Here is a 57671-nt window from a genome sequence, read left to right on the forward strand (position 1 = left end):
AATCATGTAGGCGGGCAGCTCTGTCCTGAGCCGGCGGACCACGTCTTCGGCGAGGGAGTGCGGTGCGCGCTGCCCGGTCGGCGTGTTCGCGTAGGCCGTGGGCCAGGTCTCCGATCGAGCGGCGCGCGGCCTCGCAGTGCCGGAGACCGCGTCGTCCGCGTCCACCGGCAGGAACCAGGTGGTGAGTTCGTCCGGGGCGGCCGCCCAGCTCACCAGGGTCGGCCGGCCGGCGGCCGCGCCGATGTCGTACAGGTCTTCCGGTTCCACCGCGCCCGAGTGCGCCGGGCGGTGCCGGGCGTTGGGTACGCCTGTGACGACGACGGGCCGGGCGGCCACGTCCGCGAGCCGGCCCACGAGGGCCTCTCCGGCTGTGTCCGCGCCGTCCCAGGTCCATTCGAGGGCGGTATCGGAGCGCGCGGAACCGGTCTCACCGGTGCCGATCAGGACGTCGTAGCGGTAGTCGGTCAGCTCGTTGCGGTGGCGGCCTCGTTTGACGAGGAGATCGACCGCGTCGATACGGTCGAAGACCTGGGGCAGCAGGGCGAAGTAGTCGGGGTCGACGAGGAGTTCGGTCTCGGCCTCGGCCAGTTGTGCCGCGGTTCGCGCGTGCGCCCCCTCCACGGTGTGCTCGGCGAGTTCGGCGTAGAACCGGCCCGCCAGACGCTGGTTGCGCACGTCTCCCACGAAGAGGCACCCGCCCGGGGCGAGCAGGTCGAGCACGCCCTTCAGGACCTGGGAGAGGTAGTCGACCGACGGAAAGTACTGGATCACCGAGTTGAGGATGACCGTGTCGAACGTGTTCTCCGGCAGTCCCGACAGGTCGATCGCCTCGCGGTGGCGCAGTTGGACCCGGGCCAGCTCCGGGTGCGTGGCGCACTGTTCGGCCAGCTTGTCCAGGACCGAGTGGGAGAAGTCGGTCGCCCAGTAGGTGTCCGCGGAGGGCGCCAGGGCGTTGAGGAGGAGCCCTGATCCGACGCCGATCTCCAGAATGCGCCGGGGGCGCAGCCGGCGGATCCGGGCGAGGGTGGAGACCAGCCAGTGCCGCATCTCGTCGGCGGGGATCGGCTGGTGGGTCGCGGAGGCGTTCCAGCCGCGGTAGCGGTGGTCCTCACGTTGCAGATCGATCCCGCGGTACAGCTCGTCGTACAGGCCGTTCCACGTCGAGACGGCGCCGTGCCGCCGTGCGGCTTCGACCACGGCGACGAGGCTCACCGAATCGCGGTCCCGGACGGGGCAGACGACGGCTTCGCGCACCGTCGGAAGCGCCCTCAAGTGGGTTTCCACGTCCTCCAGTTCGACCCGCTGGCCGCGCACCTTCACCTGGTTGTCCCTGCGGCCGAGGAAGTGGATGAGGCCGGCCTCGTCGGTGGTGACGAGGTCGCCGGTGCGGTAGGTGACGGGCCCGGCCGGGTCGGCGGGCGAGGGGCCGAACCGCTCGGCGGTCAGCTCCGGCCGGTTGAGGTATCCGACGGCCACCCCCGCCCCGCCGATGTACAGCTCTCCCGGCTCTCCAGGGGCGGCCGGGCGCCCTTCGGCATGCCAGACCGTCGCCTCGTACCCGGGCAGCGGCGTTCCGATCGGCAACGATGTCGCATCGGCGGCGACCTCGTCCACCACCTGGCAGGTGGCGAACGTGGTGGTCTCGGTCGGCCCGTACGCGTGGACCAGTCGGCCCGGCATCGCGGACCGCACCAGACGTACCGCCGCGAGGTCGGCCTTCTCGCCGCCGAACACGAGCAGCCGCAGCGGTGCGAGGACCGTCGGTGACGTCGCCGCGTGCAGGTTGAACACGGCTGTGGTCATGAAGGCGACGGTGACGTGCCGGGCACGGACGAAGCTTCCGAAGCGCCCGGTGTCGGCGGCCAGCCGCCGGTCGGCCCCCACGAGTCGGCCGCCGCCGAGCAGGCACCCCCATACTTCCCAGGTGAACGCGTCGAAAGCGGGATTGGACAGTTGCCCCACCCGGTCGTCGGGACCGATGCTCAGTCTGGCCTCGGCGGTCACCAGGTTGAACACGGAGGACGTCTTGGCGACGATCCCCTTGGGCGTGCCCGAACTGCCCGAGGTGTAGCAGACGTACAGTTCGCCGGCGTCCGCGGCCTCGGGGACCGGATACCGCCGGTCGCCGTGGCCGGCGGAGATGTCACGTGCAGCCGGGAATCCGAGCTGCGTCGTGTCCGGGTCGAGGGTGACGTCGGGGGGCAGTTGGCCGAGCACCGCGGTCATCGGGCAGTCGGCGATGACCGCCCCCAGCCGCGGGGCGGGTAGATCCGCGTCGAGCATGAGGTAGCGGGCGCCCAGCTTGTGAGCCGCCAGCACCGAGAGGATCAGGGTCGGTTCGGGTGCGAAGAAGATGCCTACGGTGTCCCCCGCGCGGACTCCGGCACCGGCGAGGTGAGAGGCCAGGCGGTCCGAGCGGGCGTCCAGAGTCCGGTAGTCCATCACCTCCGGATCAGCGGATTCGGGATAGTGGAGGGCGACCGCGTCCGGCCGGCTCGACACCTGCGCGAGAAATGCCTGGAGCAGGGAGGAGATCACACGGCACCGCCTGTCTCAGTCGTCCTCCGTGAACACCCTGACGAGTTCCTGATCGTTGACCCAGACGGGCCGCTCCCGTGCGGCTATCAGATACCGCATCTCGTTCGTCTCGTCGTTCCACGCCATGGCCAGGACCTGGTAGGCGGCGCGTCCGCCCATGGAAGCGGTCAGCTTCTGGCTGACGGTGGCGAAGTGGAAGGGCATGTCGGGGTCCTCCTCACTTGATGAAGCACTGGATGTATGCGGTGCCGGAGGTGCCCTCGGTGTAACTCGTCGTCGGGTATGCGGTGAAGGGGTGCGGCTCGACGAGGACGGTCCGGAAGCGGGGGGCGAAGCGCGGCCACAGTTCGTTGGTCGTGGAGAAGAACGGCACGAATGCCGCGCCCGGCCGCATGACACGGATCATCTGTCCGATGACCTCCGTCCACCAGGATTCGTCGTCCCGGATCTCCTTGGGGAGCCAGGGATCGAACATGATGCCGTCGACCGATTCGTCCGGCAGCCGTTCTATGTAGTCGAAGAAATCGTCCTGGACGATATCCAGGGTGGCCGGAAGTGAGGGGTGCGTCTTCTGGAATTCGTCGATGACCGGCTGATAGCGCTCCACCACGGTATGCCGCGTCGTGTTCTGTGCGCCTGCGACGGCGAGGGCCGACAGGCCCAGGCCGAGGCCGCATTCAAGAAACTCGCTGCCCTGCCGGACCACCAGTTCTCCGCTCCGGATCATGAGCGGTTTCTCCCACTCCTGCATGGCCTGCGCGCCATCGATGTAGAGCGTCCGCTGTCCCATGGCCGTATTGGTGAAGAAGATGTCCGGGTCGTCCTGCTGCAGCGCGTGACGCATCTTTCCTGCCTTTCTGCCGAGAGGGAATTCGGAGGGAATCAGGAGGTACCTTTGGCGGCCGACCGTGCGGGTTCGGCACCGCTCCGGGCCGGTGCCGTGGGGGACGGCAGCAGACGGCTCGCGCCGATCGCCAGCACGGCTGTGCCGGCGACGGCCAGGAAAGCCGTGTGGGTGCCGGCGGAGCCGATCAGCAGTCCGCTTGCGGCGGCGCCGGCGGCCGTGCCGCCGTTGCAGGCGACACCGGCCAGGATGGCCGCGTGTGTCTTGCCCGCGTGCCCTTCGGCCACGCGGTCCGCCATCAGGTAACCCGTCATGACGGCGGGTCCGACCGCCAGTCCGGCGATCACGAGCAGGGGTACCAGGGTGAACAGGCCGACGGCGGCTGCCAGCAAGGCGGTGCCCAGTGCGGCACCCACCGACAGCCACACCAACCACCGCTCCAGCGGGGCGCGTTCCGCGATCCTGCCGTAGACGAAGGCGCCGCACGCGCTGGCGGCGGAGAGCACGGCCAGCAGCGGTCCGGCCAGGGCCACCCGGCCGAACTCCTCCGTCAGGGCCGGCACGCCCACTTCGATCATGCCCACGGTCAGGCCCACGGCGGCCAGGGCCACGAGGACCGGAGCGGCACCGCGCACCGCCGATCGCACCGACACGTGGGCCTGCGGCGTGCCGTCGTCGCCGTGCGCCGACGGGGCGCCGGCCGCCATGGTCACCGCACCCGCCAGACACAGCCCGCTGCTGATGAGCAGGGACGTCCGTGTTCCCGCCAGGGCCACCGCCGCGCCGACCAGCAGCGGCCCCACCATCAGCGTCACTTCCTCGCAGACGGCGTCGATGCCGAAGGCTTTCGGCAGGACCGGCTCGGGCAGGGCCCGTGACCAGCCGACGCGCATGAGTGCCCCGAAGGGCGGGCTGGCCGCGCCGACGAGCGCGGTCAGGGCCAGGATCTGCCAGGCCGGCCAGTGGCGGGTGGCGGCCGCGGTCAGCGCGATCAGGCCCAGCGCCTGGGCACCCGCCAGGATGAGCAGTGTCAGACGATGCCCGCAGCGCACGGTGAACCAGCTGCGGACCGGACCGACCACGACCGAAAAGAGGGCGAACGTTCCGGCGGCGCTTCCCGCGAACGCGAAGGAACCGGTGGTGTTCTGAATGAGCAGTACGGTCCCCACCGAAATCATCGCCGCGGAGGATCGCCCGATCACCGAACCGATGAGGAGTTCACGGACGGGTGACGCACCCATCGTGCCGCGTAGGCTGAGGTCGGCTTCTCCTGGATTTCTTTTCGTCTCGCCTGCGCTTCCCACCGTCAAGCATTCCCCGCTCTACCGGTTTTCCCGACCTCGGGTTATTTGACAGCCCACCTGAGGGGCGCTCACCGACACCGAGACTAGGCAGGGCATACCACAGGATGCAAGGCAACGTATGCGCCATAAATGAGCAGTATGAGACCTTGTCAGATCACTATATGCGTGATAAGTGAATGCATCGGCCGGGATGCCGAGGGAAGTTCACGCGGAATGGGTGCGACCGGCATCACCGAACTCAAGTTCGTCGAAATCTTTGACGAAGACATGGAGATGCGCTTTGCCTAAACCGCGTCCCCGTGAGGGCTACCTGAAGATTGCCAACGGGGTGACGTCGAGCGTGCCGGTGGTGGACCGCCAACTCCCCACCTTGGCCAGGCAGAGAGCGCCGGTCAGGTCCGGGACGGACGAAGTGGTGGGGACGGGGGCCGGTGCGGGTCGGGGTTCGGTGCCGAAGGCGGCGTCGGGTGCCCCGTCGGGGGTGCCCGGGAGGGCGGTTCCGGTGCTGCCGGCAGCACGGTAGCCGGTGGGGCGGCAGGCGAGGCGGACCCGGGCGGTGTCACCGTACGGCGCGGTGAAGACATCGGCGCCCGGGGTGGTGGCGGCCGCGTCCGGGGTGAAGTCGGCGGTCAGCAGAACGAACCACTTCCTGGTGGCGCTCAGCCGGGTGCCGCCCGACCCGCGGACCCTGCGCAGGGCCGGCCCGCTGCGGATCGTGGACTCGTACAGATCGGCGTGGACCACGGCGTTGCTGCGTTCCAGGGCGTCGAGAATGACGCCGATCACCGAGATCGGCTCGGCCACCTGGATGTACTTGACGGCGGACTCGCGGCTCGCCTCGAAGTTCGCCTCGGGGTTGATGAAGGGCAGCAGCCGCCACATCAGCTTCACGGCCCGGTTCGTGGTGGTGCGCAGTTCGACCTCCTTGCGCAGCGCCACCGCGTACTGGTTCATCTGGTACGTGTCCATGATCTGCCGGTCGTCGAGGTAGACGCACGTACGGCCGGACAGCAGACCGGCCGAAGGGCTGGAGCGGCGCCGTCGCCTGGCGCCGACCAGAAGTCCCACCGCGGCGAAGGCGCTCACCGCGGTCACCAGCCACACCACCATCCAGCGCCAGTTGATGTCCCACCACAGGCCGTCGCTGAATACGGGCACTGCGCACACCTTCGTTCACTCGTCGAGGTCGGTCGGGGCCGGTTCAGGCCGGTGGCCGTTCCTGGTCCCCCTCAGTCCGATACCGGTGGAGGGCAGGACTTGATACTGGTGATGAGCTGTTCCAGCAGGGGGTAGTCCGGCATCTGGGCCGCGGTGCGGTCGGTTTGCTCGGTGCTGGTGGTGTCGGGATCAGGTACGTGCAACTTCGCGATGTTCGTGCCCAGTTCGTCCGTGCCGAAGGTGTGGTAGCCGAGCCGGGCTTCCCGGCGTCGGAATTCCGGATCCCCTTTCAGCAGGTCGCCGAGCCGGTCGGCCCGGTGGTTCAGCGCGACGAAGTGCGGCTCGCTCACCATCTGCGTACCGGGGTAGAGCAGCACCCGGTGTTCGTCCAGCCGGCCGTGCTCGGCGCGGTACTTGGCCTGGTAGTCCAGGAACTGGTGCTCGTACATCACGACGACCGGGGCGGTACTGGGGCCGGCGGAGGACTCGTACTTCGTGCTCAGGTCGGTACCGGGGCTGCCCTGCCGGAGTATCAGCTCCTTGAGCCTGGCGGCCAGTCCGGGGATCTCGGAGGCATCCTTGATCGGCCGTTCTCCGTTGAGGGTGAAGGCGAGCAGACCGAGGTAGCTGTCCGCCGAATTGGACTGGCAGATGTCGGACGTCCGGGCGAGCACGAGATTGTGGTTGTCCACGCCGTGCTCGGTGATGCCGATGTCGTGCCAGGCGGTGTTCGCCAACTCGACGAACCTGGACATGCCGAGGGAGTAGTAGAGCGGCTTCTGCGTGCTGCCGCGGCGCACGGCCACGTCCTTGTCGACCAGCGTTTCCGCATACTCGCGATACGTGGCCAGCACCAGTGGGCTGTAGAAAGGTTCGGAGTCGTTGCTGTACTGCCCGGCCGCCTGTCGCTCGGCGTGGAGCTGGTCCGCCGCCGACTTGCCGGAAGGGAAGGCGAAGTCCAGGCCGTCCAGACTGCCGGTGGCCACTTCGCGTGAACCCGCACTGATGGTGTGCACGCGCAGCCCGTGCTTGCGCAGCAGCCGGATCATCTCCGGGTCCTCGAAGAGGTCACCGACCGACGCCAGCCGCCCGGTGAGAGTGGTGACCTGCTGGAAGGGCAGCCCCAGATGCCCGCTCGCGGCCAGTCCGACGGTCCCGCCGACCAGCACGGCCATGACGACGGACAGCCGGAGCACCCGTAACACACGCCGGAGCAGTACGCCCGGAACACGCACCGCCTTCAGCGACGGCTCTCTCGCACTCGACGGAGCCGAATCGGCCACGCTGCCCCCCGAATCGTCCTGCCCTACGGTGGCATGGTGTCAAGAGCAGGTGATATATGGGCGACTTGAGGGACACGAAAGGATTACGGGAGACCGCGACGGGCCCTGGGCGACCGGACATCGGCGGGCCCGGCTGCCCAGGCCGCCCGGCCGGCCACGCCGAGTGAGTGAACCGGTGGCCCGCCCGCCGCGCTCCCCGGCCGCCACCGACCAGGCCGGCCGTACCCGTCAACCCGCCGACGGCGACACGCCACCCCCGTCTGTTTCCTGTCGCCCGCAGGTGTGATCCGCATGCGCGCCGCCCGCTCCCGCCCACCCCGCCCCGAAAAGCTGGCGCCATGTCTCTGTCTGCCTTCACCGTCCGGCTGCTGCGCCGTGCCGCACTGGTCGCGGCCATGGTCCTGACGGCCGCCCTGCCCACGACACTCGCCGCCGCCACCGCCGCGTACTGCGCGGATTCCTGCGGCGGCTCCGTCGTCGTCGCCCCGCTGTCCCAGGAGCCGCCCAGCACCGGTCCGTGCACGAGTCCGGAACCGGTGGTGTGCGAGATCCGCCGGTCCACGCCGCAGGAGCGGGAGGACCAGCGGGATATCCGTATGCGGTACCACGCGCTCATCGGCGACATGGACCGTGTGCGGTGTGCGATGCGGGCCGAGGGCCGCAGCCCGGAGGAGATCGCCCGGCACCTGGTCGACATGCGCAACGACGCCAAGGAGATCACCCGGGCCGGAATGTCACCGGAGGAGGTCCGGCTCCTCGAAGCGCGCAACGTGGCGAAGTACGGCAACCCGCTCGGCCCGACAGCGGATCAGCTCTACGCCAAATACGGATCCTGGGAGTCGGTCGCCGACGCCGCCACCCGCACCAGCCGTGCCGTCGACGGCGAACTCGGCCTGGAATACCGTCCCTGTCCCTGTGAACTGACCCTCGCGGCCTGACCAATCCCGCCTCAGCCCGTGTGTCGTCCTCGACCAGTCCCGGGTGGCGGCACACGTCGCCGCCGGGACCGGGTGCATCGGCGGCGGGCCGGTCTTCGTACGGCGGGAGGCCGTCCGCGGGCCGACCACGGCCGCCACGATCTGGCTGACCGCGGCGGTCGGAACGGCCTGCGGCGGCGGGCTGCCGGCCCTCGCCCGACGCGCAGTCGTCCGTCGGGGGAACCGGCACTGTGCACCGCCTGCCCGCCGATAATTCGCCGAACGGGACGGGGTCCTCGGTCCGTGCGGATCAGGCAGCGACGGCCCGTACCGACACCGTTGCCCTGGCCGCAGCGCCCGGGCGCAGCCGCGAGCGCGGGCCACGACGGCACGGGCTGGTCCCGCCGCACGAAGGGTGCGGACCGGGCGTGGATGTCGCGGGCAGGATCAGGGTTCGTCGACTCCGATCCAGTTGATGTACCAGCCCTTGTCCGCCGCGTGTGCGGGCGAGAGGGCAGTGCCGTCCGACCACCGCAGGTAGACGCGGAAGCCGGTCCTGGTGGGCTCGTAGATGGCCGCGGATCCTGTCGTGGCCCACTGGGTGCCGCCGGCGCCGCCCACCGAGCTGACGTAGGTCGGAGTACCGGTGAAGCGTGCGGACGACGTATCGACGTCGATGTAGATGCCGTTGGGTCCGTAAGCCTGCCAGCCCTGTCCTGCTGTGGTCTTTCCGGAGCCGATCCGTTGAGTGGACATGGAAACTCCTTTATCCGTGTGCCCGTTGCGGCATTCTTGAAGAAGACGCGACAACAGCGCAGTGAATTCCGGGAATTGAAAGGCCGCGAAAGGCGCTTTGCGACTCACCTTTCCGGCTGAAAAAATTCCCCACCGTCAGCCAGGGAAACCGCACGGTTGCCGAGTGCCGGGGCACATGAGCACAGGGGGGATTTGTCGGATGTGCCTATCTACGCCCGGTGATGCTTCCGGTTCACCGGACGCCGCTGCCCAGGTGGTCCGCGGTCGGGGCGTGCGTGCCGGTCACCCGAGCGCGGACAGGAGCCTGAGGTTGGTGTCGCTCTCGGTGCCCGGTACCGCGGTGTAGACCAGGAGCCGCTGGCAAGCGTCAGGATCGACGAGCGTCTGGCAGTGCAGTTCCAGCAGCCCCGCCTTCGGGTGCTGGAAGCGTTTGGCCGCACAGGAGGGACCCAGCACCGGGCGTTGGTGCCAGAGCTCGGCGAACTCGGGGCTCTCGCCGCGCAGTGTGTCGACGAGTTCGCCCACGTACGAGTCGACGCCGTCGCGACTGTGGGCGCCGTTGAGGTCCGCCACCATCAGGCGGCTCTGCACGTCATGATCGCTCTCGGGGTGGAGGAGCCGGGAGGCCGGATCCGTGAACCAGCGGTAGTGGGCGCTCCGGGACAGTCCGGTGTACGCGGTCTCGTCGCCCAGCAGGGCCACCGCCGGCCGCGTCTGTTTCAGTGTCACGCCCAGTTGGTTCATCACTTGTGCGGGGGTGTCCTCCAGTTGGTCCAGGATGCGGGTCATCCCCGGATCGACCTGGTCACCGCGTCGTTCTCTGGGGGGCAGAGCATGACCGGCGAGCTGGAACAGATGGTCCCGCTCCTGCGGTGACAGGTGCAGGCCGCGGGCGATCGCGGCGAGCATCTGCCCCGAAGGATGGGGCCCGCGCGGCTGTTCGAGGCGGGTGTAGTAGTCCGCCGACATGTCGCACAGAGCCGCCACTTCCTCGCGCCGCAACCCTCCGGTTCGCCTGCGCCGCCCGCGGGGCAGTCCGACGTCCTCCGGTTGCAGGGACACCCGACGTGTCCGCAGAAAGCCCGCCAGTCCCGCTCTGTCCGCCATCGCAGTCCTCCCGGTCTGTGGTGTTCACCGACGATGTTCCGGTCCGCCGCCGTCTCCCGCCCGGGCTCGTCCCCTGGAATGCGCCGCTCGGCCCGCAAGGGCTTGAGCCATCCGGCCCGGCTGTCGATTCCCGGCGGGCCGTGGTGTTCGTCACGGAGCCCGCGCATGCGCCGGAGTGTACGAGAGCATGACTGCGAAAGGCGCCGGTCGCGGCGATCCCGGCCCGGCGGGCTCCCGGGTTCGGACCGCAGGCCCTCAGCGTGGTGTCGGTGCCTGAGCGGAGCGGCGGAGTGACCCGGATCATGGGCACGAACGAACATGGATGCCGCCGGACGACCGGTGTTGCCTTGCGGGCATGAACGAACTCCGTGAGGTCCCCTTCCCCGCTGCGTCCCACTGGATCAACGGCCGTGCCGTGCCCGGCTCCGGGCCGCTGATCGACGTCCTGAATCCGGCCGACGACTCCGTGATCGCCTCCGTGCACGAAGGCACGGCCGAGGACGTCGACCGCGCGGTGGAGGCGGCACTCGCCGCCTTCCCCGGCTGGTCGGCGACGTCGCCCGGGGACCGCGTCACCGTGATCCGGCGTCTGGCCGAGGGAATACAGCAGCGCTCCGAGGCGCTCGCGGCCACGATCACGCTGGAGATGGGCGCCCCGATCGCCTTCTCCCGCCAGGCCCAGGCCGCCTTCCCCGTGGCGTCGACCCTCGCCGCGATCACCGCGGTGGAACGGTTCGAGTGGACGGAGGAGATCGAGAACTCGCTCATCATCCACGAGCCGATCGGCGTGGTCGGTGCCATCACCCCGTGGAACTTTCCCCTCCAGCAGGTGGTGACGAAGGTCGTACCGGCGCTCCTGGCCGGTTGCACCGTGGTCCTCAAACCGTCGGAGATCTCGCCCCTGAGCGCCCGGATGTTCGCGGAGATCGCCACCGGCGCAGGTCTCCCGGACGGGGTGCTCAACGTCGTGCAGGGCACGGGCGCGGTCGTCGGTGAGGCCATCGCCCGGCACCCGAAGATCGACATGGTCTCCTTCACCGGGTCCACCACCGCCGGCAAGCGCGTGTCCGCGGCCGCTTCGGACACCGTCAAGCGCGTCGCGCTCGAACTGGGCGGCAAGGCGGCCCACATCGTCCTGCCCGATGCCGACCTCGACTTCGCCGTCGAGCGCGGGCTGGCCTACGCCTGGGCCAACGGCGGGCAGGCGTGCGGTGCCTACACCCGCATGCTCGTCCCCCAGGACCTCCAGGACCGAGTCGTCGAGAAGCTGCGGGCCGCCGCCCAGCAGTACACGGTCGGTGACCCGGCCGACGAGTCCACGCGGATCGGTCCCGTCGCCTCGGAGACCCAGCGCCGCCGCGTGGACGGCTACGTCCGCCACGGCATCGCCGACGGCGCGACGCTGGTGGTCGGGGGCCCCGGCCGGCCCGCAGGTCTGGAGACGGGTGCCTACGTCAGGCCCACGATCTTCTCCGACGTCGACCCGGACTCCGTCATCGCTCAGGAGGAGATCTTCGGGCCCGTCCTCGTCGTGATCCCCTACACCGACGACGACCACGCCGTCGAAATCGCCAACGGCACCGTCTACGGCCTCAGCGGTGCCGTCACCGGTGACGAGGAGCACGCCATGGCAATCGCCCGGCGGCTGCGCGTCGGACAGGTCGACGTCAATGGCGGAAAGCACAACTTCCAGGCGCCGTTCGGCGGTTACAAGCAGTCCGGCAACGGCCGGGAGATGGGTCGGGCCGGCATCGCGGAGTTCCTTGAGACCAAGGCGATCACCCGCTGAGTCGCCGCATCGCCGTGGCCTTCCGTACGGAGGCGGAAACCCCCGTCCGGCGGCTCCCCGAGCGCGGACAGCGTGACGACCGCACGTCATGACGGCGGCGTGGCGGCAAGGTCCTCCTCGGCCCAGACGACCTTGCCGCCGGAGACGGAACGGGCGCCCCACCTGCGGGCCAACTGGGCGACCAGGAAGAGGCCCCGCCCGTTCTCGTCGGTCCAGCTGACACGGCGCGGACGGGGGGAGCAGAAATCGGTGTCGGCCACTTCGCAGGTCAGGACCTGGTGCTGGATCAGACGCAGGACGATGGGGCCGGTGCTGTACCGGACGGCGTTGGTGACCAGTTCGCTGATGATCAGTTTCGTGGTGTCCTCAAGGTCCTCCAGACCCCAGGCGCTCAACTGGCCCGCTGCCACGCGCCGGGCGCGATGGACCGCGGTCCGGTCGTTGGGCAGGGTCCAGGACGCCACCTGGGCGGGGCTGAGCGAGCGGGTCCGGACGAGCAGAAGGGTGACGTCGTCGGACGGGGGCCGGCCCGGGAACGACTCCACCGCCCGGGTGCAGAGGTCTTCCAGGGAGCGACCGGGTTGGGCCAGGGCGCTGCCGAGGCGGTGCATTCCCACGTCGATGTCCTGGTCGCGGGTTTCGATCAGGCCGTCGGTGTACAGGGCGAGGAGGCTGCCTTCGGGCAGTTCGAGTTCCACGGCCTCGAACGGGTTCCCCATGCCGAGTCCGAGCGGTGTTCCCGTCGGCAGGTCCGGGAAGGTGACCCGGCCCTGCGGATCGATGATCGCGGGCGGGGGGTGTCCGGCCCCTGCCATGGCGCACTTCCGGGTGACCGGGTCGTAGACGGCGTACAGACAGGTCGCGCCCGCGACGGCGGGGATCTGGTCCGGCGCGTCGACGTCCTCCTCGGCCAGCCGCTGCACCGTGTCGTCCAGATGCGCCAGCAGTTCGTCGGGCGGCAGTTCCATGTCGGCGAGCGTGCGGACGGCCGTGCGCAGCCGGCCCATGGCCGCCGCGGCGTGCAGACCGTGACCGACCACATCACCGACGACCAGGGCCACCCGGGCACCGGACAGCGGGATCACGTCGAACCAGTCGCCTCCGACGCCGTTGTCCATGTCGGCGGGCAGATAGCGGGATGCCGCCTCGACCGCCGTGCCGCCCCGCAGACGCTGCGGGAGCAGGTTGCGTTGGAGCGCGAGGGCCTCGGTCTGCTCACGGGCGTACTGGCGGGCGTGGTCCAGCGACAGCGCGGCACGGCTGACGAGTTCTTCGGCCAGGAGCAGATCGCCCTGCTGGAACGGCACCGGATCCTCGGTGCGGACGAACAGGGCCACGCCCAGCACAGCGCGCCGGGTACGGATGGGGACGATCATCATCGAGTGCATGCCGTTCTCGTGGATCTTCCGGGCCCGTGCCGGATCCCGGGCGACCCATGTGCCCTCGGCGGTGTCCATGATCGGCTCCAGGTAGGAGCGTCCGGTGCGCATGACGTCGGTGAGGGGTGAAGCGGGCGGCACCGGGACCTGTTCGCCGCGCAGCCACGGTGATTCGGGGACGCCCGGCCGGATGGAGGCCAGACCCGCGCGCCGGAAGACCGGCGGACGTTCCCCCGCCGGGCCGACGCGGACCGGCGGCCCGGCGCCGAACGGGACCGACTGCTCCAGGTCGACCGCGACGTAGTCGGCGACCAACGGCACTGCGAGGTCGGCCAGTTCCTGGCTGGTCCGCATCACATCGAGGCTGCTGCCGAGGCGCGAACCGGCCTGGCCGAGGACGGCCAGGCACTCGCGGGTGCGCCGGCTCTCGGTGATGTCGACGCTGATGGCGCACACCCCCAGTGGCTCGCCGTCGGCGCCCTGGAGGCAGAAGAACGAGGCCGAGAAGGTGTGTTCCCGGCGCAGGCCCGTCGCCAGCCACGACCGGTACTCGTGCACCCGGGTGGTACCACTGTGCAGCACCTGACGCATCACTGCCTCAAGGGCTTCGGCCTTGGCGCCGGGCAGCGCTTCGGAGAACCGGTGTCCGAGGCGTCGGTGGGGCCCGATGCCGTCGTGGCTCTCCATCGTGTCGTTCACCCAGGTGCACCGCAGGTCCGGGTCACGCACGACGATGCCGATCTGAGCCCGGGCGAGAAGCGGCGCCCCCACTGCTGCCTTCACCGCCTGCCCGGACAGCGCGCCGGTCACGGACACCAACCAGCAGGCGGTTCCCTCCCGCCCGCGCACCCTGGAGACACGCAGGCCGGTGTCGACGGTCCGGCCGTCCCGGTGGCGCACCGCCGTGGTGCCCGACCAGCCGTTCTGTGCCATGCAGTGGTCGACGTACGCCGATGTCGTCGGCGCGTCCCCGAAGGAGGGCAGTATCAGCGCGGCGGACCGGCCCACCACGTCGCTCGCGCAGTATCCGGTGAGCCGCTCGGCGGTCCGGGTCCAGCCGGTCACCGTCCCCTGCTCGTCGAGGAGCGCGAACGCCGAGTCGATCGTGTCGGGCGTGTCCGGCTGCTTTTCGGGCGTCGCGTCGTCAGTGCTGGTCATCTAGCTCGTCCTCAAGTGGGTCGGGGGTGCGGGAATGAGCCGATGCGCGAATGGCTGCGGGCAGCACACGTGGGGACATGTCCCGTTCGCGCCTTTGCGGAATGGACCGGACAGCGCGCTGATCTGTGACGACGCCCGAACATGCGGTCTGAAACCCCATCCTGTCAGCCGAGGCCGACCGGCTCGGTCGCTCGTCCGGGACGGGAGGACCGGCGACATGACGAGCATGGCGAGCGCCGGCCGGCTCGGCCCGGACGCATGCGGTCGCGTTCTCCTGTCACACATCGGCGGGCCACTCGGTCAGTCAGGTGGAGCTGCAGATCCGCAGACCCCGTACGACAAGGAGATCATCGTGGAATCGCGTCTCGACTACTTCGGCAACCCGTTCGGGGCGAAGGTGCTCAAGCACATCAACTCGGCCGGCAAGGCGATTACGGACTCGGCGCTGCCGATCGTGATCCAGGAACTGGTGAAGCTCCGCGCGAGCCAGATCAACGGCTGCGGCTTCTGCACCGACATGCACAGTAAAGACGCCGCACACGCCGGGGAGACCCAGCAGCGCCTCAATCTGGTGGCCGTCTGGCGGGAGGCGAAGGTCTTCACCGAGGCCGAGCGCGCCGCACTCGAACTGGCGGAGCAGGGCACCCGCATCGCCGACGCGGCCGGCGGAGTCACCGACGAGGCATGGACCGCCGCGGCCAAGCACTTCGACGAGGATCAGCTCACCGCCCTGATCTCGCTCATCGCCGTCATCAACGCCTACAACCGCATCAACGTCATCAACCAGCAGCCCGCGGGCGACTACCAGCCCGGCCAGTTCGGCTGACCGAACCGCAGGACCTTCCACACCTGTGGCCGATGTCACCACGTCAGCCACACCATCGGCCGCCGGTTGTGTCCATGAGGCCATGCCCGTCGGCCCATCGGGGCAGCGGCCGACGCCGCCGCTGCCCCATCGGTACATCGCCGGCCCGCCGACGCACACACAGGGGTGTCGGCGTGTCGTACCCGGACCAGGTCTTTTGAGGAGACAGCGGTCCGGTTCCGACGTGGCCCGGGCTGCGCACTCTCGTACGGCGCGCTGACGCCGTGGGAAGCCTTTCCCACCGTGTCACCCAGGCCGCAGAACTCCACACAAGGGAAAAACATGTCCAGCTCAACCCCACCACATTTCACGGACCGGGTAGCCGTCGTCACCGGCGCCGGCTCGGGTATCGGCCGTGCCACGGCGATCGCCCTGGCCGAGGCAGGGGCTCACGTCCTCGGTGTGGGACGCCGCAGGGAAGCTCTGGAGGAGACGGCTCAGGGCCACCGGAACATCGTGGTCCTGCCGCTCGACATCCGCGGGGAGGGGGCCGCCGACGTCGTCGTGGCCACTGTCCTTGAGCGGTGGGGGCGACTCGACCTGCTCGTGAACAATGCCGGCACCACTGCCGTGATGCCCCTGGCGGAGACCGACCGGTCGGTCATCTCCGATCTGTTCGACCTCAATGTGACGGCTCCGAGCCTCCTCGCCCATGCGGCGCTGCCACACCTGCGGGACTCCTCGGGTTCCATCGTCAACGTATCCAGCACGTACGGTCATCGCCCGCTTCCCGGAGGAGCCCACTACGCGGCCACCAAGGCTGCTTTGGAACAGCTGACGCGGAGCTGGGCACTTGAGCTCGCGTCCGAAGGGGTACGGGTGAACGCGATCGCCCCCGGCCCCACCAAGACGGACGTCCTGGCCGCTGCCGGTCTCTCGCCGGACACCGTCGACGAGATGCTCGACCAGGAACTCCGCCGCATCCCGACGGGCCGGCTCGGCGACCCGGAGGACGTCGCGGGCTGGATCCTGTACATCGCCGATCCCCGGGGCCGGCACATCACCGGTCAGATCCTGACGGTCGACGGGGGACTCGAACTCGTCTGACCTTGCTCGCGGCTTCGGCCCGGACCCGACCCGCCCCGACCCGCGGACCTCAGCGGTCCGAGTCGCGGCCCGTCTCCTGCTCCTGCCGAGTTTCCCGGGCGGGTCGGCAGGCCACAGCCCATGGGTGGCCACGGCTGAGAACAGCGCTGTGAGCATGCCGTACCCGACATCGGTGGGACCCGTGCCGCGACCGGCCGTCCCGCCGGGGATCGGAGCCCGGCGGGACGGGCCGTGCAGGTCACGCGGGAGGTCAGGCGGCGGGACGCGGGGCACGCAGATGCGCGCGTTGTGCCAGTTCGCCCTCGTCGACCAGTTCGAGCATCGGCTTGCCCGGAGCGCACATCATGGTCACGACGAACCGGGTCCGCGCGTCCGACAGCGCGTTGCCGTCCTGGTAGTGGATCACGTCACCGCCCGGCTCCCAGAACGTCCCACCGGCCTCGACCACCCGCTCGGGCTCGCCTTCGAGCTCGAACCGGACCGCGCCCTCGATGACGTATCCGAACGCCGGCCCCGAGTGCCGGTGCGGCGGGGTACCCGGGTCACCGGGCTCCCACTCCACGTGAATGGTCATCGCCGAGGCACCCTCGGGGATGGTGAGCGGTGCGGCGTCCTGCAGCAGCTTGGGCGCCGTCTTCCAAGCATCCGAGCGGGGCTGCGATCCCGTCCCGTTCGCCGAGTCCTTCTTCGACATCGTCTTGCACCTCCATTGGTCCGTCTGGTCCACCGCGCCCTGGGGCCGGCACACCGTCTGCCGGGCGCGTGTCGGCGTATCCGGTTCCCGTGGCCGTCTCCCACTGGTGACCGAGCACGTCGTGCATCTGTGACATGGGTCATGGGTAGCTGCATCGGCTCATCGCGAAACATGTGCGGGGCCGGGGTGGGAGCGGCGAAGCACGGTGTGCGGCCTCGGCGGTGGTGGGCAGGGGCAGGCCACCGTTGTTGCCTTTGCGGGCTGCGGTGCCGAGCCTTCGAGGACGGCCTCACGCCATGGCACGGAGCCCGTCGGCGCCGTGGCTCAGGAGTGGCTCAGGACTGGTCCCGTGCCGCGTCCTGGCCCTGGGGGCCGCCGTTGAAGAAGTCGATGAATCCGAACGGTGCGCGCTCGCCGAGGCAGAGGTCCAGCATGTCGTGCGCCTCGGCGTAGACGGGTTCGGTACGCGTAAACAGCGCCTCTTCGTAGACGGTGAGAGCCGCCTCGAAGTCGTCCGGGTGAGCGGCGATGGCCTTGCCGAGTTCGGCGCCGTCGAACATCGCCAGGTTCGCGCCGTCACCGGACGGCGGCATCAGGTGCGCGGCATCGCCGAGGAGCGTCACTCCGGGCACACGTTCCCATCGGTGTCCGTCCGGAAGCGTGTGGATCATGCGTGCGACCGGAGCGGTCTCGCCGTCGGTGATCAGTGCGGTGAGTTCTGGGGCCCACCCGTCGAACTCGGCCGCGACCCGAGCCGTCGCGGCTGCGGCGTCGGTGAAGTCGGTGGCGGCGATCCACTCGGCGGAGCGGTTCAGCATGACGTACGTGTGGAGGATGTTCCCCGCCTCGCGGTGCGCGACGATCCCCTTGCCCGGAGTCAGTGCGTACATCGCGCCCACACCGACCGCCTCGGCCGTCGCGGTGTGCCGCTGGTCGGCGTCGTACAGATAGGTGTCTATGTACGTCGTGCCGGTGTACTCGGGCTCGGCGCCGGAGAGCAGTGGGCGGATCTTCGACCAGGCGCCGTCGGCGCCGACGAGGAGGCCGCTGGTGACGGTCGTGCCGTCGGCGAAGGTCAGTTCGTGTCGGCCGTCGCCGAGGGGCCGGACACCGGTGACCTTGTGTTCCCACCGGACCGTCTGCCCGGGCAGGGAGTCGAGCAGGATCCGGCGCAGGTCTCCGCGGAGCACTTCGGGACGCCGCCCCGCGCCGTCGTCGGGGGCGTACAACAGCACCTTCCCGTGCCGGTCGAGCACACGCGACGCCTCGGCGCCTTCGTGGATGATCGCGCGGAACTCGTCGATGAGGCCGGCGTCGGCGAGTGCGCGCCGCCCGTCGTCCTCGTGGATGTCGAGCTGCCCGCCCTGCGTGCGGGACTTCGCTGACGGGTCGGCCTCGAAGACCGTCACGGGGATGCCGTGGACGTGCAGGACCCTGGCGAGGGTCAGGCCGCCGAGGCCGGCACCGACGATGGCGATCGGGTGGTGGTTGGTGTTCACGGGCTTCCTCGTCACTGTGCGGGCGGCACGCCGGACCTCTGCCCGGCGCCCATATGGTCCGGTGTTCCATAAGCAATATGGAACACCGGACCAGACTGTGTCAAAATGCGGTCATGCAGCGGACACGAGGAAGAGCACCCAGCGGGGGGCGGGCCGGCGCCCTCTCACAAGAGCTGATCGTCGGCGCGGCCGTTGTGCTGCTGGACGAGCACGGCGAGCGGGGGCTCACCTTCCGGCTGCTGGCCAAACACCTGAACACCGGACCCGGCGCGCTGTACTGGCACGTGACGAACAAGGACGTGCTCGTCGCGCTGGCCGCCGATCAGGTGCTCGGCGGCGCCTTCGCCGCGGACACGTACCCCGAGGAAGACGCCGGATCGGGGCTGCGCGCGCTTGCCATCGCTGTCTTCGATGCCCTTGACCGGCACCCCTGGGCAGCGTCCCACGTCAACGCGCCGCCCACACTGGAGAACGCGCTGCGCCTGCTCGACCGCATCGGCACCCTTGTCGCCCGAACCGGGCTGCCCGCCGAACGGCATTTCGCGGTCTCCACCGCGATCTCCTACTACATCACCGGAATCAGCGCCCAGATCATCGCCCCACGCGCCACCCCCGACGCGACCACCAGCCGCGACGCCTTCCTCGCCCAGACCGCCGAACGCTGGGAAGCACTCGACCCCGCCGACTACCCCTTCCTGACGCGCACCGCCCAGGACCTGCGCGACCACGCCGACCGCGACCAGTTCATCACCGGCCTCGACATGCTCCTGGACGGCCTGAACACGGCCGCGGACCCGCGACCGCCCGCATGATGCCGCGCTGAGGGGGCGTCCGCTCCACCGGGATCGACCTCGCCGATGTCGTACGGCAGGCTGCTCTGCGCTCCGCGGAACGTGCGGCGCTGCCTCCGGATGGACCCCAAGTCCCCGTGGTAGCCGTTCCGGACCGGCTGGTGGGCGCCTGAGCGGTCACCCCCGAAACGGTCGGGCGCGTGCGAACGCTCCGGCAGGCAGGGTGAACACCGAGGCGTGGCACCTGCGCCCGCGCAGCCCGTGGCGGCGTCGCTGGGCGTCGCGCGCTGCAGTCGTGAAGCGCCCGTGCGCAGTGGCCGCCTGGGCAGCCGGCCTCTCTCCACGGCTGTGCCCGCATGGCCCCTGACCTCGCGTTCCAGCCTCCGGCATGACGGCGCGCGACCTGCTGCGACGGCGTCTAACATGGTGCTGCGGAACGGGAGGACAGGCATGCGCGCTGGGGATGAGGCGGACTCGCTCGACCGGGCTACGAAAGATTTCATGGCGGCGCGTCCCCGGCTGTTCGGCATCGCCTACCGGGTGCTCGGCAGCGCGGTGGAGGCCGAGGACATCGTCCAGGACGCATGGCTGCGATGGCAGAACGCCGATCGCAACGCCGTCCACGAGCCGTCCGCTTTCCTGGCGACGATCACCACCCGCCTGGCGATCAACTTCGCCCAGTCCGCGAAGGTACGGCGCGAGTCGTACGTCGGGCCGTGGCTTCCCGAGCCGGTCGACACCAGCGCGGACCCGCAGTTGGGCGCGGAACGGGCAGAGGCCCTCGACCTGGCGGTTCTCTTCCTTCTGGAGAAGCTGAGCCCCGTGGAACGAGCCGCCTACGTACTGCGGGAGGCATTCGACTACCCGTACCAGCGGATCGCGGACATCGTCGAGACGAGCGAGGGCAACGCTCGTCAGCTGGTCAGCCGCGCCCGCAAACACCTGTCGGCGGAACGCAGCGAACCGGTCGACCCCGGCGCGCACCGGCAGTTGTTGGAGGTGTTCCTCGCCGCGGCGCAGACCGGCGATCTGTCGGCGCTCGAAAAGGTCCTCACGGCGGACGTGGTCAGTTACGCCGACGGCGGCGGCGCACGCGGAGCGTCCAGGATTCCGGTGGTGGGGCGGGTACGTGTCTCCCGTTACCTGGCCGCTTTCGCGCCGCGCTTCTGGCCTGAGTCGGAAATCCGCTGGGTCGAGGCCAACGGCAGGCCGGCCGTCCTCGTCGGGTCGTCCGACGGACACCCGGTGGCCCTGCTGTCCGTCGATGTGTCGGCGCAGGGCATTGAACGCATCATCTGGGTGATGAATCGGGCGAAGCTCGATCCGTACGTGGCGTCGCTGGGCGGCTGAGGCCCCTGCGGGCCGACTGTGTGCGCGCCCCTGTCACAAATGGGGAAGCCGTCCTGTCTTCAGTGGCAACGGGGCAAGCGACGTCGTCCCGCTGCCACCTGCGTCCTTGTACCCGACGGCCGTGAGCCGTGCGACGGGGCGCCCTGCCCGAGGGGAAGACGGATGAATACGCGCCCCGTGTCCATCAGCGAAGGCCGACGGCTCGCCCGGTCCATCGCTGTCGGTCCGCATGTGCTGGCCGCGGACGAACCTCAGCCCGTCAGGACGGATACCGGCCCCACGCCCGCGGAGCTGCTCCTGGCCGCGCTCGGCTCCTGCACCTCGTTGGCCGTCCGGACCTTCGCGGACCGGCGCGGCCTGCCGCTCGACCACGTCGCAACTGCTGACGGTCGCCGGGCGCTGTCCCGTACAGCGTCTTCTGGCCCGAGGCGCCGTGGTGGTGACGGTCCCCACGATCGTGACGAAGCCCCAGACGTCCCACGGCCCGGCACTGCCTCAGTGACACATGTCCTGGTGCCTGGGAGTGGTTCATCGCACGAACCGGGCGCCGCGTGCCGCACCCTGAAAATATCCGAGAGGAACACGTCATGAAGGTCGTAGTGATCGGTGGAACCGGGCTCATCGGTTCGAAGGTGGTCGCCCAGCTCAATGCGCACGGTCATGAGGCGGTGGCGGCCTCGCCCAACACCGGTGTCAACACACTGACCGGCGAGGGTCTGGCCGAGGTTCTGCAGGGCGCGTCGGTCGTGATCGACGTGTCCAACTCACCCTCGTTCGAGGACGAGGCCGTGATGACGTTCTTCCGTACGTCCACGACCAACCTGCTGATGGCGGCGGCCAAGGCCGGGGTGACCCACCACGTGGCCCTGTCCGTGGTCGGCACCGAACGCCTGCAGGAGAGCGGGTACTTCCGCGCCAAGCAGGCCCAGGAGGAGCTGATCAAGGCGTCTGGCATCCCCTATTCCATCGTCCACGCCACGCAGTTCTTCGAATTCGTGAAGGCCATCGCCGCCGAGGCTACCGAGGGCGACACCGTGCGTCTCGCTCCCGTGAAGTTCCGGCCCGTGGCCTCCGACGACGTGGCCGCGGCGGTCGGCCGCACCGCGGTCGGCGACCCGGTAGGGGGCGTGGTGGAGGTCGCAGGCCCCGACGAGTTCCAGCTGGACCAGCTCATCCGCGAGGGCCTGGCCGCCGAGAAGGACCCTCGCACGGTGGTCGCGGACGCGAGCGCCCGTTACTTCGGTGCGGTACTGGAGGACACCACGCTGGTGCCGGCCCCGGGTGCGCACATCGGCGAGATCCGGTTCACCGACTGGCTCAGCTGAAGCTCTGCGTCTGGCGCCGGACGGCCGGTCCGGGCCGAAGCCGCACAACGGCTTCCTGCGGACCGGCCGATCGCTGCCCGACGGGTGTGATCGGCTGACGGCTGGAAACGCGTCGCATCGTCGCTTCCGGTCCGCAGGATGCTCCGCAAGAACCGCTCTAGTACTGGCAGGAAGCCGCGAAGTCGTCGATGTCGACGCCCGAGGCGGCCCAGGAGTCCGGCACGTCGATGCTGACGCGCAGGACCAGCGGGCCGCCCCGCGGGTACATGTCCCCGGTCTGGTAGACCGTCCAGTCGGTGCCCGGGGTGATCACGCGGTCGTAGTAGGCGGCGTGGTCGTCGAAGACCTCGACGCGGTAGGTGCCGGTGCCGCGCCCGAGGTTGTTGTGCCGGACCCAGATCTGGGCGGCGCAGCTGCTCGTGCTGGAGTAGACGGGGAGACGGATCGAATACGACGCCGTGCCGTGGTAGGCGCTCAGGACGCCGAAGACGGTTCCGCCGTGGGCGCTGGTGCTGCCGAAGGTGAACGCCTGGCCGTCGCCGGTCACGGACCGGGTCCAGGCGGACTGCTGGGTGGCGCCTTCGAAGCCGTTCTGGGTGTAGACGGTGTTGGCGTGGGCTGAGCCGGCGAGGCCGACGCAGAGGGCGGCCGCGGCGGCGAGGGCGGAGAGGGCGCGGACGAGCACGCGGAGTTTCATGGCTCAGGGGTACCGGGGCGGGGTCCGCCCCGACCATCCGTTTCACTGATAAACCGCCCGAACGAGGGGTCGGGCGGTGGTACCGGAACCGCCTGCCCCGTCGAACGCACCATGCTGGCGGGGCGGTTACTCCCCCGGCGCTTCCGACACGAACTCAATCGGACGGCGTGACCGGCGACCGCATGCCGAGCCACTGCTCGGCGTCCCAGGCGTGGAACCGCTCTACTTCGGTGAACCCCAGCTTTGCCGCGAGGCGCATCGAGGCGACGTTTGCGGTCTGGGTGGCGAGCACCACCGGCTCGCCGGGAAGGACGCCGTCGATCCAGTCGAGTGCCGCCGCGCACGCCTCGGCGGCGTATCCGAATCCCCATGCCCGCGGCAGGAACAGGTAGCCGAGATCGGCCTTCCCCGCGGCAGCCGGGCGATGGTTCTCCGATGCTCTCCTGAGCAGGATCTGGCCGATCATCGACCCGTCGAGTTCAACGACGAAACTTCCGGGCCACCGCTCGGGAACCTCGGGCAGCTCGTGCTCAAGCTCGTCACGCGGGCGGGGACCGCCGAGGTAGGTGTGCACCTCTGGCGAGGCGAGCAGTTCGATGAACGGCGCACGGTCCCGGGTCTCGGCCTCACGGAGGACGAGCCGCCCGGTCTTTATCGGCTCAGGCGGCCAAGCCTCAAGATTCAGTTCTGCCATCCGCGCACGCTAACAGCTGGTCAGTTCGACCGACCGGGAAACACTTCGCTGCCCCGCCCGCAGGGGCGGCCTCGCCACGCGGTACGGCAGGACCGCAACCATCTGCCTCGTCGAGGTCGATGCGGCGAGGGTCTTCGCGACCAACCGCAGGGCGTGCATGTCCATGCATAGGGCGTGTGTGCCCGCGCACAGGGCACATGTGTCGGCACATAGAGCGGGTGTGTCCGCACATAGGGCGTGATGTCCGCCGCACGGCATGCCCGCCCTCCCCCGCGGAGATCTCGGCTTCCGTGCCCCCGCCGCCCGGTGCCGCGGGTCCGGCGGCTACCGTCCCTTCCGGGAGAGTCGGCCCGGCTCCCCCGGAGAAGCGAAGGAGGACGATCATCCGCATGGTTGCCGGCACCGTGACCCACCTGGCGGCCGCGTCCCTCCCGGAACCCGCCCTGGGGCGTCTGCTGTCCTCCTGGCAGCTCGACGTCCCCGCGCTGCTGCTGTGCGGTGCCCTGGGTGCGGCATACGGCTGGGGGGTGCTGCGGCTGCGCCGGCGCGGCAGGTCGTGGTCCGCCGCGCGTCTCGCCGCCTTCGTCGTGCTGGGACTCGGCACGCTGGTGGTGGCGACGATGTCGGGGCTGGCCGTGTACGACCGCGTACTGTTCTGGCCGGCCGCCGTGCAGAACGTCCTGCTCGATCTGCTCGCGCCCCTCGGCCTGGCCCTCGGTGATCCCCTGCGGCTCGCCGTGGAGGCCCTGCCGCGGACCACCGCGGTGCGCGTCCGCCGGGCGATGACCGGCAAGGTGGTGCGCATCCTGACGTTCCCCCTGGTCAGCACGGTCCTCGTGCTCGCCACCGAACTCACGGTCTATTTCACGCCGTACTTCGCCACCGCGCTGCGCCTGAGCTGGCTGCACGAGCTGATGTACCTGAATCTGCTGGCGGCGGGCTGCCTGTTCGTCGTACCGGTCCTCACCCGCGAGCAGACACTGCCGTCCTGGTGCACCCATCCCGTACGGGCCGCCCTGGTGTTCCTCGACGGCCTGGTCGACGCCGTGCCGGGCATCGTGGTCATGACACACGGCACACTGATCGCGGGCGCCTGGTATCTGCACCACGCACCGCCCTGGGACACGAACGTCCAACACGACCAGCAGACCGGTGGCGGCGCGATGGTGGGCATCGCCGAACTGGTGGCACTGCCCTTCCTCCTGGCCGTCCTCGCCCAGTGGGCACGCACCGAACGGGCCCGCACGGCAGCGCTCGACCGCCGTCTGGACACCGAACTCGTTCCCGTTCCCGCGCCGCCGGCCGACCCCGGGAGTCCGCTCGCTGCCGCGGCGGACCGCGTGCGGCCATGGTGGGAGACCGAGCGGAACGAAGTGGCCGACCGGATCCGGCGCCAGCGCCGGGGCGACTGAGCCGGGCGCCGCGCTCGGTGCGGGGTGACCGGCGCCGTCGGCTTGTCATGTGCCCGCCGCGCCGGTGTGGCGGAATCAGTGGGGCGGATGCGGGGCCGCTGCCAGGCGCCGGACCGGGGAGTCCGGGCGATCACTTGGATTCCAGGCGTCCCAGCGGGTGGTCGCCCTGGGCGAGTGCTTTCCGTACCGCCGCCCACCCGGAGTTGTCGATTCCGAGCGCCGAACGGAGATAGGCCCGGGTGACCTGCTGGATCAGGGCGACTCGGGCGGGGTTCTCGTCGGTGGTCTCCTTGGCCTCGTAACCGGGGATGCCGCCGAGGGAGTGCTCCGCTCCGAAAAGGGTGAGCAGGCTCTTGGCGCCGGGGCTCAGGTGGTACGGGTCGGCCATCCACTCCGGTCCGCGCACGCTCAACGGGGAGTCGTCCCGGTCCCCCACGACCACGAGGGCCGGTGTGGTCATGTGAGAGAAGTCCGGGTTCATGAAGGGGAAGTGCTCGGCCGCGAACGGTGTCAGGTTGTCGCCGCCCGCACCGGCCGTGGCGAGCAGCACGCCCGCCTTGACCCGCGGGTCGGACAGGTCCTGCGCCCGCTCGGTGACCGGGTCGAGGACGCGCAGGCCCAGCAGGTTGCCCGCCGTCTGGCCGCCGAAGGAGTGTCCGGCGGCGGCGACCCGGCTTCGGTCGAGGCGGCCGCCGAGGCCGGGCACGGCGGCTTCCAGCACGTCGAGGTGGTCGAGGATGCGTTTCATGTCCTCGACGCGGAATCGCCAGATCCGCGGGGTGCGGGGATCGTCCTGGGGCAGGCGCACGGTCCGGGAGTCGAGGTGGGTGGGCTGGACGACCACGAAGCCGTGGGCGGCCCAGTAGTCGGTCAGGGGACCGTAGCCGTCCAGTGAGGAGCCGAAGCCGTGCGCGAAAAGGATGATCGGCAGGTTGTGTCCGGTCACCGGCGCGGACACACGTATGTGCAGATCCTCGCCGCGGTCCGGTGCCCGCAGCACGATCGGCTTCACCGAGACGACGGGGGTGGCGGCCGCGAAGGGAGCGGTCGTCGCCGTATGCGATGTGGTCATGCAGAACACTTCCCCAGCGGCCAGCGGCACTACCCCGACAGCGCCGTGGAACGCGTGCAACTGATCCAGCAGCTCTACACCGCCGGTCTGTCCAGCAGAGTGATCGTCGGCCTGCTGCCGTGCGTCGTCGACGGCGATGCCACGCCGGAACTGCTCGACCGGCTGGCGGCGGAGCGGGACCGTATCGATGGCCGGGTCGCCGAGTTGGTCCGCACCCGCAACCGACTCGACTCCGTCATCACCGGCGCCGCCGGGAATCTGCGGACGGGCCGGCCCTGCCCGGCCAGGACCGCCGCATCAGGCTGAGAACTGCGCGGACACGTTTCCCCCGTTCGAACGATGCACATAGTGTGCTCCAATTGCTTTCGGCGCATTCCAGCGTGGGGGTTCGCATGACCGCACTGTCGTACGTGGATGTGTACCGTCGAATGGCCGCGGAGATCGACGCGGAGAGAGAAGCCGTGCTCGGGCTGCTGGGGCCGTCGGCGCCCTCGGTCCGCGCGGCCGTCGCCAAGCTCCTGGTGAACCGTACCTTCAAATACCCTTTGTCGGTCCTGCCGTTGATCGTGCACGCCGTCGAGACGGGCACACTCGAACCTGCACTCCCACTGGCCATCGTCCATGAACTCTGGTGGACTTCGGCCTGCTGCCTGGACGACCTGGCCGATGCGCAGGGCACCAGCGCGGCGGACGAACTGCGCCGAGGTGACGTGCTGCTCGCCACGGTCATCGCCGGAGTCCCCTTGCCTCTTCTCGTCGTTCAGTCGGAACGCGTCCCGGAGCCGGTACGGCACACGCTACGGGAGGAGATAGTGAGGTGCTGGATCAACGCGACGGAGGGTCAGCTCAGGGACCTGCACGGGGCGACGGCCGACACCACACCAGACGCGGTGGCGCTGGCCTACCTGCGCAAGTCCGGCGCACCCTTCGGCATGATCACCACCATGGCCGCGCAATGGGCGAACGCCTCGGCATCACGTGTGGCCCTGTGGCGGGAATTCGGCGAACTCTTCGGCGTGCTGTGGCAGCTCTTGAACGATCAAGAAGACATTCTGTCCGGGCGCAACGAGGACATCCTGAACGGCACCGCGACCTACCTGCTCGCCTGCGCTCTCGACGAAGAGGCTCCCGGTTCCAGGGAACGCCTCCACGCCCTGCACCGCGCCGCGCAGGACTCCGCTCCCGCCCGAGCGGACCTCGCCGGCATCCTGCTGGCGCCCGAGGTCCTGCACCGGTACCGGAAGGACATCGACCACTTCCGCGGCCGGGCCGGCCACCTGCTGGACGCACTCGGCGGCACGAAAGCCTATCTCTCCGTAGTGCGCGACCTGGTGGACCAGACGTCCCGTATGCTCCTCCATCCCCGTGCCTCCCTCGAACCGACGCCGTAGGCCGGCCACGCCAGGACGACGGCGCGGACGTCCTGGCGCGGCAATCAGCCGGATCCGAGGGAGTCACCTGGTGAGCGGCTCGCGGGCCGGCCGCGCCGGCCCGTTCACCCGGCCCGCCGCACTCACAGCTCCGGGCCGGGGCCGAGGTCCGGGTGGCTGAGGCGGGCCAGGCCGCCGGAAGGTACCGGGAGGACCGACGGGCCGGGCGCCAACTCCGTGAGGGACCGGTGGGTCCGTCGGCCGCGCGCGTCCCAGATCTCCATCCGAACGCTCACCGGCAGCGCACCGTTGACAACCAGGGGCGCGCTGTCGTCCGCGTTGGCGATCAGTACCTCATGCCACGGCCGCCGAGGGAGCGTCACCGCGTGCGGGGCGTACCGGGCGACGAAGTGCCGGTCCCCGTCGTCGGCGGCGATCAGCGGATAGAGCAAGTCGGGCCGCTGCGGGAGCAGTTCACCGTGGAGCAGGGTTTCCCGGTACGTGGTCCACACCCGCAGCCAGAACGCCAGCGCGTCCGACGGCGCGCCGTCCAGCCGTACGAGGTCCACGGACACCTGCGGGACACCGAACAGCGCGTTGATCAGGTGGTGGGCGACGCGTTCGGCGGCGTCGTCCGCGGCCCACATGATCGGATCGCTGTGGACGGGCTGGCCCGGACGGGCCATGCGCAGGTCGACGATCCCGACCCGGTTCTGGGTCGCGCTCAGCGGGCAGTCGCCGACCCGCAGCATGGTGGCGAACCGGCCGACGGCCGGATGCACGTACGGTTCCCGGAACTCGATCAACGGCCGGACACCGGCCGCCTCGACGGCTTCGACGATCTCCGCGAGGAGGCGCACGGTCGCCGCCACCGGGGAGTGCGGCGACGAGTCGTGCGGCACCGGTGTGGCGAACCGTTCGAGGAAGTCGAGCTTGACTCCGTCCGCGCCGGTCTCCACGACGAGGTCGCGGATGCGTTCGACGAGGTGGCGGCGCGTGGCGTCGTCCCGCGGGTCGAGGACGGCGGCGTCGAGTTCGGTCTCCTCGTACCGCGTCGCGAGACCGGCCGTACGGGCTCGGGCCCGGAAGCCCAGGAAGGGGGTGCCCACCCACCACATGGTGCGCAGTCCCCGGGTACGCAGTTCGGCGACCAGGTCGGCCGGGTCGGGGAACTTCTCGGCGGCCACCTCCCAGTCGCCGCACCAGCCGTAGCCGCGTGCCTGGGACATGGTCTGCCAGCCGTCGTCCACGATGACCACGCCGAAGCCGAGCTCCGCGGCCCGGTCCGCCTGGGCCAGCACCGTCCCGGCCGTGACGTCCTGGTGGGCGAAGTACCAGGTGCACAGCACCGCGTCCTCGGCGCCGGGGGCCACCCGGGTACCGCCGCCCCGCTGAAGCCGGCGCCCGGTGTCCGGTACCGCCTCGGCGAACGGGCGTCCGGAGACGTCGAGGAGCAGCCGTATCTCCGCGCCGGGTTCCGCATCCTGCACGGTCACCATGACCGCGAACTCGGCGCTCTCCTCGACCAGTCCGGCGCGCACCGAGGTGCGGTGGCTGCCCGCGTCGAGCGCGTAGACGAGACCGGTCCGGTCCTGCCGGAGCAGCAGGGCGCCGACGGGGATGCCGAGCAGTGCCGTGGTGTCGACCGGGTCGCCCCAGGACGGCGGGACCGTCGCGTGCGGCTCGGTGCTGCCCGGACGCCACCAGGCCACCGCGTCGACCGCCGGAACCAGGGCGGTGAGTTCCAGCGGGGCGCGGCCGGCGCGGAAGGAGATCTCCCACACGCCGTCGGCCACCTCGGTCGTCTGGGCGGCGTCCGTGTCGGTCGCCTGGAGCCTGAGCCCGCGTGCCGTGGCGGTCGTGCCGAGGAAGACGGGTTGCTGCGGTCGGGCAGGGTTGTGTCCAGGCACCCAGATGGACAGCGGTGCCGCGGATGGAGCGTCGGTCATTTGTTTCCCGAGAAGGAGATTCCGCCGATGATGTGGCGTTGGGCGAAGAAGAAGATCAGTACGCAGGGCAGGGTCACGACGACGGTCGTGGCCATGAGCAGCGGTGTGTCGGTTCCGTTGACCGACTGGAATCCGGCGAGCGCCAGCGGCAGCGTCTTCCATTTGTCGTCGGTGATGTAGATCGCGGCCTGGAAGAAGTTGTTCCAGTACGACATGAACTGCAGGACTGCGGTCGCGATCAGGACCGGGCGGGACAGCGGAAGGTAGACCGACCACCAGATGCGGAACCATCCTGCGCCGTCGAGGATGGCGGCGTCCGTGAGTGATTCCGGAAGCCGCAGGTAGAACTGGCGGAAGAGGAAGATGCAGAAGGCCGACCCGAAGAAGGTGGGCAGGATGATCGGCCACAGCGTGTTCATCATGTCCAGGTTCTTGAACAGGACGAACTGCGGCACGATCGTCACTTCCTGCGGCAGCAGCAGCGTCGCCAGCACGATGCCGAACAGCACGTTCGAGCCACGCGCGCGGATCCGCGCGAACGCGAAACCCACCAGCGACGACGAGTAGACGACCGCCGCGACCGGCACCAGCGTGCTGATCAGCGAGTTGCGGAAGTACTGCCAGAACGGGAAGGAGCCCAGGCCGCTGGAGAAGTTCGACCACTGCCACTGGACGGGCCACAGCGCGATGCCGCCACTGGAGACACCCGCCCGGGTGCGCAGCGCTGTCGCGATCATCCACAGGAAGGGGTAGACGAACACGACCGACCCCACGACGAGCACGGCGACCGCGGCGTAGCGTGCCGCAGGTGTCCCGTCGGTCCGGGACCGCCGGATGCGTGTGGTCCGTTCGGCCCGGACGTCGGGCTTCGTCTCACTTGGCGCGGACACGCCGCCTCCCTTCCTTCGGGCGCTGCGATTCGTAGTAGACCCAGAAACTGCTGCCCCGGAAGACGACCGCGGTGAGCACCATGATCATGAGGAAGAGGATCCAGGCGAGGGCTGACGCATAGCCCATCTGGAAGAACTTGAACGCGTTCTGGTACAGGTACACGACGTAGAACAGCAGGGAGTTCGCGGGGCCGCCGCCGTTCTGGGTGACGACGTACCCCTGGGTGAAGGTCTGCATCGCGTAGATGAGTCCCGTCACCACGTTGAAGAAGATGACCGGGCTGATCTGCGGAATCGTGATGTTCCACAGGGAGCGCAGCCGGCCGGCGCCATCGAGCGCGGCCGCCTCGTAGAGTTCGGACGGTACGTCCTGCAGCCCCGCCAGGTAGATGACCATGTTGCCGCCGACGGTCCACAGGCTCATGATGATGATTGCCGACAGCGCCCAGTGGGGATCGTAGAGCCACTTCGGGCCGTCGATTCCCACCAGGTGCAGTACTCCGTTGACCAGGCCGTACTCGGGGTTGAAGACCCAGATGAACAGCACGGTCTGCGCCACCCCGGTCACCAGGGAGGGCAGGTACCAGATGGTGCGGAAGACATGGATGCCGCGGACCTTCACGTTCATCAAAAGCGCCACCGCGAGCGACAGCACTGTCTGCGCCGGGACGCTGATCACCGCGTACAGCAGGGTGACCTTGATGGCCTGCCCGACATTCGGATCGTGCACGGCCTGCCGGTAGTTGGCGAGGCCGGCGAACTTCGCCGGGCTGATCAGGTCCCAGTGGGTGAACGACAGAACCAGGGAGTAGATCATCGGTCCGCCGATGAACAGCAGGAAGCCGACGATCCAGGGGGAGACGAAAAGCCAGAACGCCGCGGTCGTGCGGCTGATCCACCGTCGTCTCACCGCGATCCACAAGGCGGCGCCCAGGATCCCGAAGACGACGGCCATCATGATGACGAAGGCCACGATCGGCTGGAGCGCCACGTCCAGGTGAAACCGTGCGAGGAGGCCCTCCAGGCCCTTCACTATCTCTGACATGTGCAGACTGGTCTTTCTCGGTGCCGCTCGCGGCCGTCCGGCTCGGGGGCTACTTGGTCGCGTCGAGCATCTGCTGGCACTTGGTCTGAAGCTGCGGCAACACGGTCGCCGGGTCCTCGTGACCGGTCCCGACCGCGGTGCGGGAGTCGAGAGCGGTGGAGAAGGTGCTCTCGATCTGAACCTTGTTCTTCACGTACGGCGTACCGACCGCATGCGTGACGGCGTCGACGAACGCCTGGAGATTGACCTTGGGCGCGGCGGACTTGAAGGCGGACAGGGAGTTCTTGACCACGGGCACGCCCAGCGCGGAGGTCTTGGACGCGAGCAGGTTCTGGGCGGCCGGGTCGCTGCTCATGAACGCCGTGAACGTCTGGGCGGCGGTGGTCTGCGCCGAACTCGCGCTCTTGGTGATGCCGAGGCCGTCGACCTCCATGGGCTCACCCCGGCCGGGCATGGGGACGAGGCGGAAGCGCGAGGTGTCCAGCGCGGCGAACTGTGCGATGTTCCACGGGCCGAAGTCGGGCAGCATCGCGACCTTGCCCTCGGTCAGCCACTGGAACATGTCCTGGCCCTGGACGGCGATCGTGGTGGGTGCGAAACCGCCGGGCTTCTGCGAGTCGACCACGGTCTTGGCCGCCCGGATCCCGGCCGCGTCGCCCATGGTGCACTTCGTGCCGTCGGCGTTGTAGTACGAACCGCCGTCGGCCAGCAGCCATCCGTCGTACCACAGGGGCGCCGAGCCGTAGGTCCTGGCGGAACCCGAGCCGCTGGTCATCTTCTGGGCGGCGGTGACGAATTCCTGGGTGCTGAGCGGCTTCGTGCCCGAGGGTACGGGCACGCCGGCCTTGGTGAAAGCGGCTGTGTCGACGGCCAGGACCTTGCTCTTGGCGACGAACGGCACGGTGTAGTCGGTGCCGTCGACGTTGCCGGCCTTGGCGACGGCCTGGGAGTAGTACGTGCCGGCATCCACGGTGACCGGTTTGAAGGCGCTGAAGAAGCTCGGCAGCGAGGTGTTGGAGATCGCGGCGACAGTGGGGGCGTCACCACCGGCTATGGATGTCTGGAGTTTCTGCTCGTAGTCACTCTGGATCCAGTTGGGTTCGACGTGGATGTCGGGGTGGGCCTTCTCGAAGGCGGCGACCATGCTTTTGATCGTCGCGTTCTCCTCGTTGGTGCCCCAGTAGGCGAACGAGATGTTCGTGGACTTGCCACCGCTGTTTCCGGGGGTGGCCCCGGTGTCGTTGCTGCACGCGGCGAGGGAGGCCAGGCAGCCGGCGACCATGGCGGCTGTCACTGCTTTTCTGAACACGGAGACGTCCTTGTCGTTGGGTTCATCGCTGTCGGGGGGATACGGCGGTACCGCCGTCGGCACTGACGCGCGCCCGGCCGCCGGCCGGGACGTCGACTCGGGTGGTGCGGCCGTCCGGCCAGGTACTGGTCCAGGTGACGCCGTTGCCGCCGGTCACCCACAGTTCGCTCGCCTCGTGCCCCTCGTGGCGGACACCGATGGTCGAGCGGCCGGCGGCGATTCCGTCGGCCTCCAGCCAGTCGTTCGGCGGGATGTGCGCCCGGGTGTGCACCTCACCTCGGCGGGATCCCATGCTCAGGCCGGTCAGTCCGGTGACGATGTGGGCGACATGGGTGAACGGCACTTCCGGGTAGTCCGCGCGGGATTCCGCCAGGAACCGGATCCACCGGAGGGCTTCCTCGTCACGCCCGTAGCGGAGATACGCCTCGGGCAGGTAGGTGAAGGCTTCGATGTTGTGCGGCGGGCTCTGCTCCAGGCAGGCGCTGAGGTGGTCCAGGTGAGCGGTGGCCCGGTCATCGGGCCGCATGACGCCCTTGACCGCCGGGAACCACGTGCTCTCCAGTCCGAAGCCGCTGACCGGCCCGTCGTGGGTGAAGCCCGCCGTGTAGTGCTCGTGTTCCGCCAGCCACCAGCCGTCGGCGAACTCGGCCTCCAGCGCAGCCTTCCGTTCCGCGTTCCAGTCCGTGAACTCGGGGTCCAGCGCCGCATCGGCGGCGACCTCGGCGAGCGCGGCGTGGGCCGCCCACTGGCTGGCGATGCCGTCGGCCGCCACCAGCAGGTGCGGCGGGTGTTCCACCTCGTTGTACGTGGCGGTGCCCTGGAAGATGTCACCGCTGCCGCGTTCACCGGCGACGCCGGTACCCAGCGGATCGTGGGCCTGCGCGAACGAGGTCAGGGTGGTGCGGATGAACGCGGCGATCTCCGGCGTCCGAAGGAACCGCTCGTCGCCGGTCCAGCGGTACTGCTCGACGGCTTTCTCCACCAGTTCGAACGGCGCCGGGATCTCGCGGACGAAGTCGTCGTCGTCGTGGTAGTCGATGGCCGCGGGCACGCCGTCGAAGGTGAACGCCCACAGCGGGTACCAGCCGCGCCGCTCGGTGGCGGAGGCGGCGAAGTGACGGAGCATCGCCAGGTTCTCCGCGTCGAGACCGAGGAGATGCGCGCCGAGCATCTGGTGGGCCAGGTCACGCGAGTAGAACATCGGCCGGTCGGTGAGCCCCGCCCAGTAGCTCGGCAGGAAGTCCGCACGCCGCCCCGTCTGGACCCACTCACGCGCCCGCCATGACGCCCAACTGAAAGACTCGACAAGATCCGTCAAGCTGGACTTCACCTGAAGGGCCACACCTTGCGATCCCGGGCTACCGAAACCGCATGGGGCCTGCGGAAATGTTGATCCCTGCACCATGAAAGGCAGTGTTACACGTACGTCAATTTCAGGTCAATACATCAGCGTTGCAATCCTGTTCAAGGTTCCGCGACACCAGTCGTAGCAGGTAGAGGCGACCCTTGGGACGTCCTGGCAGCTCTGGACGTGTCCGAAAGTGCGCCATAAAGGAGCGAAGAGGAGCCCTCTTGCCCGATCCGGCCTGGCACGGGACGTATCCCTGGAAGCTCAATGACGGATTTATGACGGATCCGTCAATCATCCGTCAAACGCGGCATCGTGTCCGCGCCGACGAAGTGCTGCTGGAGAGCGCCGAAGACGACGGCGTGAGCTGCCGGGGCCGCCCCGCGAACAGCTCTGAGGAGCGTGCTCCGGCCGGGGCGGAAGCGGCAGTGAGGTGGGAGAACGCCTCAGGAACGAGGCGGCGCCGTGGAGGCGCGCACGATCAGCTCGGGGTCGAACAGCAACTCGCCCGAGGGCGCCTGCTTACGGTTGACCAGGTGCACCATGGCCGTCGACACCGACTGCACGATCCGCTCGACGGGCTGGCGCACGGTGGTCAGCGGCGGATCCACGAAGTCCATGATCTGCGAGTCGTCGTAGCCGATCACCGACAGATCCTCCGGGATCGACATCCCCCGGCGCCGCGCCGCGCGGATCGCGCCGAGCGCCATGTAGTCGCTGGCCGCGACGATCGCCGTCGCCCCTTGGCCGAGCAGCGTCCCTGCGGCGGACATACCGCCCTCGACGCTGTAGACCTGGCGGACGACCAGCCGCTGCGGATCGGCCACACCGCGAGCGCTCATCGCCTCGACGAACCCGGCCAGCCTGCGTTCGCTCGGCCGATTGCCCGCCGGACCGACGATCAAACCGATGTCCCGGTGGCCCAGTCCCCACAGGTGATCGACCGCCAGCTCCGCCGCGACGACGTCGTTGGTGGAGAAACTGGGCGCGGGCTGGCCCTCGATGGCGCCGTTCACCAGCACGAAGGGGATCTTGCGCTCCGCGAGCAGTTGGTAGACCGTCGGGTCGGCACCCACCAGGGTGTTGCTGGCGGAGGCGAAAACCGCGCCGGCGATGCCCAGGTCCATCGTCGAGGAGATGAAGTCGATCTCCTGGAGACCGCCCACCGTGGTGGACCCCACTATCGCCCGGAAACCCTGCGACGCGAGCGCGGACTCCATCAGCTCGCACAGCCGGCCGAAGAACGGCTGGGCCAGACCCGGGGTCAGCACCACGACCAGCTGGCTCTGTCCGCCGCGCTCGTAGCCCAGCTCGCGGATCGCCTCCTCCACCTGACGTCGCGTCGCCATGGCGACGACCCCGCGGCGGTTGATGACGCGGCTGACCGTGGCCTCGCTGACGCCGGCTCGCGCCGCGATGTCGCTGATCCCGACCTTGGCCATAACTCCCTCTGCTGAACGGCGCCGCCCGACGCGTTGCGAGTGTACGGGATCACTCCCGGCACCGCGGCGCCGCCCGAAGGGCGGGCGGGGCCCCTGTTTCAGTCCGGCACCGCCAGCAGCCGCCCATCCTTCCCGGGACGTACGGTCCACGGCCCCAGGGCCAGGTCCACCGCCACCGACGCCGCCCCCAGCGACACCCGCACGGCGGTCACCTGGTCGGCCCGCCTGCGCAGACGCGCCTCGACCAGCCGCCGTTCCTCGTCCCAGGCCACGTCCACTACGACACCCGGCCGCGCCACCACTCCGCGCAACCGCCCGGCGGGCCAGTCGGACGGCAGCGCCGGCAACAGGTCGACCGTGCCGGCATGGCTCTGCACCACGCACTCCGCGACCGCCGCCGTGAAACCGAAGTTGCCGTCGATCTGGAACGGCGGATGGGCCGAGAAGCGGTTGGGATAGAGGCCGCCGTGCTCGCCCACTGCTGCCGGGTCCACCTCACGCAGCGCCAGGTCGATCAGCGCGGGCAGCCGCTCCGCATGGCGCAGCCGTGCGCGCAGCGCCAGCTTCCACGCGAGCGACCAGCCCGTGGAGTCGTCACCGCGCACGTCGAGTGTCCGGGCGACGGCGGCCGCGTGTTCCGGTCGTACGCCTGTCCCGGGAAACGCCTCGTAGAGCGGGGACAGATGCCGGTGGGCCGGCTCCGCCATCACATGCGGGCCGCGCCACTCCCGTACCGTCCCGTCCTCGTCGGTCTCGGGGCCCGGCAGCCGTTCCAGGGCGGCCCGAGCCGCCTCGGCCACGGAGTCGGCCGGCTGCCCCGCGCGCTCCGCCAGGGCGATGGCCGAGGCGAACACCTCGCGGGCGACGGCGACGTCGATCGCGGAGCTGACGTCGACGGCCATCGGGCCCGCCGCGGTCGCGAAGCGGTTCTCCGGTGACGACGAGGGAGCGAAACCGAGGGTGCCGTCAGGCAGTTCCACCAGCCAGTCGAGGACGAACTGCGCCGCGCCCCGCACGACCGGCCAGGCACGGTCCCGGGCGAACGGCTCAGGGGCGCCGAAGGCCACGTGGTCGGCCAGGTGCCGGCACAGCCAGCCGCCCGCCATCGGCCAGAACGCCCACGCCGGGTCGGCCCTCCCCCGGCCGACGGGTGAGGTGTAGGCCCATATGTCGGTGTTGTGGTGCGCGCACCAGCCCCGTGCGCCGTACAGCCTCCGCGCGGTCTCGGCGCCCCGCACGCTCACCGCCTCGACCAGGTCGAACAGCGGTGGCAGGCACTCGGGCAGGTCGGTGACGTCCGCGGGCCAGTAGTTCATCTGGGTGTTGATGTTGACCGTGTAGTTCGCACTCCACGGGGGCCGCATCGAGTCGTTCCACAGCCCCTGGAGCGTGGCCGGCGGGCCGCCCGCCCGCGATGCGCTGATCAGCAGGTAGCGGCCGTAGTGAAAGAGGAACGCGATCTGCCGCAGCCGCTCGTCCGCTGCGGCCCACTCCAGTTCCACCCGCCGGTACAGGCGCGCGTGGTCCGTGCGCTGCCGCTCGCGCAGCGCGGCGGCGCCCCGGCGTACGGCCGCGTCGAGGTCCCGGCGGGCCGCCGCGAGGGCGTCGTGCTCGTCACCGCGCGGTGCGGCACCGATGGCGGTGAAGGTCGTGCCGGTGGTCAGCACGATCTCGGCGTGCCGGACACCCCGCGCGGCCAGCAGGGGGGCGGCCCGGTCGCCGGACCGCACCGCCTCGTCCACGGGGATGTCCTCCCCGTCGTGCGACCAGTGCAACGCGATCGCTCCCCGCAGGCTGACCTGGTCGTCGTCGTAGACGGGCGAGGAGACGTCGGGTTCGTGCGGAGGAGCTGCGTCGAAGGGCAGCCGGGTCGTGAGCCAGGCCAGCCGCTCACCCCGGCCGCAGCCGAGGACCCGTAGTGCCGAGTCGAGGCCGACGGTGAGGCCGGCACCGGCGTCGCCTTCGACGTCCACGGTCATCAGCAGCGCCCGGTCGGGGTACGAGACCACCGTGCGCCGTACCACCGCCGCACCTCCCGCCTCGTAGCGCACGACGTGCTCGGCGGTCTCCAGGTCGAGACAGCGGGTGTACCCGGTGATCTCGCCCGGTGGGTTGACGATGCCGACCGTCAACTCGCCGAACGGCAGGTATGCCTGGGTCCAGCGTTCCTGGAGGCGGCGCACGGCCCGGTCGGCGCCTGCGTGGTCGCCCCCGGCGAGCGCCCGGCGGGCCTCGGCGACCGCTTCCCGTGCCGTTGCGGCCGCCACCCGGCCGTGGGCGAACTCGCTCGCGGGAGACCCCGACCAGGCGGTGGCATCATTGAGCCGCATCCGTTCCCGCTCCACACCGCCGTCCGGCATCGCGCCGATCCGGCCGTTGCCGAGCGGCAGGGCCTCCAGCCAGTGGCCGGCCGGCCGGCTGAAGGAGAGCCGGTGCGGGCTCTGCGCAGGCGCGGGGTCACGAGCCGGCACGATGCCTCCTGGGGTCTCGGGCTGGCTACACTGACGCGCCAGATTTTGTTCAGACATTAGGGCAACGTCAACGCCGTTGGCCATCCCCGGATGACGTGGGCCCGCCCCCAGACGAGGAGTACGCGTGGCGCTTCGCACCATGGTCGATGTCACCGCGTTCGGCGCGGACCCGAGCGGCACCCGCGACAGCGCCGCGGCGGTCGCCGCGGCGCTGCGTGCGGCCTGTGCCGTGCAGGGGCCGGTCACCGTGCGCTTCGCACCCGGCCGGTACCACCTCTATCCCGAGCAGGCCGAACGCCGCGATCTCCACGTCTCCAACACCGTCGGCGCCGACCGGCGGTACCTGACCAAGACCATCGCCCTCCTGGTGGAGAACGCCCGCGACCTGGTGGTCGACGGTCAGGGCGCCGCCCTGGTACTGCACGGCGCGCAGACCGCGTTCGCGGCGATCGACTCGGCCGACATACGTTTCGAGGGTTTCTCCTTCGACTACGTCTCACCCCGGGTCGTCGACGCGACGGTGGCAGCGGCCGGCACGGACGGCGGTACGGCCTGGCGGGAGTTGACGCTGCCCGCCGACACTCGCTTCCGGATCGGCGGTACGTCGGTCACCTGGCTCGGTGAGCCCAGCCCCGTCGACGGCGAGCCGTACTGGACCGGCACGGACGCAATGGCGTACACGCAGGTGCACGATCCGGTCGCCCGGCGCACCTGGCGGGACCGCAACCCGCTGTTCGACGATGTGGCCGCCGTCCGTGAACTCCCGGGCAACCGCCTGCGCCTGGAGTACCGCTTCGCCGAGGCTCCGCGGGACACCGGGCTCGTCTACCAGATGCGCACGACCGTGCGCGACCATCCGGGCGCGTTCGTGGGCGGCAGCGAACGCGTGGAGATCCGTGACGTCTCGGCGCACTACCTGCACGGATTCGGCGTCGTCGGACAGTTGGGCCGGGATCTGACGGTACGTGACGTCCGCTTCCGCGCCGACCCCGCCTCAGGCCGCACGTCGGCCGGGTTCGCCGACTTCATCAACCTCTCCTCGATGGCGGGCCACGTGCAGATCGCCGACTGCGTCTTCGACGGGCCGCACGACGACCCGATCAACATCCACGGCACGTATCTCGTCGTGTCCGGCCGGGTGACGGACGACACGGTGACGCTGGCCTACCGGCACCCGGAGACCGCCGGCTTCGCGGCGTTCCGGCCCGGTGACACGATCGAGTTCACCGCACGCGCCGCCCTGGACACCGCGGCCGGTTTCACCGCTCGTGTCACCGCGGTCGACGGACCCCACGACCGGGACGACGCCGACGACGCGCGCACCATGACCGTGACGCTGGACCGCCCGCTGTCCGCCGCCGTCACACCGGAGCTGTGGGCAGCGGAGAACATCACCGCCACGGCGTCGGTCAGCATCGTGGGCAACCGTTTCGTCAACGTGCCCACCCGCGGCGTGCTGGTGACCACCCGGCGGCCGGTCGTCATCGAAGGCAATGTCTTCGACGGCATGACCATGGCCAGCGTGTACGTCTCCGGCGACGCCACGGAGTGGTACGAGTCAGGCCCGGTCGCCGACCTCACGATCCGGGACAACACCTTCCTGCGCCCGGCCACCCCGGCAATCCTCATCGCCCCGACCAACACCGTTCTCGACCCCGCCCACCCCGTGCACCGCAACGTGACGATCAGCGGCAACGTCTTCGACGGCGCGGACGCCCCGGTCGTCCGCGCCCGCGCCGTCGACGGACTGACCGTCACCGGCAACCGCCTGACGGGCACCGGCGCGGACGCCTTCGCCGAGGCCGATCTGGTGTCCGTCGAAGGCTGTTCGGACGTGCTCGTGGCAGGGACGTCGGGAACGCTCCGGCCGTGAACCCGTGCTGCCGCGCGCCCGGGACGCCTGCCCGCGGCCGCGTACCGCGCCCCTTGGGCTCAACTGCCTTGAGACGAGGGGAACTTGAATGCTGCCCCGGGACCGGGGGAACAATCGCGTCCGCTGAGCCTTCACCGGCCACGGCTTCGGACGGGGTGTGCCGGTCCCGGCCCTGAGGGGGTGCCGTCCACGGCTTCCCCACGATGGGACCATGCGGCGCACGTCCCCTGGGCCTGGGACGACACGAACGACGGCAGCGGGCTGCGTCGGGTGTGATCGCGGCCGGTCCCGCGTACCTGGTCCCCCGCAGCTTCGGCACCACGGGCGACCTGAGCCTGACCTGTCTGCGCAGCCCCTGTCGCGTCCGCGGGTTCCGCGCGGCCGTTGCGGGTGGCCGGGCCCCGTGGGCCGCCCGCAACAGGCGGTGGCGGCGTCGCCCCGGCGCCGGTCCCCCGAGACCGGGCCGGCTCTCAGCTTCTTCTCAGCGGACGGCCTCCAGGCTGGAGGAGTCACCTGTACGGGCCCTTTCCTAGCGAAGAGGCGGAGCCCATGGCCACCCACACCGCTGCCCTGCCCGTCGTAACGGATCCGAGCCGCACCGTCACCGGTGCTCCGGGCACCGTCGGCCGGCTGAGCCGGTTCTTCGAGGACGCCTGCGACCGTACTCCCTCGGCGCCGGCCCTCGAATGCGGATCGCACCGGCTGACCTACGCCGAACTGGACACCCGTGCCAACCAGGTCGCCCATCACCTCCGCGGCGCGGGCATCGGCCCGCTCAGCCGGGTGGCACTGCTGCTGCCCCGGTCCGTCGAGCTGTACGTGTGCCTGCTGGGTGTCTGCAAGGCGGGCGCGGCGTTCGTGCCGATCGATCCGGCGGCACCGCCCGACCGGGTGGCGTTCATCCTGGGCGACTCGGGCGCCACCGTGGTGCTGACCACGTCCGCCCTCGTGCAGGGTGCCGCCTGGGCCGGGCCGCGCGGGCGGTGTCCGGCGATCCGCGTCGACACGTGCGCCGAGGATTTCGCCCGGTTTCCCGGCGTACGGCCGCCCGGAGGTCTCGGCGGTGCGGAGGATCCGCTGGCGTACGTGATGTACACCTCGGGGTCCAGCGGCAGGCCCAAGGGCGTGGAGATCGCCCAGTCGAGCATCTGCAACTTCCTGCGAGTCGTGTCACCGGTCTACGACGTCCGGCCGCAGGACCGGGTGTACCAGGGCATGACCATCTCGTTCGACTTCTCCATCGAGGAGATCTGGCCCACCTGGGCGGCCGGCGCGACCCTGGTCGCCGGACCGGGCGGGCCGGCCAGGCTCGGCGCCGATCTCGCCGATTTCCTTGAGGAGCGCGACGTCACCGCCTTGTACTGCGTCCCGACGCTGCTGGCGACGATCCCGCGCGACCTGCCCCGGATCCGCAGCCTCGTCGTGGGCGGTGAGGCGTGCCCCGCCTCGCTGGTCGAACGGTGGAGCAGGCCGGGACGGCGCATCCTCAACACCTACGGACCGACCGAGACCACCGTCACCGCCACCTGGCAGGAACTCCTGCCGGGGCGCCCGGTCACCATCGGCCGCCCGCTGCCGACGTACTCGGCCGTCCTCCTGGACGAGCGGCTGCGGCCCGTGCCGGACGGCTCCGTCGGTGAGATCTGTCTGGGCGGTCCCGGCCTCGCGCGTGGCTACGCCGGCCGGCCCGATCTGACGGCCGACCGCTTCGTCGAACACCCGCCGGCGCCCGGCTCGGGCCGGCTGTACCGCACCGGCGACCTCGGCCGGATGACCGCCGACGGGGAGATCGAGTACCTCGGCCGGGCCGACGCCGAAGTGAAGATCCGCGGCTACCGGGTCTCGCTGGACGAGATCGACAACGTACTGCTCGACGACCCCGCGGTCGTCCAGGCGGCGACCGCGCTCGTCGCTGCGCGCGGCGGACAGGACGGCGACCGCGTCCTCGCCGCCTTCGTGGTGCCCGCCGAGGGCGGCACGGCCCCGGGCGACGGCCTCGTCGCCCGGCTGCACGCGCGTCTGCGCCGGTCGCTGCCCGCCTACATGGTGCCCTCGACGCTGGACTTCCTGGAGCGGCTGCCCGTCATGCCGAGCGGCAAAGTAGACCGTGCGCGGCTGCCCGAGCCGGCCGGCCGCCGGCTCATCGGCACCGGGCAGGTGGTGCCGGTCAGCGGTGAGTGGGAGACCAGGGTGCGCGACGCCTGGGCCCAGGCGCTCGGTCTGGCCCCCGGGGAGCTTTCCGCGGAGGCCGATTTCTTCACCGACCTGGGCGGCCACTCGCTGCTCGCCGCGCGCGCCGTGTCACTGCTGCGGGACCGGGGCGCCGGAGCCGGTTCCACCCTGCGCGACCTGTACGAGAACCCGACCGTGCGCACCTTCGCGGCCCGGCTGCGGTGCGCGCGGGACACCGCCGGCGCACCGCAGCGGCCCCGCCCCGAGCCGCTGCGGCACGGGAGCGCGCGGATCGCGCGCGCCGGGCTGGCCCAGGCCGCGGCGCTCTACGCGCTGCTCATGCTGCTCACCGGACCGGTGGCCTACTGCTACGCGCTGTGGCACGGTCCGGCGTCGGGTGCGCGGATCGTCGGGCTGGTCATCGCCGTGGCGGGGGGTTTCGCCGCAGTGCGCTGGCTCGTCCCGGTCCTGCTCGCACGGCCGCTGACGGCGGGCATCCGGCCCGGCCGGTATCCGCTGTGGGGGGCGACCTATCTGCGGCTGTGGACGCTGGACGTCCTGCTGCTCGGCCTCAGCCCGATGCGGGTGCTCAGCGGATCCCCCCTGATGGGCCCCTATCTGCGGCTCCTCGGCGCCCGCGTCGGCCCCGGCGCCACCATCGCCACCGGCATGGTGGGCCTGCCCAGGCTGCTGAGCATCGGCCGGGACGCCGCCATCGGCTACGGCAGCACGCTGCGCCCCTGGCAGGTGGCCGACGGATGGGTGACGGTCGCCCCGATCACCGTGGGCGAGCGGGCCTGCGTCGGTGCCAACGCGGTGCTCGAACCCGGTGCCTGCCTCGGCCCCGGGTCCGCGCTCGGCGAACAGTCCGTGGTGGGACCGGAGGAGCCGGTCCCCGCCGGGGCACGCCGGGCGGGCTCCCCGGCCCGGCCGGTGGAGCGGCTGGCCCCGGTCATGGAGACGATGCTGCGCGCCCGGAGCGGGACGGACCGCTGGCGGCCTCGGCAGCTGGCCGCCGTGATGCTCGGCCTGGCCGCGCTGGAAGCGGCGGTCGCCTGCATGGTCGTGCCCAGTGCCGCCCTGATCTGGTGGGCCGCCACGCACGGCGGCGGAGCGGCGCAACTGGTCGCCGCCGCGTTGTCCGGCCCCGTCTTCGTGGCCACCGTGTGCCTGGTCGTCGCGGTCGGCAAGCGAGCGGTGCTGCCCAGGACCCCCGTGGGTGTCCATCCGGCGCGCTCGGCTCTGGGTGTGCGCAAGTGGATCTCCGACAAGCTGCTCGAACAGAGCCTGTTCTTCACCAACTCCCTCTACGCCACGCTCTACACGGTTCCCTGGCTGCGGCTGCTCGGTGCCCGGGTCGGCCGGCGCACCGAGGTCTCGACCGCGGCGCACATCGATCCCGACCTGCTGACCCTCGGTGAGGGCAGCTTCGTCGCCGACATGGCGGGCGTGGGCATCGCCACCTTCGCGGGCGACCGCATGGCGTTCGCCCCCACCGAGGTGGGCGACCGGGCCTTCGTGGGCAACGCGGCGCTGCTGCCGGCCGGAACCCGGCTGGGGCCGGGCTCCCTCGTCGGTGTCGGCACGCTGCCGCCCCCGGACCTCGTGCCCGCCGACAGCACCTGGCTGGGTTCGCCTGCGCTGCGGCTCCCGGTGCGTCAGGACAGCGGCGACTTCCCCGAGGAGCAGACCTTCCGGCCGGCCCGGAAGACGGTGCTGGGCCGGCTCGCCATCGAGTTCTTCCGGGCCACGATGCCCGCCTCGGTGGTGGCCACCGCCGCTGCCGCGTACCTGCTGGTCCTGACAGCCATCGCCGCCCGGACCGGTCCTGTGCTGCTCGTGCTGCTGTCGCCGCTCCTGACCGCGGGCTCGGTACTGGCGGTCATCGGGTGGTGCGTGCTGGCCAAGTGGGTGGTGGCGGGCCGGTACCGTCCGCGGGTCGAGCCCCTGTGGAGCCTGTTCGTGCGCCGTACGGAGTTCGCCACCGGCCTCTTCGAGGCCGCCGCGGTACCGGCGGGTGTGGGCGCTCTGGTGGGTACGCCGTTCCTGCCGCCGGTGCTGCGCCGGTTCGGTGCCCGCATCGGACGGCGTACCTGGATCGGGACCACGCACCTCACCGAGTTCGACCTCGTCGAGGTGGGCGACGACGCTGCCATCGGCATGCAGGTGTCGTTGCAGACCCACCTCTTCGAGGACCGGGTGATGAAGATGTCGAAGGTGGTCGTCGGACCCGGCGCGAGCATCGGTCCGCGGACGATCGTGCTGTACGACACGCACGTGGGCGCGGACGTCCTGCTCGGGGCGCTGTCCCTGGTGATGAAGGGTGAGCGGCTGACTCCTGGGACGAGCTGGCACGGGCTCCCCGCCGAGGGGCTGGGCGCACCGGCCGCCGCCCGGGTCGGCGCCGGCCCGGCGAAGGGGTAGTCGTGGCACACGCCGAGACCGCTGCCGGGCGCCGTCCCCTGGCCCTCGTCTACCGCGGGCGGGCCTCGCTGCCCGGCTGCCCCGAGGCGGTCGCCGGGCTGCTCTCCCGCGGCCCGTGGCAGTTCGACGTGCGCTTCACCGGTCCGCGCGAGGAGTTCCCGCTGTCCGCCGAGTCCCTCTCGCACGCGTCGGTGTACGCCCAGCCCGGCGGCGGCACGCTCCTCCCCGCCTACCTCAGGCTTCGCCGACGGCGGCGGGCGATCCGTGACTTCGTCCAGGCCGGCGGGCGCTACCTGGGCTTCTGCCTCGGTGGCTACCTGGCAGGTGCCACCCCGGGTTTCGGACTGCTGCCCGGCGACACCGACCAGTACATCTCCACCGCGGGTGCCACCGTCCGGGACGACGGCGACACGCTGATCGAGGTGGCCTGGCGGGGACGCCCCCGCACCCTGTACTTCCAGGACGGCCCGGTCTTCGTCCTCGACGAGCACGCCGACGCCTTGGTCCTCGCCACCTACGCCGACGGCAGCCCCGCCGCCCTCGTCGCCCCGTTCGGGGCCGGCCGGGTGGCGGTCACCGGCCCCCATCCGGAAGCCACGGACGGCTGGTACGCCACCCAGGGCCTGCCCGTGCAGCACACCCTCGACCTGGCCATGGACCTGGTGGAAGAGGCGATGCGGACATGAGGCCGCCGTGAGCCCGCCGCCGGTCCTGCGGCTCGTCCATGCCGACCCGCGGGCCGCGCCGGCCTCCCTGGACGCAGGACGTGGAGTGCCTCCCGTCGCCCCGCGTCGTGGCGGGGCTCGTCCCCGAGTTGCACCCCGTGGGAGGGGGCCGAGCTGGCGGCCCTGCCCGCGGACGAACGGGCCCCGGCCTTCGCCCGGGTCTGGATGCGCTAGGAGGCATATCTGAAGGGTCTCGGCACGGTTCCGGCGCGGGGCCTGACCCTCGACTACGTCGGCACCGGCCCCACGCCGACCGCGGGACTGCCGGGCTGGAGGGTCGAGGACGTCGCCGTGGACGTCAGCCGCGCCGCGACGGTCGCCCCGCGCCAGTGCTGAACGACGTCTGCGGGCGGCCCGTGGCGCAGGGGTCACGGGCCGCCCGCGGATGCCGTCAGCCGAAGGGCCGTTCGGCGACGCGCGCCATGCGCACCAGGCGCTCCCGCTCGTCGAGTTCCCGGTCCGGCCGCCGCTCGGGCCCCGCACCGTTCCGCCGGACCCGGTCATGGTCGACCACGTACCGCACCCGCCCCCGGGTGACCTGCTTCAGGTCCCCGGTCCGGCATTCGTCGTCCCTGAGGTCCCTCATCGTTCCGCTCCTCGCCTGATCCGTGTCTGTCTGACAACTCCAGCCTGCGGCCCGGGTGCTGAGAGGGACCTGAGAACGGGCCGTCTCCTCAGCGTCCTCTCAGGTAACCGTCGTCACGGTTCGGAGCTACCGTGGAGACGGAGAGACTGCCATGCGACTGCTGATCATCGAGGACGAGCGCGCGCTCGCCGGGGCCATCGCCGACGGACTCGCCGCGGACGGCTTCGTAGCCGATGTCGCGTACGACGGCGCGGAGGGACTGTGGCGGGCACTCCATGACCCGTACGACGTCATCGTGCTGGATCTCATGCTCCCCTCCCTGTCGGGTTACGAGATCCTGAAGCGGCTGCGGGCGGCCCGGGTGTGGACGCCGGTGCTGATGCTCACGGCGAAGGACGGCGAGTACGACGAGGCGGACGCCCTCGATCTCGGTGCCGACGACTACCTGAGCAAGCCGTTCTCCTATGTCGTGCTCGTCGCCCGGCTCCGGGCGCTGCTGCGCCGCGGTGCGCCTGCCCGGCCCGCCGTGCTCACCGCCGGCGACCTCACCCTCGACCCCGCGCGCCGCCGCTGCCGTCGCGGCCACCGGGACATCGGCCTGACGGCCCGGGAGTTCACGCTCCTGGAATACCTGCTCCGGCATCCCGACGAAGTGATCAGCAAGACGGATCTGCTCTGCCACGTCTGGGACGAGCACTTCGACGGCGACACCAACGTCGTCGAGGTGTACGTCGGCTATCTGCGGCGCAAGATCGATGCCCCGTTCGACCGGCGGACGATCGAGACGGTCCGCGGTGCGGGTTACCGGCTGCGCGGCGGCGCGAGGTGACCGGTGGCCGCCGGCGTCCGGTCCTGGTGGGGCCGCCGGTCGCTGCGCCTGCGGCTGACCGCCGCGGCGGCGGCCGTCATGGCGGCCGGGCTGACCGGAGCGGCTCTGCTGCTCGTCGTGTGGCTGCACGCCAGCCTGATCAGCGGTCTCGACCAGACCGCGCTGCAACGCGCCCAGGTCGTCGCCGCGGACGAGAACAGCAACCGGATCCTTCCGGACGTGCCGTTCACCGGTCACCGGGAGGTCGCCGTCCAGATCGTCGACCGCACGGGCGCCGTGCGCGCCAGTTCCGCCAACCTGCGGGGCCGGCCGCGGGTGTTCACCTTTCCGCCGAGCCGGTCGGGTGTCCCGCACGCCCGCACCATCCATGACCTGCCGGTCACGGGCGGCGGGACCTGGCGTGCCGTCGGTGTCCCCGCGGGCACCCACCACAATCCCGTGATCGTGTATGTGGCCGTCCCCACCGAGAACGTCGACCGCGGCATCGCCCGGCTCGCCGCCGGTCTTGCCACCGGTGTGCCGGGGGTCGTCGCCCTGCTCACCGGCGTCGTCTGGATGCTCACCGGGCGCGCGCTGCGTCCCGTGGACGCCCTGCGCGCCCAGACGGCCGAGATCACCGCGTCCGACCTGAGCCGTCGCGTCGACGTGCCGCCCGCCGCGGACGCGCTCGGCCGGCTGGCCGCCACCTTCAACGACCTGCTCGCGCGGCTGGACACCGCGACCCGGCGGCAGCGGCGGTTCGTCGCGGACGCCGCCCACGAACTGCGCAACCCGCTCAGCACCCTGCACACCGGTCTGGAGGTGGCCGCCCACCATCCCGGTTCGGTCGACGGGCAGCACCTCGCGGGCCTGGTCAGGGAGAGCGAGCGGCTCATCAGACTCGTCGACGACCTGCTCCAGCTCGCGCGGCTCGACGCCCGGCCGCGGCTGCGGACCCGCCCCGTGGACCTGGACGAGATCGTCTACGCCGAGGTGCGCGACGCCCGCGGGCGCAGCCCGCTGGTGATCGACCGGCACGCCGTGGGCGCGGCACGGGTGACGGGCGACGGGGACGCACTCACCCGGGTCGTACGCAATCTCCTGGACAACGCCTTGCACTACGCGACCACACGTGTCGACGTCACCCTCAACGCCCGCGACGACAGCGCGAACCTGGTCGTCGCCGACGACGGTCCCGGCATACCGGAGGCCGACCGTGAGCGCGTCTTCGGGCGTTTCACCCGCCTCGACCGCGCCCGTGCCCGGGACACCGGGGGCGCCGGTCTGGGCCTCGCCATCGTCCGCGACATCGTCACGGCGCACCACGGCAGCGTCCGCGTCGAGGACAACCGGCCCGGCGCGCGGATGGTCGTCCGGCTGCCGCTGGAGAACCGGTGACGCCGACATACGACGCCGGCCTCGGGACGAGGCCCCGGGCGGGGCGTCGGCCGGGCGCGGGCCGGAGAAGGGCCGCGCGGGCGCCGGCACCCGGGGCGCCTCCGCCGGATGCGCCGAAACGGCACGTCAGGGACCGCTCCTCACCCCTCGCCGCGTCCGGTGGGGGACACGGTCCCCGTCACAGGTCCCACCGCACCCACAGGGCGGCTGGTTTGCGGAAGACCAGGCCGCGGACGGCCGCCGGGCGGTCCGGGTCGGCGCGCAGGCCGTCGAGGCGGTCGAGGCAGGAGCGGAGTGCGATGCGGGTCTCCAGCCGGGCGAGGTGGGCGCCCAGGCAGTAGTGCGGGCCGTGGGCGAAGGCGAGTTGCTGCCGGGAGTTGGGGCGGCGCAGGTCGAAGCGGTCGGGTTCGGGGAAGGCGGCCGGGTCGCGGCCCGCGGCCGCGAGGGAGACCGTGACCAGGTCGCCGGCGCGGATGTCCGCGTCCGCCAGCCGCACGTCCCGGGTGGCGTACCGGTCGACCACGGCGGCGGCGGGTTCGAGCCGCAGGGACTCCTCGATCGCGTTGTCCAGCAGGTCCGGCTCCGCGCGCAGCTCCGAAAGCTGCTGTGGCGAGTGCAGCAGGTGGAACAGGAGGTTGGTGATCATCCCCTCGGTCGTCTCGATCCCGCCGAAGAGGAGGATGGCCGCGTTGGCGGACAGGTCCGGCAGCTCCAGTTTCCGGGCGGCGGTGACCAGCAGGGAGTGGGGCGATCCCGCGTCCACCGTGCCGGCGACGGCGCCGCGCAGTGCCGCATAGGCGGCGGGTCCGTCGTCGCCGGCCGGGCGGCCCTCGGTCAGTTCGTGCACGGAGCGGACGATGGCCTCGTACCAGCGCAGCACCTGGGGAACGGGGACGCCCTCCAGGCCGAGCGCCTGTGCCATCACCGTGGCGGCCAGGGGGCCGGCGAATTCGCGCCGCAGCTCGGCCGATCCGCGGCCTTCGAGGCCGTCAAGCAGCCGGTCCGTCTCGTGCTGTGCGCTGTCGGCGAAGGAGTCGCGGACCGCGCCGGGACGGAAGCGGTCGGTGAAGGGTTCGCGGTGCCGGGTGTGTTCGGGCCCGTCGACGGAGAGCATGCTGGCGCCGGTGACCTGCGCGGTCGTGAACCGGGGGTCGTCCACGGTGAACGTCTCGGCGTCCCGCATCACGGCGAGCGCCAGGGCCCGGGAGGTGATCACCCACCCGCCGAGAGCCGGCAGCCACGTCACCGGGGCGGTGTCCCTGAGCCGGGCCAGGTGAGGGTGCGGGTTCTCGGCCAGCTGAGTGAGCGTGATCATGCATTCAGCGTAGAACAAGGCGGCGGACGTCTCCTGTGGGCACATGTGCCGACCGCGGACGGACGGTCCTTCGCCACATGTGCCGGAAGGACCGGCGGGGCCGTGTGCGTTTTCCGGAGATCTCAAGTCTCCCTGGACGTTGGACTGTTGGCCGCTCACGTGATGTCCGCCACGTGACCGACACTCGGGGAGACGTACATGCCTGCAGACGCCCTCGGCCCCGACCCGGCCGAGCTGAGAAGTAAGATCGACACCACGAAGGCGCACCCCGCGCGCGTGTACGACGTCCTCCTCGGCGGCAAGGACAACTACCCCGTCGACCGGGAGGCCGCGGCCGCCGCTCTGGCGCACCGGCCCCGTGCCTTCCTCACCGCCCGGCACAACCGCGACTTCCTGCGGCGTGCGGTGACCACGCTGGTCGCGGAGGAGGGCGTGCAGCAGTTCCTGGACATCGGCACCGGACTGCCGACCCAGGAGAACGTGCACGACCTCGCCCAGCGGATCGCGCCGACGTCACGGGTCGTCTACACCGACAACGACCCGATCGTGCTCGCGCACGCCCGCGCCCTGCTGACCAGCGGCCCCGAGGGCAAGACCGACTACCTCGACGCGGACCTGCGCGACCCGGCCCGGATCCTCCACGAGGCGGCCCGCACCCTCGACTTCGGCCGGCCCGTCGCCGTCATGCTGGTCGCGGTGCTTCACTTCATCGAGGACGAGAGTGCGTACGACGTCGTCTCGCGGCTGCTGGCGGCGGTGCCGTCGGGCAGCTGGCTGGTCCTCAGCCATCTCGCCGAGGACCTCAACCCGCACACCGCCAAGGTCGTGCAGTCGTTCCGGGAACGCGGCCTGGACTTCGTACTGCGCACCAAGGACGAGGTGGAGCGGTTCTTCACCGACAACGGACTGCGGCCCGTCGCGCCCGGCATCGTGCCGGTGCACCGCTGGCGCCCGGATCACGCGGCACCGGTCCCCGCTCCCCCGCGGCCCGAGCACTTCGCCTCCCTCGACCTCATCGACCGGATCAAGTACCACGACATCAACGACGTCGCGGACGACGATGTCAGCGTCTACGCGGGGCTCGCCCGCACACCGTGACGGTGCGGCGCCCCGGTGCGGCGGGGTCCCTCACCGGTAGCAGGTGGTGAGGCCGGGGCGCCAGCGGCAGGCGATCCCGGCGAAGCCGCCGCGGGCGGCCACGTCGACGCCGTGCGTGTCGCCACCGCGCAGCACCTGCCGGTCCTGGTCCAGTCCGTAGGCGCCGTCCCGGACCGTCTCCACCAGCCACCGTCCCGGGCCGAGCGCCATCGGCACCTCGGCCGGGTGTGCGGCACCGGCGTACACGCCGCCCAGGAACCAGCGGTCGCCGCTGCGGCGGGCGAGCACCGCCTCCTGCCCGGGCCGCCCGGCGAGCAGCCGGGTGTCGTCCCAGGCGGCGGGGACCTGCTCCAGGAAGTCCCGGGCGAGCGGGCGGGCGTCGTAGGACTCGGGGGTGCCCGCGAACATCTGCAGGCCCGACTCGTAGACGACGGCGAGTCCGGCCTCCGCCGCATCCGAGTCGGGGCGCTGGCCCGTGCGCTGGAAACCGCCGGGAAGTCGATCTTGACGCCCTTGGCGCGTGCGTAAGGGTTGTCCCGTAACTGCCATCGGTAGTCCGCGCGACGGTCTACGGACGGACGCACCGCGCCAGGTCGCCGTACCTCATGCCGCTGGAGTAGAGAACTCCCTGGTGATTGCGACCCATGAACTTGATGCCTTGGGTACGCCGCTCCACATGGGTCAACCGGAGGACCTGGGTGCCCGACTCGGTCGAGAGCTCCAGGAGGTCGCCGGGCTGGAGGTCCTCGGCGAGGACATCAATTGTCATGGCGGGGATGGTACGGCTTGATCGCGAGATGGATCAGCGAAGGGTGACTGGGAGGTGCCTGAGCAGACCGGTCACAGTGGGATGATCTTGTTGTGGCTGGTGTGATCACGGCGTCGGAGCCCTCCTGGATAGTCCCGTTCAGCGGGCTGAGCCCGCGGCAGTTCGGGAAGTTGGTGACGGTGCTGCGGCGCGAGGGTGCGGACGCGGTTCGCAAAGGCCGGCCGTGGAGCCTTCCGCTGGAAGACCGGGCACTGTTGGTCGCGGCCTGCTGGCGCACGAACCTGACCATGCGCCAACTGGCCCCGCTATTCGGCGTTTCCAAGTCAGCGGCGGACCGGATCATCGATGGCCTCGGGCCGATGCTCGCCCTCCAGCCCCGCAAACGGTTCGCCAAGGACACCGTGCTCATCGTGGACGGCACCCTGGTGCCCACCCGCGATCACACCGTCGCCGAGCAGTCGAAGAACTACCGATACTCCACCAACCACCAGGTCGTCATCGACGCCGACACCCGCCTCGTTGTAGTCGTCGGCCGGCCCCTGCCTGGCAACCGCAACGACTGCAGAGCATGGGAAGAATCCGGCGCCAAGGACGCCGTCGGCACGACCACGACCATCGCCGACGGTGGCTACCCGGGCACAGGGCTGGTGACGCCCCACCGGCGCCGCAAGACCGAGGAACTGCCGGGCTGGAAACAGGCACACAACAGGTCCCACAAGCAGGTCCGCGCCCGCGTCGAGCATGTCTTCGCCCGCATGAAGACCTGGAAGATCCTCCGCGACTGCCGCCTCAGAGGCAACGGCGCCCACCACGCCATGCTCGGCATCGCTCGGATGCACAACCTCGCTCTCGCCGGATAGACCACCAGCCGAACAGCAGCCCACCATGCCCGAGGCAACTCAGAGATCATTTACGGGACAACCCTTAGTCGACGAGTTCGGGCAGCCAGCTGTCGGCCTGCCAGTCCGGGTCCGTGGTGTCCCACGCGTCGGTCTTGACGTACCAGCCCGCGCCGACGGCCTCGTAGGGCCAGTGCCGCTGTGCGGCGCAGTCGACGTACGCCTTCTGCGCGGCGAGGCTCTGACCGGCGGCGCGGCCTCCGGCGAGCCAGGTCCACAGCACCGTCCGGGGCCGGATCCAGGAGAGGATCGGTGGCCGGGTGGCGTGCGCGGACGGGGCCGGCTCACGTCAGCGGCAGCCCCCAGCGGGGCGCTTCCTCGTTCGGACGTACCGGCGCGACGGTCAGGTCGGGCCGGTCGCCCTTCGCCGTGATCAGCGCCGACTCGCCCTTGGCCAGGTCGACCTGGACGATGCCGTCGCCGGCCTCGGTGTACCGCAGCGGCCGGCCCTGCCCGTCGCGTACGTCGACCGGTCCCGCGATCCCGTGCCGTACCGCGCACGGCGCACCCGCCTCGCTGACCAGGCGCACCCAGCGGGTGGTGCCGCCCCGGCGGACCGCGCTCAGCAGGAAGGCGCCCTGGGTACGGAAGTCGTGGACGGTCAGATCGGCCCAGGCGGCGGGCAGCGCGGGGAACACCCTGACGACACCGCCCCACGACTGGCACACCATGTCGTGCAGCGACTGGGCCGCCGACAGCGGTGTCTCGATGACCGGCCCCGACTCCTTGTACATGGTGTTGGGCTGGATGAAGCGGGTCATCAGTTCGCCGAGGTATTTCAGCGCGTCCTCGCCCTTGCCGAGCAGTGCCGACATCGAGGCGGCGCCGGTGAAGGTGTAGCCCTGGAGGGCGCCCTCGAAGCCGACCCAGTGCGCCAGTGACTTCTCGATCAGGACGCGTTCGTCGGAGGTGCGGCCGGTCACCTCGTACAGCGGATAGACCGCCAGCAGGTGCGAGTAGTGGCGGTGGGACTTCGCGAAGGGGATGTCCGCGCCGATCATGAATCCGTTGGCGTCCGTCGGGTAGGCCACCCGCCTCGCCAGCACCTCGCGCCACCGGGGAGCCAGCGGGTCGTCGATGCCGAGGAGTCCGGCGGATTCGAGGAGGGTGCGGCAGCCCCAGGTCAGGAGCATCAGGTCGTAGTTGCAGTCGCGGGTGTTGCCGCCGTACTCCGGGGAGAAGGTGGCGGGCAGATGCAGTCTGCCGTCGGGGCCGGGTTCGAGGAAGTGCAGGTAGTAGTCGACCGCCTTGCGCAGCAGGGGGTAGAGGACGTCCCGCAGGATCGACTCGTCCATCGTGTGGCGGTAACTGAGCCAGACGTTGTGCAGCGCCCAGGTCAGATTGCCGACTTCGGGGGTCGGCGGGTCCTGTCCGGGGATGCCGACGCCGTAGCCGGTGAGGGTGCCGGCGGCGCCGTTGACGAGGTGGGGGTCGGTGGTGCGTGGGATGCCCAGCGAGTCGGTCCGGTACTGCGCTGCCACCTCTTTGGCGAGGTTGTCCCGGAACTCGCTCAACGCCCTGGTGACGGCGTCGAGTTCGAGGTGGTTGGAGCCGTGGATGAGCCAGTACTCCAACTGTGCGTTGAGGTTCCACCAGGTGTTGGGCCAGGGGGTGGGTTCGAGCCAGGGGCCGCTCGTCGCCATCACGGGGGCGTCGCGGCGGGCGGCGGCCGCCGCCTTGTACAGCTGGATCCAGTAGAAGCGCTGGATACGGGCGTCCGGGAGCGACAGGAAGCTCTTGCGGTAGTAGGCGTGCCACCAGGTGCGGTGGGTCGCCGCCAGGGCGGCGTAGGGAAGCCGGTCCACGGCACGGACCGCCTTGAGCGCCTGCTCCAGGGCGGTGTCCTTCGGGTACGAGTGCGCGACGTGCACGTACAGCGTGCGGGTCAGGCCCCTGGTCCGCTCCCGCCAGGCGGTGACGTGCTGGCCGCCCGCCAGCAGCGGCTGCACGGCGGCGCGCACACCGTCGTGGTCGGCCGTCTCGGCGGGCGGGTTGCCCCGGTAGCCGTCCGGCAGCGGTTTGAAGGCGGCCCGCGGGCTGATGGCCTCGGCCGGGTGGAACACCCAGCGGAAGCCGCGTTCGCCCTCGCTGGGTGTGACTTCCACGGCGAGGATCGAGCGGTCGTTGTGGACCAGGGCGCGCAGGGTCAGGGTGCCCCGGTCGGTGGTGAGGGTGCCGGTCAGTTCGGCGTCGTGCAGCGAGAGCCGCCAGCCGAGGCCGGTGATCGCGCCGACCGGTTCCAGGGTGAAGTGCCCGATCGGCAGCCGGGCCAGACCGAAGAGGGAGCCGAATTCGGGGCGGTGGTCCTGGACCTCGGAGTGCTGGACGTTGAACCGGACCGCGGTCGACGCGGCGCCCGGCTCGGCGTAGATCCCGGAGCCGAGGTAGCCGTTGCCGAGGAACGGGCCGTCGTACCAGGTCGTCGGCATCCGCTGCCAGACCAGGTCGGCGTCGTCGAGCACGGTGCGCCACGGGTCGGCGGAGTCCGCCGCGCGCTCGGCGCGGTCGGCCGCCGTCGCCGGCGTGGGCAGGCCCGAGGCCAACAGCGCGCCGCCGAGGGCGGATCCGGTGGCGAGGACGGTACGTCTGGACGGGCTGGGCACGTTGCCTCCCGGCGGCTCGGCGATTCATCGGAGCTATCCAGCGCCGTAACGTAGAGACGTAGTAGCTGCTCGTCAATACGGCAGGAGAGATCCGATGTGTTGACGTCTGGTGAGAGATCCGCAGATCCACGCGACGGGCTCGGCCGGCCCGCCGTCCGCAGCGGCGGGTCGTCCTGCGGGACGCCGCGGCGCGCGGGAGTTTCGCGGAGCGGATGCGCTGGGCGTACGAACCGCCCGTGCTCAGCGCCCCGTCGGGACCCCTGCGGCGGAGGGCGGCGCCCTCACCCGATGGCCCGACAGCCTGTTGAAAGACCCGGTGAAGCCGACTCAGGAATCCGGCGGCACGGGGGCGGCCGGTGAGCTGCGGCAGTGCGCGGCGCCGTCCGGCCGGGTGCCGCACGAACCCCGGGTCCGTACGGCAGTCGCCATGGGGGGCACCCACATGAGTGCCCCCACAGGTGTGGTGCCCAACACCATGTCGGCGGCCGATCGGGGGCTTCTACCGTCCCCTCCGTCAGCAACTGCGCCGCCGCCGTCCACCGTGGACGTGCCTGCCCGGGCACGGACCGGACCGGTGCGGCAACACCTTCCGGGAGCCGGTCCGATGCCCACGATGCCCGCGCACTCCGCACGCCCCCGCCGCACCAGAACCCGCGCCGCGGCCACCGCCCTCTCCGTCGCAGCCCTTCTCGCCGCCGGCTGCGCCCAGGCCGGTACGGCCGGTTCCGGCTCCGCCGGTGACGGCAAGGGCACCGCACCCGTCGAGATCGGCCTCGTCTACTCCAGGACCGGTCCGCTCGCCGCCTACGGCAAGCAGTACATGGAGGGTTTCAAGGCCGGGCTCGCCTACGCCACCAAGGGCACCGGCAAGGTCGACGGCCGCCCCGTCGAGATCACCGAGCGCGATGACGCGGGTGACGCCTCGAAGGCGGTCGCCGCGGGCAAGGACCTGATCGGCAGGGGCACGAAGATCCTCGCGGGCAGCACGGACTCCGGCATCGCCCTGCAGATGGCCCCGCTGGCCGCGCAGAACAAGGTGCTGTTCATCGACGGCCCGGCCGCCACGGACGCGGTGACCGGCATCAACAAGTACACGTTCCGCTCCGGCCGCCAGTCCTACCAGGACACCCTGACCGCCGCCGCGATGCTCGGCGACGCCAAGGGCAAGAAGGTCACCGTGCTGGCCCAGGACTCCACCTTCGGCCAGGCCAACGCCGATGCCGTCAAGGCGGTGCTCGGCGGTGCGGGAGCCGATGTCTCCTCCGTGCTGGCCCCGCCCAGCGCCACCGACCTGACCCCGTTCGCCCGGCAGGTCCGGGCCGCCGGTCCCGACCTGGTCTTCGTGGCCTGGGCCGGCGCCACCGCCCCCGCGCTGTGGACCGCCCTCGACCAGCAGGGGGTGCCGGCCTCGTCGAAGGTCACCACCGGACTGGCCGGAACCGCCTCGTACCCGGTCTTCGGAGCCGGCGGGCAGAAGATCACCTTCCTGGCGCACTACTTCCCGGGCGCGGCCGGCACTCCCCAGGAGAAGGCCATGACCGAGTCGGTCGAGAAGGCCGGCGGCACCCCCGACCTGTTCACCCCGGACGGCTTCACCGCCGCGCAGATGATCGTGCACGCCGTCGAGAGCAGCGCCACCGACACCGACGCCATGGTGAAGGCCCTGGAGGGCTGGACGTTCGACGGGGTCAAGGGCAGGCAGCAGATCCGCGCCGAGGACCACGCGCTGCTCCAGCCGATGTTCCAGGCCAGGCTCAGGGGCAGCGGCAGGACCGCCGAACCCGAACTGGTCCGGACGCTGCCGCTGGCGAAGGTGGCCCCGCCCGTCCAGCCGCTGGCGGGCTGACCCGTGACCACACCGTCCCGCGGCCGCGGGCCCGCCCCCGGTACGAGCACGGCCCCCGCCGCCGTTCTCGGCCTGGAGTCCGTCGGCTGGTCCGTGGGCGGCGCCACCATCCTCTCGGACGTCTCCCTGGATGTGCGCGAAGGCGAGTTCCTTGCCTTCATCGGGCCCAACGGGGCCGGCAAGACCTCGCTGTTCAACTTGATCAGCGGGCTGGTCCCGGCCACCGCCGGCCGGGTCGTCCTGGCCGGTGCGGACATCACCGGCGAGGCCCCGTACGTCCGGGCCCGGCGCGGTCTGGGCCGCACCTTCCAGACGTCGAGCCTGTGGCCCGCGATGAGTGTCGCCGAGCATGTCCGCCTCGGCGCGCAGGCGGCGGACGGCGGCTCGTACCAAATCTGGCGGCGGGCCTCCCGCTACCGGGACCGGGTCGACGACGTGCTGGCCCGTACCGGTCTCACGCACCGCGCCGACGTGGCCGCCCGGTCCCTCTCGCACGGCGAGAAGCGGAAGCTGGAACTCGCCGTGCTGCTGGTCGCCGAGCCCCGGCTGATGCTGCTGGACGAGCCAATGGCGGGCGTCAGCGCCGAGGAAGTGCCCGCCCTGACCGAACTGATCCGCACCCTGCACCGTGAAGAGGGCCGCACCGTGCTGATGGTCGAACACCACATGGGCGTCCTGCTGGGCCTGGCCGACCGGGTCGCCGTGATGCACCACGGCACGCTGCTCGCGCTGGGCGGCCCCGAGGCCGTCACCGCCGACGCCACCGTCCAACAGGCGTACCTCGGGGAGGGCCTGTGAGTCCCGACCGGAGCGCCCGGGCCGTCTCCGCCGCCCGTCCCGGCCCGGACGGCGGGCCGCTGCTGGCCGTGCGCGGCCTGCGGGTCCTGATCGGCGGCCGGCACATCCTGCACGGCGTCGACCTCGACGTCGCCGGGCAGGGGGTCACCGCCCTGCTCGGCCGCAACGGCGCGGGCAAGACCACCACCGTGCGCGGTGTGCTCGGTCTGGTGCCGCGCACCGGCAGCGTGCTGCTGGACGGCGAGGAGACCGTGGGCCTGCCCACGCACACCCTGGTGCGCCGCGGCATCGGCTACGCCCCCGAGGACCGGTGCGTCTTCGCCGGGCTGACCGTCGCGGAGAACCTGCGGCTGGCGGAACGCGCCGACGGCGCACCGGACTACGCCCTCGTCCACGAACTGTTCCCCGAACTGCTCCAGCGGGCCGGGCAGGCGGCCGGCACGCTGTCCGGCGGCCAGCAGCAGATGGTGGCCATCAGCCGCACCCTCCTCAACGGCAACCGGCTGATCATCGCGGACGAGCCGACCAAGGGCCTCGCGCCGAAGGTCGTCACCGAGGTCGCGCGGGTACTTGAGCGCGCCGCCGAGGCCGTCCCGGTGCTGCTCGTGGAGCAGAACCTCGCCGTGGTCCGCCGGCTCGCCGCGCACTGCGCGGTGCTCGCCGACGGCCGTACCGCCCATCAGGGGCCCGCCGCCGACCTGCTCGGCGATCCGGATGCCACCCGCCGCCTGCTCGGCGTAGGCCGCGCGGCCGTCCCCGCGCACCCCGTCGCCCCTGCCGTCCCTGTCCCGCCGGCCGCCGGGCCCAGGCCCGCGGTGCGGCGGTCCGACCGTACGGAGGCCGACACCTGATGG

The 57671-nt window shown here is 70.9% G+C and carries 47 protein-coding genes and 3 pseudogenes (2 of these 50 cut by a window edge); 23 read left to right on the forward strand and 27 right to left on the reverse strand.

The genetic code is table 11. The annotated features are described in order from the left end of the window. The 6 genes from ACFYPJ_RS26095 to ACFYPJ_RS26120 form a co-directional block, all read right to left on the reverse strand. Positions 1–2538: the 5' portion of an amino acid adenylation domain-containing protein gene (locus ACFYPJ_RS26095; RefSeq protein ID WP_389021775.1), read on the reverse strand. 1665 nt of this gene lie to the left of the window's left edge; 2538 of the gene's 4203 nt are visible here — the first part of the coding sequence; the start codon lies at positions 2536–2538; its stop codon lies off the left edge, out of view. A 15-nt stretch (positions 2539–2553) separates the two neighbouring features. Then, the gene (locus ACFYPJ_RS26100; RefSeq protein WP_389021778.1) at positions 2554–2742 is read right to left on the reverse strand and encodes a hypothetical protein; all 189 of its coding nucleotides are present in this window, start codon (positions 2740–2742) and stop codon (positions 2554–2556) included. A gap of 13 nt (positions 2743–2755) precedes the next feature. Then, the gene (locus ACFYPJ_RS26105; protein WP_389021780.1) at positions 2756–3382 is read right to left on the reverse strand and encodes a class I SAM-dependent methyltransferase; all 627 of its coding nucleotides are present in this window, start codon (positions 3380–3382) and stop codon (positions 2756–2758) included. Positions 3383–3420: 38 nt separating this feature from the next. Continuing rightward, positions 3421–4623: an MFS transporter gene (locus tag ACFYPJ_RS26110; RefSeq protein WP_389021783.1), complete on the reverse strand. Its 1203-nt coding sequence runs from the start codon at positions 4621–4623 to the stop codon at positions 3421–3423. 369 nt (positions 4624–4992) lie between these two features. After that, positions 4993–5844 carry a hypothetical protein gene (locus ACFYPJ_RS26115; RefSeq protein WP_389021786.1) on the reverse strand — a complete coding sequence of 284 codons (852 nt, stop codon included), beginning with the start codon at positions 5842–5844 and terminating at the stop codon, positions 4993–4995. 71 nt (positions 5845–5915) lie between these two features. Further along, positions 5916–7049, reverse strand: coding sequence for a hypothetical protein (locus tag ACFYPJ_RS26120; RefSeq protein ID WP_389021789.1), 1134 nt, complete (start codon positions 7047–7049; stop codon positions 5916–5918). Between the two features lie 416 nt (positions 7050–7465). Here ACFYPJ_RS26120 and ACFYPJ_RS26125 point away from each other — a divergent pair, with 416 nt between their 5' ends. Both ACFYPJ_RS26125 and ACFYPJ_RS26130 read left to right on the forward strand, forming a co-directional pair. Further along, on the forward strand, positions 7466–8065 hold the full coding sequence (locus ACFYPJ_RS26125) for a hypothetical protein (protein ID WP_389021791.1): 600 nt from the start codon (positions 7466–7468) through the stop codon (positions 8063–8065). A 22-nt stretch (positions 8066–8087) separates the two neighbouring features. Beyond that, positions 8088–8261: pseudogene (locus tag ACFYPJ_RS26130) on the forward strand (MgtC/SapB family protein); the annotation flags it as partial. 230 nt (positions 8262–8491) lie between these two features. On the opposite strand, the gene ACFYPJ_RS26135 reads toward ACFYPJ_RS26130, so the two are convergent. Together ACFYPJ_RS26135 and ACFYPJ_RS26140 are read right to left on the reverse strand one after the other, a co-directional pair. Beyond that, positions 8492–8800 (reverse strand): hypothetical protein, encoded by a 309-nt coding sequence (locus tag ACFYPJ_RS26135; RefSeq protein ID WP_389021794.1) that lies wholly within the window; start codon positions 8798–8800, stop codon positions 8492–8494. Positions 8801–9082: 282 nt separating this feature from the next. Further along, the gene (locus ACFYPJ_RS26140; protein ID WP_389021797.1) at positions 9083–9907 is read right to left on the reverse strand and encodes a helix-turn-helix transcriptional regulator; all 825 of its coding nucleotides are present in this window, start codon (positions 9905–9907) and stop codon (positions 9083–9085) included. 355 nt (positions 9908–10262) lie between these two features. On the opposite strand from ACFYPJ_RS26140, the gene ACFYPJ_RS26145 reads away from it, so the two are divergent. Then, positions 10263–11696, forward strand: coding sequence for an aldehyde dehydrogenase family protein (locus ACFYPJ_RS26145; RefSeq protein ID WP_389021800.1), 1434 nt, complete (start codon positions 10263–10265; stop codon positions 11694–11696). An 86-nt stretch (positions 11697–11782) separates the two neighbouring features. Here the strand turns inward: ACFYPJ_RS26145 and ACFYPJ_RS26150 are convergent, their stop codons facing one another. Then, positions 11783–14233: a SpoIIE family protein phosphatase gene (locus ACFYPJ_RS26150; RefSeq protein ID WP_389021802.1), complete on the reverse strand. Its 2451-nt coding sequence runs from the start codon at positions 14231–14233 to the stop codon at positions 11783–11785. Between the two features lie 352 nt (positions 14234–14585). Here ACFYPJ_RS26150 and ACFYPJ_RS26155 point away from each other — a divergent pair, with 352 nt between their 5' ends. Then, complete coding sequence (locus ACFYPJ_RS26155) at positions 14586–15059, forward strand: carboxymuconolactone decarboxylase family protein (RefSeq protein ID WP_389021806.1); 474 nt, start codon at positions 14586–14588, stop codon at positions 15057–15059. A 321-nt stretch (positions 15060–15380) separates the two neighbouring features. Next, complete coding sequence (locus ACFYPJ_RS26160) at positions 15381–16145, forward strand: SDR family NAD(P)-dependent oxidoreductase (RefSeq protein WP_389021809.1); 765 nt, start codon at positions 15381–15383, stop codon at positions 16143–16145. 250 nt (positions 16146–16395) lie between these two features. Here ACFYPJ_RS26160 and ACFYPJ_RS26165 read toward each other — a convergent pair whose 3' ends face one another. Continuing rightward, a complete protein-coding gene (locus ACFYPJ_RS26165) occupies positions 16396–16839 on the reverse strand; it encodes a cupin domain-containing protein (RefSeq protein ID WP_389021811.1) in 444 nt (147 codons plus the stop codon). Positions 16840–17174: 335 nt separating this feature from the next. Beyond that, the gene (locus tag ACFYPJ_RS26170; protein WP_389021814.1) at positions 17175–18338 is read right to left on the reverse strand and encodes an FAD-dependent oxidoreductase; all 1164 of its coding nucleotides are present in this window, start codon (positions 18336–18338) and stop codon (positions 17175–17177) included. Positions 18339–18451: 113 nt separating this feature from the next. Here ACFYPJ_RS26170 and ACFYPJ_RS26175 point away from each other — a divergent pair, with 113 nt between their 5' ends. The 4 genes from ACFYPJ_RS26175 (at position 18452) to ACFYPJ_RS26190 (ending at position 21804) form a co-directional block, all read left to right on the forward strand. Next, a complete protein-coding gene (locus ACFYPJ_RS26175; RefSeq protein WP_389021817.1) occupies positions 18452–19150 on the forward strand; it encodes a TetR/AcrR family transcriptional regulator C-terminal domain-containing protein in 699 nt (232 codons plus the stop codon). A 429-nt stretch (positions 19151–19579) separates the two neighbouring features. Then, the gene (locus ACFYPJ_RS26180; RefSeq protein WP_389021819.1) at positions 19580–20479 is read left to right on the forward strand and encodes an RNA polymerase sigma-70 factor; all 900 of its coding nucleotides are present in this window, start codon (positions 19580–19582) and stop codon (positions 20477–20479) included. Positions 20480–20641: 162 nt separating this feature from the next. Further along, on the forward strand, positions 20642–21070 hold the full coding sequence (locus ACFYPJ_RS26185) for an OsmC family protein (RefSeq protein WP_389021822.1): 429 nt from the start codon (positions 20642–20644) through the stop codon (positions 21068–21070). Continuing rightward, on the forward strand, positions 21067–21804 hold the full coding sequence (locus ACFYPJ_RS26190) for an SDR family oxidoreductase (protein ID WP_389021825.1): 738 nt from the start codon (positions 21067–21069) through the stop codon (positions 21802–21804). The genes ACFYPJ_RS26185 and ACFYPJ_RS26190 overlap by 4 nt, the downstream gene beginning before the upstream one ends. A gap of 157 nt (positions 21805–21961) precedes the next feature. Here the strand turns inward: ACFYPJ_RS26190 and ACFYPJ_RS26195 are convergent, their stop codons facing one another. Both ACFYPJ_RS26195 and ACFYPJ_RS26200 read right to left on the reverse strand, forming a co-directional pair. Next, entirely contained in the window at positions 21962–22501 is a 540-nt protein-coding gene (locus ACFYPJ_RS26195; RefSeq protein WP_389021828.1) for a hypothetical protein, read from the reverse strand. Positions 22502–22655: 154 nt separating this feature from the next. Next, positions 22656–23195: a GNAT family N-acetyltransferase gene (locus ACFYPJ_RS26200; RefSeq protein ID WP_389021831.1), complete on the reverse strand. Its 540-nt coding sequence runs from the start codon at positions 23193–23195 to the stop codon at positions 22656–22658. 389 nt (positions 23196–23584) lie between these two features. On the opposite strand from ACFYPJ_RS26200, the gene ACFYPJ_RS26205 reads away from it, so the two are divergent. Next, positions 23585–24607, forward strand: a complete 1023-nt coding sequence (locus tag ACFYPJ_RS26205) for a cytochrome c oxidase assembly protein (protein ID WP_389021834.1) — start codon at positions 23585–23587, stop codon at positions 24605–24607. A 130-nt stretch (positions 24608–24737) separates the two neighbouring features. On the opposite strand, the gene ACFYPJ_RS26210 is transcribed toward ACFYPJ_RS26205, so the two are convergent. Further along, positions 24738–25679: an alpha/beta hydrolase family protein gene (locus ACFYPJ_RS26210; protein WP_389021836.1), complete on the reverse strand. Its 942-nt coding sequence runs from the start codon at positions 25677–25679 to the stop codon at positions 24738–24740. On the opposite strand from ACFYPJ_RS26210, the gene ACFYPJ_RS26215 reads away from it, so the two are divergent. Together ACFYPJ_RS26215 and ACFYPJ_RS26220 are read left to right on the forward strand one after the other, a co-directional pair. Further along, complete coding sequence (locus tag ACFYPJ_RS26215; protein WP_389021839.1) at positions 25665–25985, forward strand: MerR family transcriptional regulator; 321 nt, start codon at positions 25665–25667, stop codon at positions 25983–25985. The two genes, ACFYPJ_RS26210 and ACFYPJ_RS26215, sit on opposite strands and share 15 nt — an antisense overlap. A gap of 86 nt (positions 25986–26071) precedes the next feature. Continuing rightward, on the forward strand, positions 26072–27070 hold the full coding sequence (locus tag ACFYPJ_RS26220; protein ID WP_389021841.1) for a polyprenyl synthetase family protein: 999 nt from the start codon (positions 26072–26074) through the stop codon (positions 27068–27070). A gap of 122 nt (positions 27071–27192) precedes the next feature. Here the strand turns inward: ACFYPJ_RS26220 and ACFYPJ_RS26225 are convergent, their stop codons facing one another. The 7 genes from ACFYPJ_RS26225 to ACFYPJ_RS26255 form a co-directional block, all read right to left on the reverse strand. Next, entirely contained in the window at positions 27193–28998 is a 1806-nt protein-coding gene (locus tag ACFYPJ_RS26225; RefSeq protein WP_389021844.1) for an alpha-galactosidase, read from the reverse strand. Continuing rightward, positions 28995–29888 carry a carbohydrate ABC transporter permease gene (locus ACFYPJ_RS26230; protein ID WP_389021847.1) on the reverse strand — a complete coding sequence of 298 codons (894 nt, stop codon included), beginning with the start codon at positions 29886–29888 and terminating at the stop codon, positions 28995–28997. Before ACFYPJ_RS26230 ends, ACFYPJ_RS26225 begins: the two co-directional genes overlap by 4 nt. After that, the gene (locus tag ACFYPJ_RS26235; protein ID WP_389021850.1) at positions 29872–30933 is read right to left on the reverse strand and encodes a carbohydrate ABC transporter permease; all 1062 of its coding nucleotides are present in this window, start codon (positions 30931–30933) and stop codon (positions 29872–29874) included. The genes ACFYPJ_RS26230 and ACFYPJ_RS26235 overlap by 17 nt, the downstream gene beginning before the upstream one ends. Positions 30934–30982: 49 nt before the next feature. Then, entirely contained in the window at positions 30983–32242 is a 1260-nt protein-coding gene (locus ACFYPJ_RS26240) for an extracellular solute-binding protein (RefSeq protein ID WP_389021853.1), read from the reverse strand. A gap of 22 nt (positions 32243–32264) precedes the next feature. Then, entirely contained in the window at positions 32265–33572 is a 1308-nt protein-coding gene (locus ACFYPJ_RS26245; RefSeq protein ID WP_389021855.1) for a hypothetical protein, read from the reverse strand. Positions 33573–34036: 464 nt separating this feature from the next. Continuing rightward, positions 34037–35032: a LacI family DNA-binding transcriptional regulator gene (locus ACFYPJ_RS26250; protein ID WP_389021858.1), complete on the reverse strand. Its 996-nt coding sequence runs from the start codon at positions 35030–35032 to the stop codon at positions 34037–34039. A gap of 98 nt (positions 35033–35130) precedes the next feature. Then, on the reverse strand, positions 35131–37503 hold the full coding sequence (locus ACFYPJ_RS26255) for a glycoside hydrolase N-terminal domain-containing protein (RefSeq protein WP_389021860.1): 2373 nt from the start codon (positions 37501–37503) through the stop codon (positions 35131–35133). Between the two features lie 124 nt (positions 37504–37627). Here ACFYPJ_RS26255 and ACFYPJ_RS26260 point away from each other — a divergent pair, with 124 nt between their 5' ends. From ACFYPJ_RS26260 to ACFYPJ_RS26270, 3 genes are all read left to right on the forward strand, one after another. Further along, positions 37628–39376 (forward strand): right-handed parallel beta-helix repeat-containing protein, encoded by a 1749-nt coding sequence (locus ACFYPJ_RS26260; protein WP_389021863.1) that lies wholly within the window; start codon positions 37628–37630, stop codon positions 39374–39376. A 549-nt stretch (positions 39377–39925) separates the two neighbouring features. Continuing rightward, positions 39926–43972 (forward strand): Pls/PosA family non-ribosomal peptide synthetase, encoded by a 4047-nt coding sequence (locus ACFYPJ_RS26265; RefSeq protein ID WP_389021866.1) that lies wholly within the window; start codon positions 39926–39928, stop codon positions 43970–43972. A gap of 2 nt (positions 43973–43974) precedes the next feature. After that, the gene (locus ACFYPJ_RS26270) at positions 43975–44658 is read left to right on the forward strand and encodes a BPL-N domain-containing protein (protein WP_389021868.1); all 684 of its coding nucleotides are present in this window, start codon (positions 43975–43977) and stop codon (positions 44656–44658) included. A gap of 430 nt (positions 44659–45088) precedes the next feature. Here the strand turns inward: ACFYPJ_RS26270 and ACFYPJ_RS26275 are convergent, their stop codons facing one another. After that, entirely contained in the window at positions 45089–45283 is a 195-nt protein-coding gene (locus ACFYPJ_RS26275; protein WP_389021871.1) for a hypothetical protein, read from the reverse strand. A 151-nt stretch (positions 45284–45434) separates the two neighbouring features. On the opposite strand from ACFYPJ_RS26275, the gene ACFYPJ_RS26280 reads away from it, so the two are divergent. Then, positions 45435–46112, forward strand: a complete 678-nt coding sequence (locus ACFYPJ_RS26280; RefSeq protein WP_389021874.1) for a response regulator transcription factor — start codon at positions 45435–45437, stop codon at positions 46110–46112. A 3-nt stretch (positions 46113–46115) separates the two neighbouring features. Next, positions 46116–47489: a sensor histidine kinase gene (locus tag ACFYPJ_RS26285; RefSeq protein ID WP_389021877.1), complete on the forward strand. Its 1374-nt coding sequence runs from the start codon at positions 46116–46118 to the stop codon at positions 47487–47489. Between the two features lie 178 nt (positions 47490–47667). Here ACFYPJ_RS26285 and ACFYPJ_RS26290 read toward each other — a convergent pair whose 3' ends face one another. Further along, a complete protein-coding gene (locus ACFYPJ_RS26290) occupies positions 47668–48804 on the reverse strand; it encodes a cytochrome P450 (RefSeq protein WP_389021879.1) in 1137 nt (378 codons plus the stop codon). A gap of 198 nt (positions 48805–49002) precedes the next feature. On the opposite strand from ACFYPJ_RS26290, the gene ACFYPJ_RS26295 reads away from it, so the two are divergent. Next, positions 49003–49902 carry an SAM-dependent methyltransferase gene (locus ACFYPJ_RS26295; RefSeq protein ID WP_389021882.1) on the forward strand — a complete coding sequence of 300 codons (900 nt, stop codon included), beginning with the start codon at positions 49003–49005 and terminating at the stop codon, positions 49900–49902. 30 nt (positions 49903–49932) lie between these two features. Here ACFYPJ_RS26295 and ACFYPJ_RS26300 read toward each other — a convergent pair. Together ACFYPJ_RS26300 and ACFYPJ_RS26305 are read right to left on the reverse strand one after the other, a co-directional pair. After that, positions 49933–50415 (reverse strand): annotated as a pseudogene (locus ACFYPJ_RS26300) (glycoside hydrolase family 97 C-terminal domain-containing protein); the annotation flags it as partial. A 55-nt stretch (positions 50416–50470) separates the two neighbouring features. Next, positions 50471–50671 (reverse strand): hypothetical protein, encoded by a 201-nt coding sequence (locus tag ACFYPJ_RS26305; RefSeq protein ID WP_389021885.1) that lies wholly within the window; start codon positions 50669–50671, stop codon positions 50471–50473. 92 nt (positions 50672–50763) lie between these two features. On the opposite strand from ACFYPJ_RS26305, the gene ACFYPJ_RS26310 reads away from it, so the two are divergent. After that, a complete protein-coding gene (locus tag ACFYPJ_RS26310; protein WP_389021888.1) occupies positions 50764–51531 on the forward strand; it encodes a transposase in 768 nt (255 codons plus the stop codon). Between the two features lie 70 nt (positions 51532–51601). Here ACFYPJ_RS26310 and ACFYPJ_RS26315 read toward each other — a convergent pair. Both ACFYPJ_RS26315 and ACFYPJ_RS26320 read right to left on the reverse strand, forming a co-directional pair. Further along, a pseudogene (locus ACFYPJ_RS26315) lies at positions 51602–51817 on the reverse strand (alpha-galactosidase); the annotation flags it as partial. 37 nt (positions 51818–51854) lie between these two features. Beyond that, positions 51855–54173 carry a Tat pathway signal sequence domain protein gene (locus tag ACFYPJ_RS26320; protein ID WP_389021890.1) on the reverse strand — a complete coding sequence of 773 codons (2319 nt, stop codon included), beginning with the start codon at positions 54171–54173 and terminating at the stop codon, positions 51855–51857. 613 nt (positions 54174–54786) lie between these two features. Between ACFYPJ_RS26320 and ACFYPJ_RS26325 the strand changes: the two genes are divergently transcribed. The 4 genes from ACFYPJ_RS26325 to ACFYPJ_RS26340 all read left to right on the forward strand — a co-directional run. Continuing rightward, positions 54787–56019 carry a substrate-binding domain-containing protein gene (locus tag ACFYPJ_RS26325; RefSeq protein ID WP_389021916.1) on the forward strand — a complete coding sequence of 411 codons (1233 nt, stop codon included), beginning with the start codon at positions 54787–54789 and terminating at the stop codon, positions 56017–56019. A 3-nt stretch (positions 56020–56022) separates the two neighbouring features. Beyond that, entirely contained in the window at positions 56023–56817 is a 795-nt protein-coding gene (locus ACFYPJ_RS26330) for an ABC transporter ATP-binding protein (protein WP_389021893.1), read from the forward strand. Between the two features lie 68 nt (positions 56818–56885). Further along, positions 56886–57668: an ABC transporter ATP-binding protein gene (locus ACFYPJ_RS26335; protein ID WP_389021918.1), complete on the forward strand. Its 783-nt coding sequence runs from the start codon at positions 56886–56888 to the stop codon at positions 57666–57668. Continuing rightward, a protein-coding gene (locus ACFYPJ_RS26340; protein ID WP_389021896.1) for a branched-chain amino acid ABC transporter permease crosses the window boundary here: on the forward strand, positions 57668–57671 show its 5' portion. The gene runs 884 nt beyond the window's last position; the window shows 4 of its 888 coding nt (coding positions 1–4); it begins with the start codon at positions 57668–57670; its stop codon lies beyond the right edge, outside the window. Before ACFYPJ_RS26335 ends, ACFYPJ_RS26340 begins: the two co-directional genes overlap by 1 nt.

It is taken from the genome of Streptomyces sp. NPDC006012, assembly GCF_042871185.1.
In the GTDB taxonomy this organism is placed as follows: Bacteria; Actinomycetota; Actinomycetes; order Streptomycetales; family Streptomycetaceae; genus Streptomyces.

Bases quoted from the DNA above. Each gene is read 5' to 3' on its own strand.
- ACFYPJ_RS26100 (WP_389021778.1), bottom strand. From the start codon at position 2,742: ATGCCCTTCCACTTCGCCACCGTCAGCCAGAAGCTGACCGCTTCCATG.
- ACFYPJ_RS26105 (WP_389021780.1), bottom strand. From the start codon at position 3,382: ATGCGTCACGCGCTGCAGCAGGACGACCCGGACATCTTCTTCACCAAT.
- ACFYPJ_RS26110 (WP_389021783.1), bottom strand. From the start codon at position 4,623: ATGGGTGCGTCACCCGTCCGTGAACTCCTCATCGGTTCGGTGATCGGG.
- ACFYPJ_RS26125 (WP_389021791.1), top strand. From the start codon at position 7,466: ATGTCTCTGTCTGCCTTCACCGTCCGGCTGCTGCGCCGTGCCGCACTG.
- ACFYPJ_RS26135 (WP_389021794.1), bottom strand. From the start codon at position 8,800: ATGTCCACTCAACGGATCGGCTCCGGAAAGACCACAGCAGGACAGGGC.
- ACFYPJ_RS26140 (WP_389021797.1), bottom strand. From the start codon at position 9,907: ATGGCGGACAGAGCGGGACTGGCGGGCTTTCTGCGGACACGTCGGGTG.
- ACFYPJ_RS26145 (WP_389021800.1), top strand. From the start codon at position 10,263: ATGAACGAACTCCGTGAGGTCCCCTTCCCCGCTGCGTCCCACTGGATC.
- ACFYPJ_RS26150 (WP_389021802.1), bottom strand. From the start codon at position 14,233: ATGACCAGCACTGACGACGCGACGCCCGAAAAGCAGCCGGACACGCCC.
- ACFYPJ_RS26160 (WP_389021809.1), top strand. From the start codon at position 15,381: ATGTCCAGCTCAACCCCACCACATTTCACGGACCGGGTAGCCGTCGTC.
- ACFYPJ_RS26165 (WP_389021811.1), bottom strand. From the start codon at position 16,839: ATGTCGAAGAAGGACTCGGCGAACGGGACGGGATCGCAGCCCCGCTCG.
- ACFYPJ_RS26175 (WP_389021817.1), top strand. From the start codon at position 18,452: ATGCAGCGGACACGAGGAAGAGCACCCAGCGGGGGGCGGGCCGGCGCC.
- ACFYPJ_RS26180 (WP_389021819.1), top strand. From the start codon at position 19,580: ATGCGCGCTGGGGATGAGGCGGACTCGCTCGACCGGGCTACGAAAGAT.
- ACFYPJ_RS26185 (WP_389021822.1), top strand. From the start codon at position 20,642: ATGAATACGCGCCCCGTGTCCATCAGCGAAGGCCGACGGCTCGCCCGG.
- ACFYPJ_RS26190 (WP_389021825.1), top strand. From the start codon at position 21,067: ATGAAGGTCGTAGTGATCGGTGGAACCGGGCTCATCGGTTCGAAGGTG.
- ACFYPJ_RS26195 (WP_389021828.1), bottom strand. From the start codon at position 22,501: ATGAAACTCCGCGTGCTCGTCCGCGCCCTCTCCGCCCTCGCCGCCGCG.
- ACFYPJ_RS26200 (WP_389021831.1), bottom strand. From the start codon at position 23,195: ATGGCAGAACTGAATCTTGAGGCTTGGCCGCCTGAGCCGATAAAGACC.
- ACFYPJ_RS26205 (WP_389021834.1), top strand. From the start codon at position 23,585: ATGGTTGCCGGCACCGTGACCCACCTGGCGGCCGCGTCCCTCCCGGAA.
- ACFYPJ_RS26215 (WP_389021839.1), top strand. From the start codon at position 25,665: ATGCGATGTGGTCATGCAGAACACTTCCCCAGCGGCCAGCGGCACTAC.
- ACFYPJ_RS26210 (WP_389021836.1), bottom strand. From the start codon at position 25,679: ATGACCACATCGCATACGGCGACGACCGCTCCCTTCGCGGCCGCCACC.
- ACFYPJ_RS26220 (WP_389021841.1), top strand. From the start codon at position 26,072: ATGACCGCACTGTCGTACGTGGATGTGTACCGTCGAATGGCCGCGGAG.
- ACFYPJ_RS26225 (WP_389021844.1), bottom strand. From the start codon at position 28,998: ATGACCGACGCTCCATCCGCGGCACCGCTGTCCATCTGGGTGCCTGGA.
- ACFYPJ_RS26235 (WP_389021850.1), bottom strand. From the start codon at position 30,933: ATGTCAGAGATAGTGAAGGGCCTGGAGGGCCTCCTCGCACGGTTTCAC.
- ACFYPJ_RS26250 (WP_389021858.1), bottom strand. From the start codon at position 35,032: ATGGCCAAGGTCGGGATCAGCGACATCGCGGCGCGAGCCGGCGTCAGC.
- ACFYPJ_RS26265 (WP_389021866.1), top strand. From the start codon at position 39,926: ATGGCCACCCACACCGCTGCCCTGCCCGTCGTAACGGATCCGAGCCGC.
- ACFYPJ_RS26275 (WP_389021871.1), bottom strand. From the start codon at position 45,283: ATGAGGGACCTCAGGGACGACGAATGCCGGACCGGGGACCTGAAGCAG.
- ACFYPJ_RS26280 (WP_389021874.1), top strand. From the start codon at position 45,435: ATGCGACTGCTGATCATCGAGGACGAGCGCGCGCTCGCCGGGGCCATC.
- ACFYPJ_RS26290 (WP_389021879.1), bottom strand. From the start codon at position 48,804: ATGATCACGCTCACTCAGCTGGCCGAGAACCCGCACCCTCACCTGGCC.
- ACFYPJ_RS26295 (WP_389021882.1), top strand. From the start codon at position 49,003: ATGCCTGCAGACGCCCTCGGCCCCGACCCGGCCGAGCTGAGAAGTAAG.
- ACFYPJ_RS26305 (WP_389021885.1), bottom strand. From the start codon at position 50,671: ATGACAATTGATGTCCTCGCCGAGGACCTCCAGCCCGGCGACCTCCTG.
- ACFYPJ_RS26325 (WP_389021916.1), top strand. From the start codon at position 54,787: ATGCCCGCGCACTCCGCACGCCCCCGCCGCACCAGAACCCGCGCCGCG.